The sequence below is a fragment of the Xylanibacter ruminicola genome (assembly GCF_900107775.1).
In the GTDB taxonomy this organism is placed as follows: Bacteria; Bacteroidota; Bacteroidia; order Bacteroidales; family Bacteroidaceae; genus Prevotella; species Prevotella ruminicola_C.
Genome location: NZ_FNRF01000003.1, coordinates 403,700 through 461,370, shown reverse-complemented (window position 1 = coordinate 461,370; position 57,671 = coordinate 403,700). Strand labels below are relative to the sequence as shown.

Genomic DNA, 57,671 nt, shown 5'->3' with positions numbered 1-57,671 from the left:
AGCCCAAAGCAGGGGTGTTATGAATAATCTTACAACCATCGTAAACACACGAGTTAGCACCTGTCCCAAGAATGCAGGCTATACCCGAAGTACGACCGCACAAGGCACGAGCTGCACCTAACATATCGCTATGAGCCTCGATGGTTTGAGCCCCAGGGAATGCCTCACGCAACAAACCTGTTACACGCTCCTCAACCTCAGGACGTACGCCACTACCATAAAAATATACATCAGTAATCTCTACATCACCCAACTGGGGAAGTAAGTCGCGAACAAGTACCTGACGGAACTCGTCGTCTGACATATGGAATGGATTCAAGCCCACGGTATGGGCCTCGACAGGTTGAATAGAGTTATCGGCATTAATACAAACCCAATCGGTCTTTGTACTGCCACTATCGGCTATCAGTTTCATAACTAAGCAATGTTAAAGCGTTCATTTTGGTGCAAAAGTAACAAAAAAAATGGAGAACTTGCAGAAAATAAAGAAAAAAAGAGTAATTTTGCAAGCAGAATAAAAGAACTTTAGCTGATTATGAAAAGATTATTGGTGTTTTGTATATTCGCATTGGCCATCGTTACCGAGGCTGGCGCGGTACTAAAGGAGAAAGATCTGGAACAGACGTTGGGTATTCTGCGTACCGAACTGAAGCAATACAACAACGAACTGGACCGACGTTCGACAGCACGCAGGGATCGCGCCAAACGACTGATACAGCAGTTGATGGGCACCATGAAGCGAGCCGATCAGAATGCACTGATGCTGTACTCGCAGCAGCAGGATAATGTGTTCGACCTGACTTATGCTTGCCATGAGGCCACACAGCAGTATCGCGATTTTCATAGACAGCAACTGCCTTTTACCAGTTTCTTGGAGAAAACCGAGGGTGAGATTGTCAGATACGACAGTCTGATAAACCATCTGCAAGGTATCCCTACACGCATTATGACCAAATACGGTACCAGCAATCGCGACTCTTGTCTGGTGCTGGCCCAGAGCATCCGTGAGAAACTGGAGGTGAACGCCAATATACTGCGTCGAAACATCTATCTGTACACAAAGGCCGAAAACCGTTTGAGCGAACTGAACGAGTACGCCCAGAAACGCTATTCGGACATACAGCAGAGCATTTTCATTAATGGCGGCGACAGCTACCCCACCCTGCTACAGAACTTAGGTCGCCGATGGCAACAGATAACCGACAACATACAGAAAAAGTACAGCTTTAATGCCAATGCCAACTCGCAATGGAGTCCGCAGTGGATATTCGGCATGTTCCTTGGTATCGTGTTCTACGTCATCGTATCTATCATACTCAACCTACTGTTCTTCAAGTTCATACTCCCCAACAAGGTAAAGACCGAGGAGTTCAAGAAAAAACGCGCCTGCATTATCATGGCTACCACCACGGTAACCTTTGCCATCATACAGGGACTGGTGATCAATAACTCGAATCAGAACTTCCTGATTATGGCCTCGGGCCTGCTGGTAGAGTATTCGTGGCTGCTGGGTGTGGTATTGTTCTCGCTACTGCTGCGCGTGAAAGGCGACCAAATAAAGAGCGCCTTCCGTATCTACGCGCCTTTAATTGCAGTAGGATTCGTAGTGATCGGATGTCGTATCATCCTGATTCCTAACGAGCTGGTAAACCTGGTACTGCCTCCTATCCTGCTGCTGTGTGCGCTGTGGCAATGGCTGGTAATACGTCGCCACAATCAGAACATTCCACGTAGCGACATCTTCTACACCTACGTATCGCTCATCGTATTCGTAGCTTCAGTAGTATGCTCGATGATAGGTTACACATTGTTTGCCGTACAACTCATCATCTGGTGGATCATGCAGCTCACATGTATCCTTACCATCACCTGCATCAGCCGTTACCTGGAGATATACGCTAAGCGTAAACGACTGACCGACAAACCCATAACGCAGACATGGTGGTACTATCTGGTTGAGAAAGTGGCTATGCCTGTACTGGGTGTACACTCCATCCTGCTGAGTATCTACTGGGCTGCCAAGGTATTTAACCTCACGGATATGTGTGTGAGAATATTCATGTATCCCGTTGTAGATACGCCAAACCTGCAGATATCGCTGGTAAAACTGATTATGGTGATTAACTCGTGGTTCCTGTTCCGTTACGTATCCAAGACAATTCTGGCATTCCTGAAGATGCACTACCAGATAAGCGATCCATCTACAGCCGCCAGCAAGGAGGTGATGGGACGCAACGTGATACAGGTACTGGTATGGGGCATGTGGCTGATGTTCTCGCTATCGTTGCTTAACATCAGTATCTACTGGATGCTTGCCTTGGGAGGCGGCTTATCAACAGGTATCGGTTTCGCCTCAAAAGATATCATTGAGAATATCTACTATGGCGCCTCGCTGATGGCAGGACGCATAAAAGTGGGCGACTGGATTGATGTAGATGGCACGATGGGTAAAGTAGTATCTATCAGCTACACATCTACAGTGATAGAATCAATCCAAGGTGAAGTAATTACCTTCCAGAACGCTCAGCTGTTCACTAAGAACTACAAGAACCTGACACGTAATCATGGTTATGTGCTCACTACCATCCCATTCGGCGTGGCCTACGGCTCGAACCTTAAGGAGGTGACCAACTTGGTTGAAGCGGCTGTAAACGCCATGCACAACCAGTATATCGACCCTGAGAAACAGGCCAAGTGCGTGGCTACCGAAATGGCCGACTCGAGTGTGAACTTCAAACTGGCAATCTGGGCCGAGGCTCCTAAGCGTACATACGTTATCAGCGAGGTACTGAAGTGCGTTTACGACACACTGAACGAGCATCACATCTCTATCCCATTCCCACAGCACGATGTACACTTAATCAATGGGTAAAAAGTTGTAAATTCCGCATAATCCGTAAGCAAAACTAAAATTATTAATAAATAATTTGGCGGATTTAGAGAAAATGCGTATTTTTGCAGCATAATTATGAGCAAAATGACAACTATCATAGCAGGACCTTGCGTTATCGAGTCGGCTGAACTGCTCGACACGGTAGCGCAGGAATTGGTGAGTATCAATAAAACACATGGTACCGACATTATCTTCAAAGCCTCGTTCGACAAGGCTAACCGTACATCGATTACTTCATTCCGTGGCCCAGGTATCGACCGTGGACTGCAGATGTTGGCTGACATCAAGTCGAAGTACGGATTGCGCATTCTGACAGATATACACGAGAGCTGGCAGGCTAAGCCCGTTGGCGAGGTGTGCGACGTAATTCAGATACCGGCATTTCTGTGCAGACAGACCGATTTGATTGTTGCTGCAGCCAAGACTGGTGCTGTAGTAAACATCAAGAAAGCCCAGTTCCTTTCGGGTAAAGACATGGTTTACCCCGTAGGCAAGGCAAAGGATGCTGGCGCCAAGGATGTTTGGTTGACTGAGCGTGGCAACATGATGGGCTATAACAACCTGGTGGTTGATTTCCGTAACATCCCTGACATGCTGGAGATTGTACCAACGGTTATCATGGACTGTACACATAGTGTTCAGCGCCCTGGTGGCAGCGATGGCAAGACTGGTGGCGATCGCCGTTTTGTACCACAGATGGCATTGGCCGCAAAGGCCTTTGGTGCCACAGGCTACTTCTTTGAAGTGCACCCTACCCCAGATCAAGGCCTCAGCGATGCCGCCAACATGTTAGAGCTCGCCAACTTTGAGCCCCTGGTAAAGAAGCTGATTGAAGATTAAAGGATTAAAATGAAGACTACAAGAGATATCGCAATACAATGTATTAAAGACGAGGCGGAGGCAGTGCTGAGTCTGATTCCACAGCTTGACGAGAACTTCGATAAGGCTGTAGAGCTGATTTTAAACTGCAAAGGCAAGGTAATCGTAACAGGCGTGGGCAAGAGCGGCCATATCGGTGCCAAGATTGCTGCCACCCTGTCGAGCACTGGCACCCCATCGTTCTTTACAAACCCTCTGGATGTATTCCACGGCGACTTAGGTGTGATGACCCAGGACGACGTGGTTTTGGCTATATCAAACTCAGGCCAGACAGACGAGCTTCTGCGTTTCATCCCCATGGTACTGCATATGCAGATACCTATCATCGGCATGAGCGGCAACCCCAAATCGCTGTTGGCCAAATATTCTACCTATCACCTGAACGTGCAGGTCGAGAAAGAGGCATGTCCGTTGAATCTGGCTCCTACCAGCAGTACTACAGCCCAGTTAACAATGGGCGATGCACTGGCTATTGCCTTGATGGAAAAGCGTAACTTCCAACCACGCGACTTTGCTCAGTTCCACCCCGGTGGCGAGCTTGGCAAGCGTCTGCTGACAACCGCTCAGGATGTAATGCGTACAGAGGATATGCCTGTATTGCCACCAGAGATGCATCTGGGCGAGGCCATCATCTTAGTGAGCAAGGCCAAGTTAGGTCTGGGCATCGCGATGGTGAACAACGAGATTGTGGGTCTGATTACCGATGGCGACATTCGTCGTGCTATGGAGAAATGGCAGGCCCAGTTCTTCGATCGTACCGTGAGCGACATTATGACACGAACACCAAAGATGGTAAAACCTGATACAAAGATAACAGAGATTCAACGAATCATGAACCAATACAAGGTACACTCGGTACTTGTAACCGATGGCGAAAACCACCTGCTAGGAGTGGTTGACCATTACTCGTGCATGATTTAGTGAAGAGTGAACAGTGAACGATATGAAGACTATAAAGAAAATACTAATCGCCTTAATGCTCATCATTCCGCTGGGAGTGGTGGCTGCTTATCTGTTTAAAACACTGGAAGCCCGCGATGGACTGACATCCAGTCAGGTAAACTGCATATTAAAGGACTCTCGAGGTTACATGTGGTTTGGTACCCCAGCAGGCTTGTACCGCTTTGATGGATACACCTTCCGTAACTTCCAGAGCGACTCGCAGAACGGCAGCTCGCTGAGCGATAGCTATATCAACTCTATCCAGGAAACACTCGATGGCAACCTGCTCATCGAAACAGCCTCAGGCTACTGCATCTACCACCCACAGACAGAGAGCTTTGAGCGCGATATGAAGCAAGCCTTTGCACGCATGGGTATCGAAACCATCCCATCGGTGGTATATGTAGATAAGCACAAGAATCTTTGGGGAGCCATCCCTAACAAAGGTGTGGTTTGCTATAACCAACAGCAGCAAACACTGCATGAGTTTGGTTATACCGATGATGCGAAAGGTGTGCCGCAAGGCGTGGTTTGCTCAATCAGCGAATGCAAGGAGGGTGCCCTGATTGTTTACGACGATGGTAAGATAGCCTGCTGCGATGTGATGCACCAGCAAAGCACTCTCTGGGTAAAAGAGGGAATCCCCGCACTGAGAGATCATCGCACAAAATCGCTGCGTGCCTACGCAGATGTGAATGATAACATCTGGTTGTACGGACAGGGCACTCTGGTGATGTACGACAAACAGAAAGGCACTTGGGACTACACCATGGGCGAGAAACTGGGTGTAACAGGTCTGGGTGTGGATCGTAACATCAACGGAATGGCTAGTAGTGCCGGTAGCATATGGGTTGGTAGCGACCAGTTAGGACTGATTCGCTTTGATCCTAAGACCTTCGAGTATCAGGAGGTTCAGCCTAAGAACATCAACGAGCAGCAATGGGTAAAAGACCACACCAGTATTCAGAGTCTGTATATGGACGATACTGGTTTGCTCTGGGTAGGAACCGAGAAATCGGGTGTGGCCTATACCGGTAAGTATATCTACCGCTTTGGTTCCGACCTAATGGGCGATGTAACCGCTATGGCGCAACATCCCAATGGCACCATCTGGTACGGAACAAGCGACCGAGGTGTGATAGGTTTCGATGGAAAGTTGGCTAGTCTGAAGGTATCGTGCATGAGCACCACCCCTGATGGAAGTATCTGGATTGGTTCAAAGCGTAACGGACTGACACGCATCAAGGATGGTGTATCAACCATCTACTCGGTATCAAAGGACAGCGTTCGTACCATTATCGACGACCATATCAACGCCCTGACATGCGATAAGATTGGTAACCTGTGGATAGCCACCAACGGTGGTCTGCAGGTGTACAACCCACGAATGAACTCGTTCTCAAGTTATACACGCGAGAATGGTAAGTTGAGCACCAACAGCATTACCAGTTTGTTCTACAAGCAGGATGCTAATGCCAATAACCTTTTGGTAGGTACCAGCGAGGGACTGATTATCCTGAACCTCTCAACCACCGAGAAGAAGGTTCTGACAGGTAACAGCACCAACCTGAAGAGCTTTACCAACAACTATATTACGCAGATATTCCAGGATTCGCGCGGACTGATTTGGGTTGGTACTCGCGAAGGACTGAACATTCTGAATCTGGAGACAGATGAGCTCGACTATCTTACCGAGAAGCAGGGCTTATGCAATAATAACATCTGCGGTATTGCCGAGGACAAGAACCACTGCATCTGGGTAACCACAAGCCGTGGTGTGAGCCGTATTGTGATACAGCGTAACCACGAGGACGGTGTAAACAACTATGGTCTGTACAACTACAGCACAGCCGATGGTTTGCAGAGCAACGAGTTTAATACCGGTGCTATCCTAACCAAACAAGATGGCGAGGTATTGCTGGGCGGACTATATGGTGTGAACTGGGTACTGCACAGAGATGGTGCCGAGAAGGAGGACCTGCCACGTGTGATGCTCACCCAGCTGTTTATCGGCGAAGAAGAGATTATTACCGGTCATGAGTATCATGGCAAGGTGATACTTACTCAGGCTCTGAACGAAACCAGTCGTATCGATCTGGCTCACAACCAGAGCACCTTCAGCATCAAGTTTGCTGCTGGTAACTACAACCAGAGCGAGCGCCTACAGTTTATGTACTGGATGGAAGGTCGAGACGAAGACTGGCATCATGGTGACGCGCTGTCGCATGGTGTAAACTTCAACAACCTGTCGGCAGGTAAGTACTATCTGCACGTAAAAGCCATCAACGCCGAGGGAGCAGTAAGTACGCAGGAGCGTGTGCTTGAAATCAACGTAGAGCGCCACTTCCTGCTGTCGTGGTGGATGATAACAGCCTATCTGATTGTGCTGGCGGTAATCATCTACTTCTGGCGCATAGGTATCAATCAGCTTAAAGCCATCAAGCACCGTAAGGAGGCTGTGATCAAAGAACTGAAACTGCAACGCGAGGAGATTAAGGCTGCGAGCGACGACTTACGACAGCCTATGGCTCGTATGACATCTATCATTGGTAACCTGTCGGAGAAAGAGAAGACGCTTGAGGAGAAAGAACAGTTGAATGCACTGCACTCGCAGATGCTACAGATTATCACTCGAGTGGCTGATATGCAGATGAATCTGGAACACCCAGAGGAGCGCGCTAAGACTATGGTTCAGGACCGTTTGACCATCAACAGCAAGGGCGAGATTGAGTTGCCAGAGATTGCTAGCGATGTTCTGACATCTGAATCGACTCACTCACGTGCTGCTATCGACTCGCCAACTTCGAAGTTTACCGTTATCATGATCGATGACAACGAAGAGTTTCTGGAGTTTGCTGGTGCACGACTGAGATTTGTATATAACTTCCACGTTTATAACGACATCGAGAAAGCTGCCGAGGATCTGGAGCAGATTAAGTGCGACCTGGTGGTTTGTAAGCAGGATATGTTTGGTATGACTGGTAGCGACCTGTGTAACCAGTTGAAGACCAACTACGCTACTCAGAACATAAAGTTTATCCTGATGACCGACACCGTATTAACACCTCAGGATATGCGCTCGAAGAATATCACCCTAAGTGCCGATGACTATCTGGCCAAGCCATTCAACATGCAGGAGGCCACGATGCGATTCAACAAGGTACTGGGATTGGGTGCCGTACAGATGGACAGCAACCTGATTGAGGGTGCAGAGACACGTCGACTGGAAGGACAGAGCAGCAGTATGACCACAGCTACCGAGACAATGGATGCTGGCGAGATAAGCGCCACCGCACTGGCCGAGGTAAGTGCCGACGACCCCATGAACAAGGTAGATACAGTGGTTAAGAACCCACGCAGTCAGGCAACATCCAGCAACCTACCTGAAGGTATCAAGGGCATCGACGACGAAGAGGAAGGCGGCGGTAACGACTTCTCGATGATGGATGCAATGGACCGTCAGCTGCTGAAGAACATTGAGCAATACGTACTACAGAATATGAGCCGCGGACAAATCAGTCTGGAAGAGATGGCCAATGCCATGGGAATGGGACGCGTACCATTCTTCCATCGTGTTCGCAGCCTGACAAGCAAAACACCAGCAGAGCTCGTGAGAGACATGCGACTGAAACACGCCTGCATTCTGCTGAAACGCACTAATATTAACATGAGTGAGTTGGCGTCGAACATTGGATTTATGACGGCCGAGAACTTCATCAATATCTTCAAGGAAAAGTTCGGCATGACGCCACTCGAATACAGATTGAAACATCGTAAATGATATTAAGTAAACAACATCAGACAGGAATAGCCATCATGCTATTCCTGCTGATTTCTCTGATTGGAAAAGCTCAGACAAGCGACTCGCTGATAGTGAGCCAAATGAAAACTGTTGGTATTAACTTCTACCCACATAACGAGGTACAACTGATTATGTCGGGTAAGGATAAGTTCGACCTCTTGTTCGAGGACATCCGACAGGCCAAGAGCAGTGTACACCTTGAGTATTTTAATTTTCGCAACGACTCGATAGCCTCGCTGCTGTTCGACATACTGCGCGAGAAGCGCAAGCAGGGTGTTGAGGTACGTGCGCTGTTCGACGGGTTTGGTAATGACTCGAACAACCAGCCACTGAAGAAACATCACATCAAGAGTCTACGTGCCGACAGCATCGATATCCACGAGTACGACCCTGTGCGTTTTCCTTGGGTAAACCACATCTGGCCTCGCGATCATCGAAAGATTGTTGTGATCGACGGACGTATTGCCTATACGGGTGGTATGAACGTGGCCGATTACTATATTGTGGGCACCAAACAGGTGGGCGAATGGCGCGATATGCATTGCCGCATTGAGGGGCCTGTAGTTAACGAACTGCAGGAAATCTTTGCCCGTATCTGGCAGAAGGTTACCAAGGAGCAACTGAACGATTCCAAATACTATCAGGGTCAGGACAAAGGCAATAAGATGGTGGGTATCGCAAATCGTGAACCCAACAAAACCAACAAGATCATGCGTCAGTTCTATATCTCGGCACTCGACGATGCACAGGACTCTATCCAGATTATCAACCCCTACTTTACACTCACGCCATCTGTAAAAAAGGCTATTCATCGTGCCATCAAGCGTGGTGTAAAGGTTGATATCCTGGTATCAGCCAAGAGCGATATTCCCTTAACACCCGATGCCGTATTCTATAATGTACACAAACTGATGAAGAAGGGCGCCAACATTTGGCTGTATCAGCCAGGATTCCATCACTCTAAGATTATGATGGTGGATGGCCGGTTCTGCACCGTGGGCAGTACCAACCTGGATTCACGCAGCTTGCGATACGACTACGAGGTGAATGCATTGATAATTAACAAGCAGGTAACCCAGGAGTTGCAGGATATGTTTATACGCGACACCAAGAAGAGCGTGCTGTTAACGCCCGACGAGTGGAACAAGTTCCGTACAGGCTGGCAGAAGTTCCGTGGCTGGTTTGCCCAATTATTTACCCCATTTATGTAAGCACTCATGAACAGAAACACCGTCATATCTATAGCAAAGGGTTTAGCCATCATCCTGATGGTGATAGCTCATGCCGAGGCTCCAGGCTGGCTATGCCGATTCATTTTCGAGTTTCACATGCCGCTATTCTTTATCACTGCAGGCTACTTCTTCTCACTGAAGTACCTGAACGATGAAGCCACGTTTGTAAAAAAGCGCGTAAAGGGCCTTTATATCCCCTTTGTAAAATGGAGCGTGTTCTTCCTGCTTATCCATAATCTGATGTTCAAGATTGGTATCCTGAACGAAATGTATGGCAACGAGATGGGCGGTGTTACCCACCCTTACAGCTGGCACCAGATGCAGCAGAACCTATGGACCATCTTTACCTCGATGGCAGGATACGATGCATTCCTATGTGGTGCGTTCTGGTTCTTCCGTGGATTGTTTGTAGCTAGCATCTTATACCTTATTATATATAAGGTGTTCGACAGCACGATATCATCCGCACGCTATAAAAAAGCCATCCCCTACCTCATCTGTGTCATTATGCTGTTGCTGTGCGGCTGGAAAACCTACGAGGGGCTGAGGGTGCTGACACTGATACAGGGCGGTTATCGCGATATGATGGGCTGTTTCTTCTTTGGTTGCGGATTTATTTTCCGACAGTATGCCGAGAGTTATCAAGCGGCTATCAAGCGCTACTATGCCATCTTCTGGACTACTATAATGTTTGGCATTGTTGTATATCTGTTCTCGCACTACCTCACAGCCAACATGAACTGGCGCTCTACCTATACCCAGTTCCTGTCGCTGCCTATACCAGCCATTCTGGGATTCCTGATGATGTACAACATCAGTATGCTGCTTGACAAGAAAGATAACTGGCTGAAACGATTCCTGGTATATACGGGCGACCACACGCTGAATATCTTTATCTTCCACATTGTAGCCTACAAGGTGGTTAGCTTGATAAAGATATGGTATTACAGCTTGGATATCCGCCAGATAGGTTGCCACATGGTGATACACCACAACTCGCAGCACGACGCGTTCTGGGTGCTCTACACCATTGCTGGTGTAGGCTTACCATTACTGGGCACATGGCTATCTGAAAAGTGGAAGACTAAGCGTTGTAAACGTCAACCCAATCTACCATCATCCGCATCTCACGCTCAGTAATGCCTTTTTGCATGAGCAGTTCGTGCTCTTTGTAAATCAGATCACAAACGGCACTCCAACGATCCTCCCTGGGTTTGGCATTGGTTACGTAGGTACGGAAGCAGTTGGCGGCATCGTCAATCTTACCTGTGAACCACAGATAGAAACCATAGTTGATGGCATCGATTTCATTAGGTTCTTCCTGTTCATTCAGCTGTTCGTACAGGCGCTCTGCCTGTTCGTACTTGCCGTTGCCAGTAAGTGCCCAAGCCAATACACGTACTACATCCAGATTATCGGCATCCTCGTAGTTCAGACGGAACAGAATCTGTTCGGCCTCATCAAAACGATACAGGTTGGTAAGACAGATGGCTTTGTTAAGCTGATACGATTTCTTATCGGCATTCATCTCCAGCAACTGGTTATAGGCATCGAGCGCTTTCTCATAATCCATATGTTTAAACCAGATACGGGCCAAGCCTAATAAAGCCCGCTCACTCTGAGGATTCAACTCAAGGGCCTTGCGATAGCTATCCTCGGCATTATCACCCAGATACCCCTTTAGCATATAGTAATCGTAATCGTGATACCTCTCCTCAAACCAATTATCCATCAACCCTTTGGCATAATACTTCTGGTTACGTTTAATCAGGAAAGCAACCACATCCTTAAAATAAGCCTGTATATCAGTATTATCAAATGCAGTTCGGGTAATGAACATGCTCTGGAACGAATCCTTCTCGAACACGTTCTTAAACTCGTTGTGAAGCGGATTAAGACGGAAGAAACGGAACATGTCCTGCAGATAGATACGACGGATATAGGCAGGCGTACTCATTTCCTCTGTTCCTAACTTCTGATACATCACGGCCTCGCCACGATCCAGCATCTGGCGGACATTTTCGGGAATACCATTCAGCACAGTCTCGAAGGCCAGCAGGAACGAGTACTTATCGCTATTGCAGAACGGGCCAAACTCAAGAATGCCCGACAGGAACTTAACGTTGCCATACTTATCCCAAGTCTGTGCTACGCCTGGGTGATCGGTAAAGAACGGAGTAAACCAGTTAGATATCTCGTTAAAGAACGGGTAACGCTTCATCTGCGAGAAACCACCAAAATACACATCGCTACCCTGCTTCTGCATGTCGATCATACGATGGAAGGTGTTCTCTAACTTTTCAAACTCCTGCTCTTCGGCATCAGGATGCAGAATATCATTCAGGATACTCTCCTCGTCCTGTTCCTGCTCGTCTCTATGCTGCATCTTCTGCTGATTCTTTAACAACTCGGGCATAATCTCCTTCTCAATGGTATTACGGTCCTCATCGGCACTCAGACAATAGAAGAACTGCTCCTGAAGTTCAATCAGTTCCTTCATGCAGTTGGGGTTCTGCACGGTTTGCTCAACCAGCGTTCGCATCTCAGGGAAGAGGAATTCCTCTAACTCGTTATCGAGCGAGAACACCCAACCGAACAGGGCTCGCTGGCGCACATACTCATCAATCGACTGCTGGTACACATGGATGAGTGTACGGAACTTAACCATATCGTAGCAGTTCATGGATGCTAGTGTGATGGCACTTACAATGAGCTGCTGGTCGGCAGAATCAACGGTGGGCGACAACAACAGCTGCTCGATAGACTCACCCTGTCCGTCGGTCCATAAGTCGGCAGTCAGAATGTGGGCAAAAAGCTCAGTCATCAGTTGAGTGTGCTGCTGGTGCAGCGCTTTGCGACGCTCTTTTACGATGTGCTGAGGTTCCAGTTCGAGCAAGGCGATATCAGACACGAACTTCTCTAACTGTTCGCGAACTACCTGTACCGACCAGTCACGCGGACTCAGGTGTGCCTTCATAAAGAGCGATGCCATCAGGGGCGATTGCAGCACGCGGGCATTGGTCATCACGTTGGCATAAAGCACATACATGCGGTGCAGCAGCTTATGGTAAAGCTGTGGCAGTTCCGGGTCTTTGTATCCTTTGCGCCAATAGTCGATCATCATCTGATAATCGGTTTTGATGGCAAACAGCCGGTCGGAATTAATCTGGTGCGGATGGGCTGCCAGATAATTCTCCATATCCTTGATAGCGCACATCAGGTCTTTTCCCTTGAGTGCACCCAAAACTTTTTCTAAAGTATCGTCTCTAAACATGTGTTACTTCTTCTTTTTTTCAAGCCAGTTCTTAGCGCGGTCAATGTCTTTCTGTCGTGGTGCCTGATAGGTAAACTTCAGCGAATCGGGCAAGGCATTGATGGCCTGAGGTGTTAAGCCGTAGTACTTTTTCAGTATCTCCTTGTAGTGTGTTACACCAAAATGGTTAATCGAGTCGCAAGCCTGCTTGTAACCCTTCATAAACACCTCCATCTGATGCTGGCGGGTCTTATCGTCCATATTCTTGGTGCGAAACACAAGGGCACCCATCTGCATATCCTCCTTACGGGTGTCGAGCATCACGTGGTGCTTCTTCAGCAAGGCCTGACTGGCCTGTGGTTCTGTAAGCAGCATGGCATCCATCTCATTGTTCTCAAGCATTTTCAGACGAACGTTCACATCGTTAATCTGTATGCGGAACACGCGCTCTGGAGCCAGTTTGGCACTATCCACAGCTATATCGCCCAGCATGTCGGTAACCGAGTAGCGGGTCATGGCCAGCATCTTATCGTCGAGATGCTTAAAGTTAGTGATACGCAACTGGCGCTGACTCAGCATCAGCCAATAAGCATTGGTAGCAGCAGCATATCGCAAGGGGGTACCCTCCTTCGCCATCTTCTCGGCACGTACCAAGTCGGTAATGGCACCTTCGGCACGACCACGAATCAGGGCTGTATCAACGTCCATCTGGGCAGTATATCGTTTCAGGCGGATGTCAACGGCAGTATCAAACATCTGGCGCTCTTTGGCCACAAACACTGGCAGACAATCCAATGTGGGCATGACGGCGATCTTGAGTGCAGCCGAATCCTCACGCCACAACTTCAAACGCTGCTCACGCGAGAGACGTTTGGTTTCTTCGTACGACTGCCCGCAAGCGGCGAGCATGACGAGAGCTATGAATGCTAAAACTAATTTCTTCATAATCGAGTGCAAAGGTACTGATTTTTTGAAAAAAAGCTTCTTTTTTTTGCTTTTTTTATTACCTTTGCACACATTATGGCAAAAGATAAGATAGCATACGTTTGTTCAAACTGCGGACAGGAATCGCCAAAGTGGATTGGCAAGTGCCCTGCCTGCGGACAATGGAATACGTTTAAGGAGATAAAAGTAGCTCCTAGTTCTACCCCTAAAACGGCTGCAGCAAGGGGCGGGTTAAGCGCTGGCACATCAGCCCAGTCGTCGGCTTTGCATGCAGGTAAGGTGCTGCGATTGCGCGACATCAGTTCGAAGGACGACCCTCGTATCGACATGCACGATGCCGAACTGAACCGTGTGCTTGGTGGCGGATTGGTGCCTGGCAGTATCGTACTGCTGGGTGGCGAGCCTGGTATCGGCAAATCAACCCTTTCGCTACAAACGATGCTTAACATGCCCGAGAAGAAGATTCTATACGTAAGCGGTGAGGAAAGCGCCCATCAGCTAAAGATGCGTGCAGAACGACTGGGTGGCGAAAACGAGAACTTCCTGCTACTTACCGAGAACTCGCTCGAAACTATCTTCGACCATATTAAAGAGGTACAGCCCGAACTAATTGTGATCGACTCGATACAAACCATTTCTACCGAGGATGTTGAGTCGAGTGCAGGCTCTATCGCACAGGTGCGCGAGTGCGCTTCAGCCCTACTCCGTTTTGCAAAAACCAGCGGTGTGCCCGTAATCCTGATTGGTCACATCACCAAAGAGGGCACCTTGGCCGGTCCTAAAATCCTCGAGCATATTGTGGATACAGTTATCCAGTTCGAAGGCGACCAGCACTATATGTACCGCATTCTGCGCAGCATCAAGAACCGCTTTGGTTCTACAGCCGAACTGGGCATCTACGAGATGCTGCAGAACGGATTGCGACAGGTATCGAACCCATCCGAACTGCTGCTCACACAGGATCGCGACGGCCTTTCGGGCATCGCCATCACATCGGCCATCGAGGGTATTCGTCCGTTCTTAGTCGAGACGCAGGCCCTTGTTTCAACAGCCGCCTACGGCACCCCTCAGCGTTCGGCCACAGGCTTTGATCAGCGCCGACTGAACATGCTACTGGCTGTGCTTGAAAAGCGCGTGGGCTTTAAGCTGGCACAGAAGGATGTGTTTGTGAATATTGCAGGCGGACTTCGTGTTACCGACTTGGCGATGGACCTGAGTGTGATTGCGGCTGTGCTCTCATCAAATGTCGACACACCTATCGAGTCGGGTTGGTGCATGGCAGGCGAGGTTGGACTGAGTGGCGAGGTGCGCCCCGTCAATCGTATCGAGCAGCGAATTGCCGAGGCCGAGAAGCTCGGATTTACCGATATGATTATCCCAAAATACAACCTTCAGGGCTTCGACAAGAATAAATATTCAATCCGTTTGCACCCTGTAAGAAAGGTGGAAGAAGCCCTACGTGCAATCTTCGGATAACAATTTGCTATACTTTTGAACATTTTGCTTACATAATTGATAGTTGAGCGCAAAAAAGAATTAAATAATCAATGTTCAATGTTCAATGTTCAATGTTTTTTAGTAACTTTGCAGTCGCATTTTAAAATGAAATTTTTCACATTATTAAATATTTAAATTATGACTATCAACGAATTCAACTTTGCCGGTAAGAAGGCAATCGTACGTGTAGACTTCAACGTACCCCTCGATGAGAATGGTAAGATCACAGACGACACCCGTATCCGTGGTGCCCTGCCTACCCTGAAGAAGATTCTGGCTGATGGTGGTGCTACTATCATCATGAGCCATATGGGTAAGCCCAAAGGTAAGGTAGATGCTAAGAAGTCACTCGGTCAGATCCGCGAGGCTGTTGAGAAGGCTCTGGGTGTTCCCGTTGCTTTCGCTCCCGACTGCGCTAAGGCTGCTGATGCTGCTAAGGCTCTGAAGATGGGTGAGGCTCTGCTGCTCGAGAACCTTCGTTTCTATCCTGAGGAAGAGGGTAAGCCAGTAGGTATCGACAAGGCTGATCCTGCATACGACGAGGCTAAGAAGGCTATGAAGGCCAGCCAGAAGGAGTTTGCTAAGACTCTCGCTTCTTACGCTGACTGCTACGTAATGGATGCCTTCGGTACAGCTCACCGTAAGCACGCTTCTACAGCTGTTATCGCCGATTACTTCGACGCTGACAACAAGATGCTGGGTCTGCTGATGGAGAAGGAGGTTCAGGCTGTTGACGCCGTTCTCTCTAACATCAAGCGTCCTTTCGTTGCCATCATGGGTGGTTCAAAGGTATCTTCTAAGATCGGTATCATCGAGAACCTGCTCGGTAAGGTTGATAAGCTCATCCTCTGCGGTGGTATGACATATACCTTCGCTAAGGCTCACAACGGTGAGATTGGTGATTCAATCGTTGAGCTCGACAAGCTGGATGTAGCTCTCGGTGTTGAGGAGCTGGCTAAGAAGAACGGTGTAGAGCTCGTTCTGGGTTCTGACTGCACCGCTACTAACGGTCTCGACTTCGGCACAATGAGTGTTAAGGAGGGTGCACAGATCATCAACTGCCCTGCTAACAACGTACCTGCTGGTTTCGAGGGTGTTGACGCTGGTCCTGAGAGCCAGAAGGCATTTGCCGAGGCTATCAAGGGTGCTAAGACCATCCTGTGGAACGGTCCTGCTGGTGTATTCGAGTGCGACGCTTTCACCGCTGGTTCACGTGCTATCGGCGACGCTATCGCTGAGGCTACCAAGAACGGTGCATTCTCACTGATTGGTGGTGGCGACTCTGTAGCTTGTGTAAACAAGTTCGGACTTGCTGATCAGGTATCTTACATCTCAACTGGTGGCGGTGCTCTGCTCGAGGCCATCGAGGGTAAGGTTCTCCCTGGCGTAGCTGCTATCAAGGGTGAGTAAAAATCAGACACGATTCGATTTTTTAAATAACCAATCAATGGCCGTTCTGCTTCACAGCAGGCGGCCATTATGCTTTTAACATTCTAACTAAATTTATCAAGTATGAGAAAACTATTTGTATTCCTTGCAATGGCAGCATGCGGCCTATTTACAACCGCAACGCTGAACAGTTGCACTAACGACGACAATGCCATTCAATCCCACGTATTGGCAAAATCAAAGCTTGTAGGCAAGTGGACCGTTTATTACGTTGAAGAGGGTTACGATCAGGATATGATTGGAACCGAATGGTGGTATGGTGCCGATGGCAGTTTCACCAACGTACAAGGCGAGCACTACACAGGTACAGGCACATACGAATGGGATGGCGACCTACTGGTAATGACAATCAACAACATGCCTTGGTCGGCACAAGTCAAGAAAATCACCAACACCGAAATGATATGGTATGGACCCCTCACTGGCAAAACTATCAAACTAAAAAGACAATGAATAAAAGATTTTTAATTATTACTATCCTTGCGGCAGGACTGACCAACACCAGCTGGGCCGACAAACAAGAGAAGCTTGCATCGCCTAACGGCAAAATCGTAGCCAACATCAATATTGGCAAAGAGTTAACTTACAGCGCCTCGTTCAACGGCGAACAGATTCTGAAAGATTGCCCCCTTAGCTTGCAAGTTGGACAGGAATTATTGGGTGTAAACCCAAAGTTAAGCAACACAAAACGTACTAAGATTGATGAGCAGATACGACCTGTAGTGCCTTTAAAACAGGCCGTAGTGCCCAACAAGGCTAATGCCTTAACGCTCAACTTCAAGGGCTACAGCGTAGAGTTCAGAGCCTACGACAACGGGGTGGCCTATCGCTTTATTATAAATAAGAAAGGTGTTGTAGATATCGTAAACGAAGGTATCAACTACCATCTGCCTACAGCCTTCGAGGCTCACATCTCGAAGACTCGCAACTTCAACACCTCGTACGAACAGCCTTACACGCACATCAGCACAGCTCAGTATAAGGCCGATGACGAGATAACCTATCTGCCAGTACTGCTCGAAAGTCCCAAAGGCACCAAGGTACTTATCTCCGAGAGCGATGTGCGCGACTATCCCCACACTTTCCTTAAGAGCACGGGCGCCAATGGTTTTACAGCCGTTCATCCAAAATCGCCCGAAACATGGGAGCCACGTGGCGACCGAGGTTGGACCATCACCAAAGAGCGCAACTGCATTGCCCGTACTAACGGACAGCGCACCCTGCCCTGGCGTTTTGCCGTTATCGGCAGCGATGCCACGATAGCTGCCAACCAGATGGAACTGGTGCTTGGCGGCAAGTGCGAACTGCAGGATGTATCGTGGATTAAGCCCGGACAGGTTAACTGGGACTGGTGGAACCACTGGACAGTATGGGATGTGGACTTTGAGTCGGGCATCAACAACGCCACCTACAAATACATCATCGACACGGCCCAGAAGTTTGGCGTAGAATACGTACTGCTCGACGAAGGCTGGAACAAGCGTGTTGAAGATCCATTTACCTACAGCAATGATATCGACGTGAAAGAATTAGTGGAGTATGGCGCCCCTAAGCAGGTCGGCATCATTCTCTGGCTATCATGGCTCACCGTTGAGCAGCATCCCGACCTTATTAAGCATTACGCCGATATGGGTGTGAAGGGACTGAAGATCGACTTTATGGACCACAGCGACCAGTGGATGGTGAACTTCTACGAGCGCACCGCCCGCGAGTGTGCCAAGCACAAGTTGCTGGTGGATTTCCACGGTTCGTTCAAGCCATCCGGCCTGGAACAGCGCCTGCCCAACCTGATTTCGTACGAAGGTGTGCGTGGCTTGGAACAAGGCGGAGGTTGCCGACCTGAGAACAGTATCTGGCTGCCGTTTATGCGTAATGCCGTTGGTGCAATGGACTTTACACCAGGTTCGATGCAGAACGCTCAGCCCGAGGATAATCACGGCACAGGCTCGTTACCGATGGGAGGAGGAACACGTGCCTATCAGATGGCACTCTACGTGTGCTTTGAGAGCGGACTGCAGATGCTGGCCGACAGTCCTACCCGCTATCTGCGCGAAGAGGCGTGCACCCAATTCATAGCCTCGGTACCCACCACATGGGACGAAACCCGCGTATTGGCTGCCAAGGCAGGCGATTACTACGTAGTAGCCAAGCGCAAAGGTGCAAAATGGTTTGTAGGAGCCATCACAGGCAGCAAGCCTCAGGACATCACTATCAGTCTCGACTTCCTGACTCGTCCTGCCATGCTCACCTCCTTCCGCGACGGACGCAACGCCCATCGCATCGCCGTAGATTACAAAAAGGAGACTCAGGAGGTGAATCCTGCCACCACGCTCACCCTCCATCTGGCACGCAACGGCGGCTGGTGCGGCTCGATAGAATAGCACTAACTAACATTTTAAGATTACATATCTAAAATTATCTCCGCCAAATTTGTTTTTTCCGGATATTCTTTTTACCTTTGTGCCCAAGAAAAAAACAATCTAATATTAATCCTATGAAAAAGAATATCCTAATAGCCGGTAGCCTATTGCTGACAGGCTGTGCCGACATAACAAACAATGTGGCAGAGAGTTTTAATAACAACCTGATTGCAGAAAACCGCTATCAGATGATTCTGGATGGCCTGCAGGTAACACTCATCATCACCCTTTGCGCCACGATTCTCGGCACACTATTAGGCGGACTGGTGTGTTGGATGCGCATGAACCGCCACAAATGGCTGCGACACATAGCCAGCGCGTATATCGACCTGATGCGAGGCACCCCCGTACTGGTGCTGCTCATGCTGATGTACTATGTACTAATGGCGCCAATAGATGCCACTGGCATCGTGGTAGCCATCGTAACCTTTGCCCTGAACACCGCAGCCTACATCAGCGAGATGCTGCGCACCTCCATCCAAGGCATTGACCGAGGACAGACGGAGGCTGGACTGGCATTGGGCTACACACAACGACAAACATTCATCAGAATCATACTGCCACAGGTAGTCAAGGCTGTCATGCCCGTCTATCAGGGCGAGGTAATAAGTCTGCTGAAAGGCACAAGCATCGTGGGCTACATCGCCGTGAACGATATGACACGAGCATCCGACCTGATACGCTCACGCACCTTCGACGCCTTCTTCCCGCTCATCGTCACAGCCATCATCTACTTCCTGATAGCCTGGCTCATCGGCCAACTGCTCACTGCGCTGCTGCAACGACAGCGGACCAAAGCCACAGCTGCAGCCGTCATGCTGACCCTGTCGGGGCTCGTGGCCTACGTGCCTTCGATACTAACAGATGCGCAGGCAACGACAGCAGACACAACCGACGCACCACCAGCCATCAAGGCACTATCGGGCAAGCGCGTAGGTGTCATCATCGGCAGTATCCAAGATATTGCAGTAAGCACGATGGCGCCCGATGCCGACATACTGCGCATGACCACCACCACCGACATGATGGCTGCCCTGGAGAACGGCAAGGTGGATGTGGCAGGCAGCGAGAGCCTCACACTGATATTCAACAAGGAACTGGCTGACAAGGTTGACTCCGTAGGAGCCGGACTTACACCGATTCCTATTGGCGCATGCTTCAACCAGAAAAATACTGAGCTGCAGCAAGACTTCAACAGTTTCCTGGCAGAAATCCGACGCGACGGCACCTATCAGAAAATATTCGACCGCTGGCAGAAATCCGCCAATCCGTCGGCTATGGACATTCCACAGCAGCGCGGCACTGGGCGCACCGTGCGCATAGCCACCTATCCTGCCATGCCTCCCTTCAACTTTATCAACTCCGGCAAACCATCGGGCCTGGAAATCGACCTGCTGACAGAGTGGGCCAACCGCCGCAACTGGCAACTGGAATTCCTGGTAATGGACTTTGCCGCTCAGATACCCGCTGTACAGACAGGCAAGGCCGACATGGCCATGGGTGCCATCAGCATCACCGAAGAGCGACAAAAGCAGGTACTCTTCTCCAATGGCTACATCGAGTCGCACATCGTGCTGATCACACGCAAGAATGAAGCATCAATTATCACGAATCCGTCATACTCTTTCAGCACAGAGCACCCCACGAGCCCCTGGCCGTGGATGGTAGCAATACTTGTCATTGCCGGTAGCGGGGGTTGGTTCATCGTTCGCCGCAAGCGCTACAGCCAGCGGCAGCCTACTACCAACGCACTGGAGCAGCCGAAGGATGAGAAGGAGGCCGTCATCAGCATCGCCCACATGAAGAAGAGCTATGGCACGTTTGATGTGCTGCGCGACATCAACCTTGATGTGCATCGGGGCGAAGTGATCTCTGTCATAGGGCCATCCGGCACAGGTAAAAGCACCTTCCTGCGCTGCCTTAACCTCCTTGAGCAGCCTACTGGCGGGAGCATTCTCATAGGTGGAAAAGACATACTGGAACGCAATGCCGACGTGCCGCTATTACGGCGACGCATGGGTATGGTGTTCCAGTCGTTCAACTTGTTCAATGGCATGTCGGTGCTCGACAATATCTGTCTGGCGCCCATGCAACTGTTAGGAAAAACACGGGAGGAAGCCGAGAAACGCGCTCAGCAACTGCTTGAGATGGTAGGACTGGCCGAGCGTGCCACAGCCATGCCCGAGCAACTTTCCGGCGGACAGAAACAGCGTGTGGCCATAGCCCGCGCACTGGCCATGGAGCCGGAGATATTGCTCTTTGATGAGCCAACCTCAGCCCTCGACCCCACCATGGTGAGCGAGGTGCTGGGCGTAATGACCAAACTGGCACGTGAGGGGATGACGATGATTGTGGTGACACACGAGATGCGATTTGCCCGGCAGGTGAGTAGCCGTGTACTATTCTTTGCCGATGGCGTCATCTATGAGGATGGCACCCCCGACCAACTCTTCGACCATCCGCAGCGCGAACGCACCCGACAGTTCATCCAGCAGATACACGAAATGCACTTCCTCATCGAGACCAAGCAATTCGACTGGTATGCTATGACGGCCCAGATGGAGCAGTTCTGCCTGCATTATAATCTGCAGCGCCAGCAAATCTTTGCGGTGCTACACGTCATCGACGAGACACTGACCATCCTCGGCACTCACCCCAATACACGCCTGACGCTGGCTTATTCTGAACAGGAAGACACGTTACAGTTCATCGTCAATAGTCCTCATGCCGTCGATAGCAGCGTATTCAGCCAAGAAAGTGATGACATAGCTGTGACCATCCTGCGCAACTTCAGCCGCAACATCCATGTAGATGGCAGCACCCTCCGCATCACCATCAAATAAGCACTTTTTGGCGGAAATACGCAATGATATGATCCAGTCCCTCGTCGAGCGACACCTTGGGCTCCCATCCTAATTCACGCTTGGCAAGTGTGATGTCGGGACGGCGCATCTTTGGATCGTCGCTTGGCAGCGGACGGAACACGATCTTACTCTTGCCGCCTATCTTCTGGATGACCTTCTCTGCCAGTTCAAGCATGGTGAACTCGCCTGGATTTCCGAGGTTTACCGGTCCCGTGAAATCATCACCTGTTGCCATCGTGCGAATCATGCCCTCTATCAGGTCGCTCACATACTGGAAAGAGCGTGTCTGCTGACCGTTGCCATAGATGGTGAGATCTTCGCCACGCAGCGCCTGCACCACGAAATTGCTCACCACACGTCCGTCGCTGATAGCCATACGCGGACCATAGGTATTAAAGATACGGATGACCTTGACACGCACCTTGTGCAGTCGGTGGTAGTCGAAAAACAATGTCTCGGCACAGCGCTTACCCTCGTCATAACATGAGCGCAAGCCTATGGGGTTAACATTTCCCCAATAACTCTCGGGCTGTGGGTGGATATTCGGGTCGCCATACACCTCGCTGGTGCTGCTCTGCAGTATCTTTGCCTTGGTGCGACGGGCCAAGCCCAACATGTGGTAGGCACCAAACACGCTGGTCTTGGTGGTCTGTATAGGATCATTCTGATAATAAATAGGTGAGGCGGGACAAGCCAGATTATAAATCTCATCCACCTCGGCCCAGTAGGGATTGATCACATCATGGCGCACCAACTCAAAATTCGGCTTACCAATCAAGTGCCACACATTCTCCTTCGAGCCACTATAGAAATTGTCAAGACAGATTACGTCATGTCCGTCGTTCACGAGTCTTTCACAGAGGTGAGAGCCTATAAACCCTGCTCCACCCGTCACCAGAATTCTTTTCATAAAATTGTTTTATTATAATAGCGACTGCAAAGATACAAAGAAATCCCGACAATTCATTTAGATTGCCGGGATTTTATTCTTTTCCTCAAAAACCTTGGAATAAATCAATCCAATGGTATCACAGGATGGTGATGCCACCCCAGTTTCTTGCCGGCAGGAAACACGTACTTGACAGCCACCAGCTCAGGACGGCCCTGCAGATAGTCGGGCAGTTCTACCCCATCCCAACTCTGACTAGTACGTATCAGTTCGGTACTTACTACTTGCTCCGTTGCAGGATTGCCTCGGTACCCACCACATGGGACGAAACCCGCGTATTGGCTGCCAAGGCAGGTGATTACTACGTAGTGGCCAAACGCAAAGGCACGAAATGGTTTGTAGGAGCCATCACAGGCAGCAAGCCACAGGATATCACCATCAGTCTCGACTTCCTCAATCAGCCAGCCACACTCACCAGTTTCAGCGACGGCCGCAATGCCCATCGCATCGCCGTAGATTACAAAAAGCAAGTGCAGCAAGTAACCCCATCCACCCAACTTACGCTCCATCTGGTACGCAACGGTGGCTGGTGCGGCTCGTTCGAAAAGTAACTTCTTGCATACTGAAAAGCTACTTTTTAGGGACCGAAAAGTTACTTTTTGCTGTGCGAAAACCTACTTTTCGTTGGGGTTACTCAAACGTTTACATAAGATTTTCGAGGGTTAGCGATATAATGTTGGCAGAAAGTATGTACCTTTGCATCTACAAAACAACAAGCTACAAGTCGAAATATAGAATGCGAGACGTGACCTATGAGTAGAGAATTTGTAATTGGAAACCGTTCGAAGAACGAGTGGGTATCGGTTCTGGACACAGACAAGAAAGAACTGGTATTTACTAGTTATTTGGCTCAAGCCAAAGAGTACCAGCAGGAGGAAGACGCTCAGATTAATCTGGCCGAGATCCAGCAAACAGGTTACTTCGGCGATTTGCAAATCTACTTAAAAAAGGATAACAAGGCGTTTATGATTAACGAGCAAGACTCGCTTATTTAATTACAAACTGAAAGAATTAAGCTCCCCCAAAACTGAGGGAGCTTTTTTCTATTTGATAATCACTATCAGGGACGTAAAGTGCGATCGAAGCACCACTTAACAACTGATGGAAAATGACATAGCCAACCCAGAATCTTGATTATTGATGGTTTAAAGAAGAAATGTGCAAAACGCTCTTCTTTCTGCATCTTGGCAAACATATGGGCGTTTACCTCGCGGAAGGGACGACCGTTCGTAATAGCCAGGGCTGCATTGCGGGCTGTCTCGAAAGCGGCCTTAATACCCTCAGAAGTAACACGGTTGGCAAATCCACCTGCATCGCCAATCAAGATAACACGATCGTTCAGAGGATAATCGTTCTTAAGATAAATGTGGCATCCACGTAACTTGGTAACAGGGATATTCTTCTCCTTCAGTATATCGTAGAATGTTTGATAGGTTTGCGCTGTAGCCACATCGGCACCAAAACCGATAGCATCGAATTCGCTGTTAGGGAAACGGTAATAATATCCCCTCAGATTGTACTTACGCGACAATTCCACCTCAATTCTGTTCTCAGGCGCCTTCTTCTCATACTGCTCAAGAATCAGGAAACCATTGTCGTGATTGCCAGTCAGGAAATGGCGCACAGTACTGGTAGAGCCATCGGCACCCACCAGATAACGACAAGCTATCTGCTCGCCCGACTTCAATGTAACTACTAAACCGTCAGACTGTTCGTCGTAGCGAAGGAATGCACCATGAAGGAACTCACCACCTAACGACTTATAGAGCTCAAGCAGCTGGTTGTCGAACACCTTGCGCTTAACAAGACGAAGCTCGGTTTCTGTTGTAAAATCACAACAATGACAGTCTTCAACTGTTAAACGGATGTCACGAATACAGTTGTACTCGTACTTGATGCCAGGAATAAGCTCTTCCAGAAGTTTCCAACACTTTGGCGTGAGTCCGCCACCACACAGTTTATCACGAGGGAATGTAGCATGGTCAATTAGCAAGCACGATACGCCAGCCTTCTTCAACAAATAACCACAAACAGAACCAGCAGGACCGGCTCCGATTATCACTACATCAAACTCTCTCATTTATTTGTAAATTTTTCGCGTTTCATCTTTGTATCGAAGAGCCATTTGATGGCTCCGGGGTGATGCAGGAGTCGGCGAACCAGCCAGAAACCAAAACGGCTAAAGAAGAATTCGTAGACCTTCTGCTGATTCTGCATCTTACGGAACACCTCGCTATTGGTGTCCTTGAATGATTTGTTTTCAATGATGGCTCGACTGGCATTATAGGCCGTCTTGAAAGCATCGTAAAGGCCCTCGCCAGTAAGTTTGTTGGGGAATCCGCCTGCATCGCCGATAAGGATAACATTATCAGTAGGCGAACAAACCGTCTTGAGCGGGATGTATGCTCCACGAACATTTCCCTCGGGCACCTGAAACTTGGTGAGCGTATCGCGGAACTTACCCAGATGGCGCGGATAGTCCTCGTTGGTATCGGCAGAGGCAAAGCCATACATGTCGCGCCCATTGCTTGAGAAACGATAGAATACACCTGGTTTGTACTGATGCGAGAAATGTACATACACATCGTCGTGATGATTGCCATCTACGTAATACTCAAGGAAAAGTGCATGACGCTTCATATCAACCGGTCCTGCTATCTGGCGACGGATACGGCTGTTACCACCATCGGCGGCCACAAGATATTTACACAGGAACTCTTCACCCGACTTCAGACGTACGAGCACATGTCCATCGTCCTGCTGTTTAAAGCGAGCGAACGAGCCCTTTATTAACTCACCGCCAGCTTGTTTGTAATACTGAAGCAGAGAATTATCGAAATCCTTGCGCAACGTCATGCGGATGGGATATTCGGCATTAAACTCGCACACGGCATCGTTCTCGAACTGGAGACGAATGCGGTTTATGGGACGGAAATCGTAAGAAAGTCCTGGCAGAAGCGAATCAAGCAGTCGCCACGCCTTAACCGTCAATCCTCCACCACAAACCTTGTCGCGCGGGAAATCAGCATGATCTACAATCACGCAGTCAACCCCAGCCTGCTTCAATAAGCTACCACAAACGGAGCCGGCAGGACCGGCTCCGATTATCACTACATCTACTTTTTTCATTTATTCTTTGTCTAACAATATCTTCATCATCTGGATGGCCGAATACGGAATCGGGGTACCAGGACCGAAGATACAGGCCACACCTGCCTTGTAGAGGAAGTCGTAATCCTGAGCAGGAATAACACCTCCGGCAGTTACCATGATATCATCACGCCCCAACTTCTTCAGTTCCTCGATGAGCTGAGGAATGAGCGTTTTATGACCAGCAGCGAGCGACGAGGCACCAACAATGTGCACATCGTTCTCAACGGCCATACGAGCAGCCTCCTCAGGAGTCTGGAACAGCGGTCCCATATCCACGTCGAAGCCACAGTCGGCATAACCTGTTGCCACTACCTTAGCACCACGGTCGTGACCGTCCTGCCCCATCTTGGCAACGAAGATACGTGGACGTCGACCTTCCTTCTGAGCAAACTCGTCGGTAAGCTTCTTAGCCTCCTCGAATTCCTTATCGTTCTTAGATTCTGAACTATACACGCCTGAAATTGTTCTGATTACTGCTTTATAACGGCCCACGATCTCTTCGCAGGCATCTGAAATCTCACCCAGAGTACAACGAAGCTGAGCGGCCTTTACAGCCAGATCGAGCAGGTTGTTCTCACTCTTGCGACCTTCCTTGAAGTCGCGTACACACTCGGTGATAGCCTTGAGTGCAGCCTGACAAGCGGCCTCGTCGCGGGTAGAACGAACCTCCTTCAGGCTCTCTTCCTGCTGCTTGCGTACAGCGGTGTTATCAACCTCGAGGATATCGATAGGATCCTCGTGCTCCAAACGGTACTTGTTGGTACCTACGATGGTTTGCACGCCACTATCGATACGAGCCTGAGTACGGGCAGCAGCCTCCTCGATACGCATCTTAGGCAGACCTGTCTCGATAGCCTTAGCCATACCACCCAGTTTTTCAATCTCCTGGATATGCTCCCAAGCCTTGTGAACCAACTCGTTGGTCAGGGTCTCAACATAATAAGAACCAGCCCATGGGTCGATCTGCTTGCACACCTTTGTCTCGTTCTGGATATAGATCTGGGTGTTACGAGCAATACGAGCCGAGAAGTCGGTAGGCAGAGCGATAGCCTCATCAAGCGCATTGGTGTGCAGCGACTGGGTATGACCCAGCACAGCAGCCATAGCCTCGATACAGGTACGACCTACGTTATTGAATGGGTCCTGCTCGGTGAGCGACCAACCAGATGTCTGCGAGTGGGTACGGAGAGCCAAAGACTTAGGATTCTTAGCACCGAAGCTCTTCACGATCTTAGCCCACAACAAACGGCCTGCACGCATCTTGGCAATCTCCATGAAGTGGTTCATACCGATGGCCCAGAAGAAGCTGAGACGAGGTGCAAAAGCATCCACATCGATACCGGCATTCACACCCGTACGCAGGTAGTCCATGCCATCGGCCAAGGTGTAAGCCAGCTCGATATCGGCAGTAGCACCAGCCTCCTGCATGTGATAACCCGAGATAGAGATGCTGTTGAACTTAGGCATCTTCTGCGAGGTGTACTCGAAGATATCAGCGATAATCTTCATCGAGAATGCAGGTGGATAGATATAGGTGTTACGCACCATGAACTCCTTCAGAATATCGTTCTGAATGGTTCCAGCCATTTCCTCGAGCTGAGCGCCCTGCTCCAGTCCGGCTACGATATAGAACGCCAGAATAGGCAGCACGGCACCGTTCATGGTCATCGAGACAGACATCTTATTCAAGGGGATACCGCTGAAGAGCACCTTCATGTTCTCCTCGTTACAGATTGATACACCAGCCTTACCTACATCGCCCACTACACGAGCGTTATCGGGGTCGTAACCACGGTGTGTAGGCAGGTCGAAAGCTACAGAAAGACCTTTCTGACCCGAAGCCAAGTTACGGCGATAGAAGGCATTCGACTCCTCGGCAGTAGAGAATCCGGCATACTGACGGATAGTCCAAGGCTTGAAGGGGTACATCATCGAATACGGACCACGCAGATAGGGAGGGATACCAGCTGTAAAGTCGAGGTGCTCCATACCCTCAAGGTCTTCCTTTGTATAAACCGGACGAACCTCGATGTGCTCTGGGGTTTTCCAGTTGGCCTCTATACCATTATCTTTAATCCACTTGGCACCATCCTGAGCCTTGATGCCTGCATAGATATCAATATCTTTAAACTGTTTACGCATAATTCAAGTCTCCTATTCTTTAAATACCAAGTTTCTGATTATATTCTTTCAAAGTCTCGAGCACGTTGCACTTTACATGTACAAAGTTCTCGATGCCAGCAGCCTTCAAATCGTCCATGCAAGCAGGTGCACCAGCTACCACAAACATGGCGCGACCATTAAGATACTTGAAGGCAGGGATAGCGTACTCGGCATACTCGTCGTCGCTCGAGCAGATAACCACGATATCGGCCTTAGCCTCTAAAGCGGCATCAACACCCTCTTCAACGGTCTTGAATCCAAGGTTATCAATCACCTTATAGCCAGCACAAGCCAGGAAGTTGCACGAGAACTGTGCACGAGCCTGACGCATGGCCAGATTACCAATAGTAAGCATAAAGGCTGTAGGCACCTTAGTCTCCTCGGTATGTATGCGGAGATTCTCGAAGTCGGCAGCCAGGCGGGTACTTTCAATACCCTTAAAGGCTACAGTCTCCTCGCCATGATGGTGCACGCCGCCACAACCGCAATGGTGTTTGTAGGCACGCTTGTTCTCGCTCTTCTCGGTGAAGTTCGGGAACTGGTTGGTACCCAGCAGGAACTCTTTACGCTTGGCAGCATCGCCATGACGCTTAATGTTGGTAGCGTTGATATCGTCCTGAATGGTTCCAGCCTTGATAGCAGCGAGGAATCCACCCTCGTCTTCAACCTTCAGGAATATCTTCCAAGCCTCGGTAGCCAGCGCATCAGTCAGGTGTTCGATATAATACGAACCAGCTGATGGATCTACGATACGATCGAAATGGCTCTCCTCCTTAATCAGCAGCTGCTGGTTGCGGGCGATACGCTCTGAGAAGTCGGTTGCCTCCTCGTAAGGTGCATCGAATGGTGTTACCACCATCGAGTGAACACTACCCAGGGCGGCACTCATAGCCTCGGTCTGCGAACGCAGCAGGTTCACATAGCTGTCGAACAGTGTCTGGTTATAAGTAGAGGTGGTGGCGTTGATAATCATCTTGCAAGCGCAGTCGCACTTAGGCTCGTACTGCTTTACAATCTGAGCCCACAGCAAACGGGCGGCACGGAACTTGGCAATCTCCATGAAATAGTTCTCGCTAACACCCATATTAAACTTGATGCTCTTAGCAGCCAGATCAACATCCACACCAGCATCTACAAGCTGCTGCAGATACTCGTTACCCCAAGCCAAAGCATAACCCAACTCCTGAACGATGTAGGCACCTGCATTGTTAAGTGCATCGCTATGAACGGTAATGCTGCGGAAATTGGGATACTCCTTGAGCGACTCGGCCAGCTTAGGACCAAAGGCAAGCACAGGTGTTACATCCTTACCCGTCATCACAATCTTCTTCATGGGATCCCACTCAATCGAGCCTACTATCTTTTCCTTGTCGTACCCCTTCTTGGTCCAATAAGTCTTCAGGATTTCGGCCAGTTCGAGCGAATGGCGCTGACAGGTAGAGAAGTTAACCTCTACGCACTCGCAGTAAATGCCATCGAGCAATGTCTCGATAGTATCCATCGAAACCAGCTTTCCAGGAATATGGAAACCTAATGAGTCGATACCCTTGTTCAGGATGTCGAGTGCCTTGGCGTTAGCAGCCTTTGGGTCGGCAGCCTCGATATTCTGGCGCACATACCACTCGTTCGAATCCTTTTTATTGCCACGTACAAATGGAAACTCGCCTGGCAAGGCATCTGGGGTTTTCAAATTGGCCAGATCCTCACGGCGATAGAAGGGTTGTACGTTAAAACCTTCGTTTGTTCTCCATACCAAGCGTTTCTGAAAATCAGCACCTTTCAGGTCTACCTCGATCTTGTCGAGCCATTCCTGTTTGGTAGGGGCTGTGAACTCGGTAAAGAGTTTCTCTTTGTTTGCCATAGATTTGATACGTTTAATTATTATATAAGTAATGTTTTAAGTTTATTCTTAACAGAGGACAAAGATACAACATTTTTGCTCAAAACGGCATTTTGAAGTGTGAAAGAAATAAAAAAACACTATTTATACGAAATTTGATGCACAAAAATGATAAAGATGAGCATTTTTTAACTACCTTTGCAGTCGAATTTGAGATATTTTAAAGAATAGGTATTATTTAGAATTATTTATGGAATCATTTCAGTGGTTAAGTGACCTTTTTACGACGACAGACTCGGTAGCGCACATTACGCTACTCTACGCTATTGTGATAGCGATTGGTGTTTATTTAGGAAAAATTAAGTTTTTTGGTGTTTCACTGGGCGTAACCTTTGTGCTTTTTGCAGGTATTCTGGCCGGACACATTGGCTTTACTGCTCCTACTCCCATTCTTACATTCGTACAGGACTTCGGACTGATACTCTTTGTATTCATGATCGGTCTGCAGGTTGGTCCTGGATTCTTCGAAAGCTTTGGTACACAGGGCATTAAGCTTAATGCGATGGCTGCCACAGCTATCCTGCTTAACATCCTGGTTATGTTCGGCTGCTACTACATTTTCTTCGACACTAACAATACCAACAACCTGCCTATGATGGTTGGTACACTGTATGGTGCCGTAACTAACACCCCTGGACTTGGTGCTGCCAACGAGGCACTCTCGACTGTATTCGGAGGCAACGCTCCACAGATTGCATCGGCCTATGCCTGCGCTTACCCACTTGGTGTGCTGGGTATTATCGGTGCCATTATATTAGTAAGGTATATCTGCAAGGTTAAGCTGGATAACGAAGAGAAGGATCTTGAGGCGCTGGACGAGACCAACGCTAACAAGAAGCCTTACAAGATGCACCTTGAGGTAACAAACAAATACTTGGAGGGAAAGACTCTGCTGCAGGTTCACGACTTCCTGAACCGCGACTTCGTAGTATCACGTCTGGTACACGAGGGTGAACTGTTTATCCCTAACCGTGATACCATCTTCCACCTGGGCGACCAGATGCTGATAGTATGTGCCGAGGCCGATCAGGAGGCTATCACCGCCTTTATCGGTCCTAAGCTCGACATCGACTTTGAGCAGCAGGATCAGCCTATGGTTTCAAAGCGTATTGTTATTACCAATCCTAAGGTTAACGGTAAGACACTGGCATCGCTGCACTTCTCGAGTGTGCATGGTGTTAACGTAACCCGCGTAACCCGTCATGGTATGGACATCTTCGCATCTCCCACCCTGCCCCTGCAGGTAGGCGACCGCATCATGGTTGTTGGTCCTGAGGACGCTGTTGACAACGTGGCTGGTAAGATGGGTAACTCAATCCGCCGTTTGGACGCACCAAACATCGCCACTATCTTCGTGGGTATCTTTATCGGACTTATCTTCGGTATGTTCCCAGTAGCTATTCCTGGCATGCCTGTACCTGTTAAGTTAGGTTTGGCTGGTGGTCCACTTATCATCGCTATTCTGATTGGCCGTTATGGCTATAAGATACATCTGGTAACCTATACCACCACATCGGCTAACATGATGCTGCGTGAGATTGGTTTGGTGCTCTTCCTGGCATCGGTAGGTATCAAGGCTGGAGCCGGGTTCTTTGAGACTGTGGTTCAGGGCGACGGACTGCTCTATGTGCTCACAGGTTTCCTCATCACCATCATCCCCATCCTGATTGTAGGCCCACTGGCTCGCTGGAAGTTTGGCTTCAACTACTTCACGTTGGCTGGTATGATTGCCGGTACCTATACCGATCCCCCCGCACTGGCATATGCCAACAGCATCTGCTCTAAGGAAGCTCCTGCTCTGGGCTACTCAACGGTTTATCCGCTGGCTATGTTCCTCCGCATCTTCACAGCGCAGATTGTGGTATTGTTCTTCTGCGGCTAACGGAGGTAACAATAAACTTATATAATAATTTACCAACAAAATGAAGAAAACCAAAATCCTGCTCAGCGGCATATTGCTGGCCAGCGCCACGGCGATGATGGCTCAAGGAGCCAAGAACATTCGCATTAACGAGGTGCTGACCAACAATACCGCCAGCATTCAGGATGATTACGGACAAAACCACGCATGGATAGAGTTGGAGAACACCTCGTTCACTACCTATAACGTGCGTGGTATGTATTTTACTACTGATCGTTCCGTACTCGATCCAAAGATGAGTGTGCCTGAACGCATCAAGCGCATGAGTGTTATCCCCAGTGGCGATCCTCGTACGCAGATAGGCGGGCATCAGCACCTAATCTTCTACTGCAACGCTAACCCTGCACAGAGTAAGTTGCACCTCTCGCTCAACGTTCCCTTGTCGGAGCCCCTTTGGTTGGGATTCTACAACGGAAATGCCACCGAACTTATCGACTCAGTAACCATCCCTGCTTTGGCTGCCGATCAGAGCTATGCTCGACAGAACGCCAAATCGTGGGCTGTAAAATCGGCTGAGAACGTAACACCTGGCATTGAGAACTTTATCAAGACCGATGAGACCAAGGACGCTTATCTGAAGCGCGAAGACCCACACGGATTCGGCATTACACTGCTGGCCATGGGCATCGTGTTCTTCTGTCTGGCAGTACTCTTCGTATTCTTCTGGGTATTCGGACTCATTATGCGTAATATCGAGATGGCCAAGAAGGTGGCAAACACCCAGCCCATCAAACCCATTACCAAAACTGTTGAGGTTACCCACGACCTGGCACATGCCACAGGTAATATTCTACAGGATGGTTTGAAGACCAAGGGTATAGACAAGGAGGTTTACATAGCCGTTATATCTATGGCCCTGAAACAGTATCAGGATGATGTTCACGATGTTGAGAGTGGTATCATTACCATCAAGGCTCGTGAAACAGGATGGAGCGACGAAGGCAGTCAGATGACACACTTCTCGAAGCCCGTTATCCCAACATCACATAATGCACCCAAAATTCCAACAACCCCAGAAATCCGTTGAACAATATGAATAAGTATCAGTATAAAGTACAAGGCGTTGATTACGACGTAGAGATAGAAGAAGTGGAGGGCAACGTAGCCAAAGTAGTAGTAAATGGCGTACGTTTCGACGTTGAGCTGAAGCAACCCATCAACCCCACAAGTACACTCAAGAAGGTTCGCGTAGAAGCACCTAAGACAGTGGCTCGTCCTTCGGTAGCCCCTGCAGCTGCACCCGCAGCCGAAAAGCCTGTAGCCGCTGGCTCAGGTCAGGCCATTAAGGCACCACTACCAGGCACCATCATCGATGTGAAGGTGAACGTAGGCGACACCGTTAAGCAGGGCGACGTAGTGCTGGTACTCGAAGCAATGAAGATGCAGAACAACATCGAGAGCGAGTACTCAGGCACTGTAACATCAATCACCGTAAAAGCCGGTGAAAGCGTGATGGAAGGCTCTGTTCTACTCACCATAGGTTAGTTGACATTTGATAATTGAAAGTTGACAATTATGGATTTAGGACAGTTTATCATACAGAACTTTCATGAGTTCCTTACCTACACGGCCTTTGCCAATGCAACGGTAGGAAACCTGATCATGATTGCTGTGGGAGCCTTCTTTATCTGGCTTGCCATCAAGAAAGACTTTGAGCCATTGCTGCTCGTCCCCATCGGACTTGGCATCATTCTTGGCAATATTCCCTTCCGCGCTGATGCAGGACTTGAGATAGGACTTTACGAGGATAACTCTGTGCTTAACATCTTCTATCAAGGTGTGCGCCAGGGCTGGTATCCACCACTTATCTTCTTGGGCATTGGTGCCATGACCGACTTTACAGCCCTGTTGGCTAATCCCAAATTAATGCTGATTGGCGCTGCAGCACAGTTTGGTATTTTTGGTGCCTATATGGTGGCCTTGGCTATGGGATTCGAGCCCTCGCAGGCTGCTGGTATCGCCATCATCGGTGGTGCCGACGGTCCTACCGCCATCTTCCTCAGCTCAAAGCTGTCGCCCAACCTGATGGGAGCTATCGCCGTTTGTGCCTACTCGTACATGGCGTTGGTACCCGTTATCCAGCCATTCATCATGCGCTTGCTCACCACCGATAAGGAGCGCGTTATCAAGATGAAGCCTGGTCGCGAGGTATCACAAACAGAGCGCATTCTGTTCCCCATCATCGGCTTGTTGCTCACCACCTTCATCGTACCATCGGGCCTGCCCTTGCTGGGTATGCTGTTCTTTGGTAACCTGCTGAAGGAGAGTGGCAAGACCACCCGTTTGGCAAAGACTGCTGGTGCCGCACTCAACGACATCGTTGTAATGCTGTTAGGTTTAACCGTTGGTTGCTCAACACAGGCCAGCGAGTTCCTCACCTTCAACACCATCAAGATTTTTGCCCTTGGTGCTATGGCCTTTATGATTGCCACCGCATCGGGTGTTTGCTTTGTTAAGCTGATGAACCTGTTCCTGCCCGAAGGCAAGAAACTGAACCCGCTGATTGGTAACGCCGGCGTAAGCGCCGTACCAATGGCAGCACGTATATCTAACAACCTCGGTCTGGAGTACGACCGTCACAACTTCCTGCTCATGCACGCCATGGGTCCTAACGTAGCTGGTGTGATTGGTTCGGCTGTAGCCGCTGGTGCATTATTAGGATTCTTATCATGAACAATAGACCCAAGATAGCTATCATCGACCCCAATACCCTCTCGGCATTGGGGTTGAAGGCTATTCTCCAGAACGTCATGCCCATCATGACGGTTGACATATTCGGATCGTTATCAGAACTTCAAGCCAACGAACCCGAGAGTTATTTCCACTACTTTACTGCCATGTCGGTAGTGGTGGAGAACATGGCATTCTTTACAGAGAACAAGCGCAAAACTATCGTGCTCACGTTGTCGCTCGACACCATGTCGCAACTGTCAGATTTTAAATGTCTGTGTGTAAACGTGCCCGAACCCGAGTTGGTACGCTCGTTACTGATGCTGGAGCAGCACGCTCATGGCAAAGGCGAGCATCTGCCACCCATGCCAGCTATCTTGAGTCAGAAAATCCTGTCGGATCGCGAAATCGAAGTGATGTCGCTGATTGTACAGGGATATATCAACAAGGAGATTGCCGACAAGCTGAACATCGGCTTGGCAACGGTGATTACCCATCGCAAGAACATCATGGACAAACTGGGCATGAAGAGTGTTTCGGCACTTACCATCTATGCCGTGATGCATGGCTATGTTGACATCAACAAAATTTAGCGCAAAGGTTTTCGTGGTTTTTTAGGAATTTAGTATCCTCAAATTTGGAAGTATCACAAAATTCGCCTATCTTTGCACTCGCAAATAATAACAATTAAAACAATATTTAGAAATGAAACCACTAAACAAACAGTTTGCTCCTAAGAGCGTTATGCCTGAAAAGGTTATTCAGTTTGGCGAAGGAAACTTCCTCCGTGCATTTGTTGATTGGATTATCTGGAACATGGACCAGAAGACCGACTTCAACGGTTCGGTTGTTGTGGTTCAGCCTATCGAGAAAGGTATGGTTGACTGGCTGAATGCTCAGGACTGTCTGTACCATGTAAATCTGCAGGGTCGCGAGAACGGCAAGCCCGTTAACACCCTGGAGCGTATTGATGTGATTAGTCGTGCTTTGAACCCATATACCCAGAATGCCGCTTTCATGGCTCTGGCCGATCAGCCTGAGATTCGTTTCGTTATCTCGAACACAACCGAGGCTGGTATTGCTTTCGATCCCTCATGCAAACTCGAGGATGCACCTGCAAGCAGCTACCCAGGTAAGCTGGTTCAGCTGTTGTACCGTCGTTATCAGACTTTCAACGGCGACAAGACCAAGGGACTGATTATCTTCCCTTGCGAGCTGATTTTCCTGAACGGCCACGTGCTCAAGGATTGCATCTATAAGTATATCGAACTTTGGAACCTTGGCGACGACTTCAAGAAATGGTTCGAGGAGGCTTGTGGCGTATATGCTACCCTCGTTGACCGTATCGTACCAGGATTCCCACGCAAGGAGATTGCCGAGATTCAGGAGAAGATTTCGTATCGCGACAACCTGGTTGTACAAGCCGAGAACTTCCACCTGTGGGTAATCGAGGCACCAAAAGAGGTTGCCGAGGAGTTCCCCGCTGACAAGGCTGGCTTGCACGTACTCTTTGTACCATCAGAGGAGCCCTACCACAAGCGTAAGGTTACCCTGCTGAATGGCCCTCACACCGTATTGAGCCCTGTAGCATTCCTGAGTGGTGTTAACATCGTACGCGATGCCTGCAACCACGAGGTAATCGGCAAATATATCCACAAAGTTCAGTTTGAAGAGCTGATGCAGACACTCGACCTGCCTATGGACGAGCTCGAGAAGTTTGCCGGCGACGTACTGGAGCGTTTCGACAACCCATACGTTGATCATCAGGTAACCAGCATCATGCTGAACTCATTCCCCAAGTTCCAGGCTCGCGATCTGCCCGGTGTAAAGACATTCCTGGAGCGCAAGGGCGAGCTGCCTAAGGGATTGGTATTCGGTCTGGCTGCTATCATCACCTACTACAAGGGTGGTAAGCGCGAGGATGGCGTTGAGATTGTACCAAACGACGACCAGAAGATTATGGACCTGCTGAAGGAGCTCTGGGCAACAGGCGACACACAGAAGGTTACCGATGGTGTGCTGGGCGCCGAGTTCATCTGGCAGGAGGACCTGAACAAGGTTCCTGGTCTGAACGCTATGGTGAAGCAGGATCTCGACCTCATTAAGAGCGTAGGCATGCTCGAGGCCGTGAAGAGTATTCTTTAATAATGAATGAGTGATTCAATAGAGATAAAAGGGGCACGCGTTAATAACCTTAAGAATATTGACGTAAAAATTCCCCGAAACCAATTTGTTGTGATTGCCGGAGTCAGTGGCTCCGGCAAATCATCTTTGGCCTTCGACACATTGTATGCCGAAGGCCAACGCCGTTATGTAGAGAGTTTGTCGAGCTATGCCCGACAGTTCCTTGGAAGAATGAACAAACCTGAGTGTGATTTCATTCGCGGCATACCGCCTGCCATCGCTATCGAGCAGAAGGTAATATCAAGGAATCCACGAAGCACCGTGGGCACCAGCACAGAAATTTACGAGTATCTACGATTGCTATTTGCCCGCATAGGTCACACCTATTCGCCCATCAGTGGTTGCGAGGTGAAGAAGCACTCTACCGAGGATGTGGTACAGAAAATGCTTGAGTTCTCGAAAGGCACCCGATTCGTAGTGATGGCACCCATCCATCTGCGCGAGGGGCGCTCTATGGAGCAACAGCTTAAGACCTACCAGTTGGAAGGTTATGCCCGCATCTACGTAAACAATGATTTCCAACGAATAGATGATTATCTGGCAGTAGGAAAGTTCGACGACGAAAATATCTACCTAGTAATCGACCGCATGAGCGTAGATGATACCAAGGATGTGATTGCCCGTTTGGTTGACTCAGCCGAAACTGCTTTCTACGAAGGTCATGGTGAGTTGCGCTTGTTATTCCCACCTACCATCTTCTACGATTTCTCGATGAAGTTTGAGGCTGATGGCATGACCTTTGAGGAGCCTACCGACCAGATGTTCTCGTTCAACTCGCCAGCAGGAGCCTGTCCTGAGTGTCAGGGCTTTGGACGTATTGTTGGTATCGACGAGAAATTAGTCATCCCCAACACCACCTTATCTGTTTACGATGGTTGTGTAGTTTGCTGGCATGGCGAGAAAATGAAAGAGTGGCTCGACTGGTTCTGTCGTCACGCGGCCAAAGATGATTTCCCCATTTTTGAGCCTTACATGAACCTGACTCAGAAACAGAAGGACTGGCTATGGCACGGACTGCCCTCGGATAAAGGCAAGAAGGAACGTCCATGTATCGATGCCTTCTTCGAGATGGTTCAGGAGAATCAGTACAAAATACAATACCGTGTGATGCTGGCACGCTATCGTGGCAAGACCACTTGTCCCAAGTGTCATGGCACACGCCTAAAGCCCGAGGCCGATTACGTGAAGATAGGCGGGCGCAGCATTACCGACCTGGTACAAATGCCTGTGGTAAAGGTAAAGGAATGGTTTGATCGCTTGGAGCTCGACCAGCACGATGCCGAGATTGGTAAGCGCCTGCTAACAGAAATCAAGAGTCGTCTGCAGTTCCTGCTCGATGTGGGTCTGGGTTATCTTACCCTCAACCGACTGTCGAACTCGCTCTCGGGTGGTGAGAGTCAGCGTATCAACCTGTGTACATCGTTGGGTAGTTCGCTGGTTGGCTCGTTGTATATCCTCGACGAGCCCAGCATTGGCTTGCACTCGAGAGATACCGATCGTTTGATTCACGTACTGAAAGAGCTGCAATCGTTAGGTAATACGGTGGTAGTAGTAGAGCACGACGAGGATATTATGCGCGCAGCCGACCACCTGATAGATATTGGTCCTGATGCTGGACGCCTGGGTGGTGAGGTTGTGTTTGATGGCGATGCCAAAGAGGTAAACGAAGCCTCGCTCACCAAATGGCCTAAGAGCTACACCGTAAAATACCTGTTGCATCAGGAAGAGATTCCTGTGCCCCCATCGCGTCGCCCTTGGAACAGATTCATCACCATCAAAGGTGCACGTATGAACAACCTGAAGGGTATCGATGTAAAGATACCTCTCAACGTGATGACGGTGGTAACAGGTGTTTCAGGTTCTGGTAAGTCGAGCCTCATCAAAGGCATCTTGTATCCTGCTATGCGACGCCGCATTGGCGAAGCTTGCGATGCACCAGGCGAATATCTGGGACTGGATGGCGATGTAGAGGCTATCAAGCATATTGAGTTTGTAGATCAGAACCCCATAGGCAAGAGCACACGCTCTAACCCTGCTACTTATGTGAAGGCTTACGATGCTATTCGCGATCTGTACGCCCAGCAGCCACTGGCCAAACAAATGGGCTTTACGCCACAATACTTCTCGTTCAACACCGATGGTGGACGCTGCGAGGAGTGTAAGGGCGCAGGTACCATCACGGTAGAGATGCAGTTTATGGCCGACTTAGTGCTGGAGTGCGAGGCGTGTCATGGTCATCGCTTTAAGAAGGAGATTCTGGATGTAAACTATCGTAGCAAGAGTGTTGACGATGTGCTGAACATGACTATCTCAGAGGCTATCACCTTCTTCGAAGAGGGTGGCGAGAACGTCATCGTAAAGCGTTTGAAGACGCTCGAGGATGTGGGCTTAGGCTACATCAAACTGGGACAGAACTCATCGTCGCTCTCTGGTGGTGAGAACCAGCGTGTAAAGTTGGCCTACTTTATCGGACAGGAGAAACAGGAGCCCACGCTCTTTATCTTCGATGAGCCTACCACAGGTCTGCATTTCCACGATATACAACGCCTGCTGAAAGCCTTCGAGGCCCTGATAGCACGAGGCCATACCATCCTGATTATTGAGCACAACATGGAGGTCATCAAATGTGCCGACCATGTGATAGACTTAGGACCAGATGGTGGCGATAAGGGTGGTAACCTAGTGATAGCAGGAACGCCTGAACAAGTGGTGGCATGCAAAGAGAGTCTGACAGGTAAATACCTGAAAGAAAAACTGGAATAAAAAGAGTAACAACTTTGAGATACGATCAACTATTCACCAAAACACTACTGACCGCCATACTTACGAGTATGGTCATGAGTGTATCAGCGAGCAACAAACGTGACTCGCTGAATATCTTGAATCGTATCTACAATTACCAGCAGGCCAACACAGCAGCCATCGATAGCCTTGAGGATCAGGTGTACGCCAAGTTCCGATACCACGTGGATAAGCGCAATGCTATACTATGGCTCATCCCATCGATGTATGTGATGGCTAAGGACGAGAGGGATTATATCCGCGAGTCGTACAGCAAGGTATTGTTTATGAATGCACACGATTACGACATTACCAACCAGTTGCTGTCAGGCACCATCCGTCGTAACCGTAAGGCACTCCCTACCCTGCTCGACTACATGACGCCCAACATCTACGATATCGACTTGTACAATGGGCACATGCTCTCGCCTTTCAACAAATGTAATCGCAGGTATTACCGTTTTACCCAGAAGCTGCAGCACGACGGAACCACCCGTCTGGAGTTCCGTCCGAAGATATACAATACGCAGTTGCTGAATGGTTATGCCATTGTTGACACCAACACTGGGCGCATTATCCGAACGCTGCTGAATGGCGAGTATGATATGCTCACCTTCCGCACAGAGATTACGCAGGGCGAAGAAGGCGGGCGATCCATCATGCCAGCCAAATGCACCACAGCTGCCACGTTCCGCTTCATGGGCAACAGGATTTCGGCTCTGTTCGATGCCAACTATAACAGCAACAAGACGCTACCCGATTCTGTAGAAAGAATGGATAGCAGGGACTTGATGAATGAGGTTCGTCCCATACCACTTACAGAAACCGACAAGCAGATATACGAGGCCTACGACCAGAAAAACCGTCAGGACTCGATGGCACGAGACACGCTACCCAAGAAACAGCGACTTTGGAAGAAGGTTTTCTGGGACACCATTGGCGAGAATCTGGTTACACCAATCAAAGCTGAATCGGAGGAGGCCAACTTCAGCATGTCGCCTATCATCAACCCGATGTATGTAAGTTACAGTCATGCCCGTGGTGTACGTTATAAGATGCGCTTCCGTTCGCAGTACAACTTCTCGGCCCACCGTTATTTAACGCTCAATCCCACGTTTGGTTACACCTTCAAGGATCATCAGTTCTACTTTACAGCACCACTTCGCATGACGTATAACCCAAAACGTAATGGATATACCGAGGTAGTGTTTGGTAATGGTAACCGTATCAGTACATCTACGGTAATGGATGTGATTAACGCTGCCCATCAGGACACCATCAACTTCGACAATACGGATATGGACAAGTTTAAGGACCAGCATCTCAGCATCATCAACAATATCATGGTGTTCGACTGGCTGGATATCGAGACAGGCTTCATATACCATCGCCGTTCGGCTGTTAACAAGGAGTTGATGAAATGTTACGACATGCCAACAGAGTATCGAAGCTTTGCACCAAGCATCGGCCTGAAGTTCTCGCCTTGGCTTAATCGTGGCCCCGTACTCTCGGTAGATTACGAGCGAGGCGTGAAGGGGGTTAACAAATCGGATTTAGAATACGAGCGCTGGGAGTTTGATGCACAATGGAAGAAGAAGATTCCTGGTCTGCGATTGCTTAATATGCGTGCTGGTGCAGGTTTCTATACCAACAAGAAGGACAACCTGTTTGTGGACTATGCCAACTTCCGCGACGAGAATCTGCCTGAGGGATGGGACGACGACTGGAGTGGTAACTTCCAACTGCTACGTAGTCGCGTGTATAACCAATCCGATTATTATCTGCGAGGCAACGTGTCGTACGAGTCGCCCATGCTGGTGGCCACATGGATTCCTTATCTGGGAAAATATATCGAGAAAGAGCGCTTCTATCTGAGCGGCGTATTGCTGCAGGATTCGCGTCCCTATTACGAATTAGGCTATGGCTTTACCAACAGGTATATCTCGGTTGGCGCCTTTGCCAGTTTCCGTAACACCCACTTCGATCGTATTGGCGTAGAGGTGGAATTTGAACTATTCAGAAGATGGTAAACGAAACACAGAAATCACTCACCGTATATAAAGCCAGCGCTGGAAGTGGTAAGACTTTCACCCTGGCAACCGAATATATCCGCCTGCTGGTAGAGAATCCGCAGAGCTATCGCAACATCCTGGCAGTAACTTTTACCAACAAGGCTACCGAAGAGATGAAGATGCGTATTCTCAGTCAGTTGTATGGCATCTGGAAACAGTTGCCAGAATCAGACAACTATCTGAAGAACATTCAGACAAAGACAGGCCTAAAGCCTGAGGTTATCAGCGAGCGAGCCGGTATAGCCCTCAACAACCTCACCCACAACTACAACTATTTCCGTGTTGAGACTATCGATACGTTCTTTCAGAGTGTGCTGCGCAACATGGCACGCGAACTTGACCTGACGACCAACCTGCGTATTGGATTGAACGATTATCAGGTGGAAGAGTTGGCTGTCGACCAGCTGATTGAGGATCTGACCACAACAGATGTGATGCTGCAATGGATTCTGAAGTATATCATGGAGAATATCTCTGATGATAAATCGTGGAACGTAATTGCACAGATCAAGAAGTTTGGTCAGAACATCTTTAAAGACTATTATAAAGAGGTGAGTCGAACCCTCGAACAAAAGATGGGCGAGGAAGGATTCTTTGAGAACTATACCACCACCCTACGCGAGCTGAAGAAGGCAGCCGAGAGCTATATGAAAGAGATTGGCGAATCGTTCTTCGATACCCTCGAAGGCGAAGGCTTGAGTGCAGACGATCTGTCGAGTAAGCAGAGAGGTATCGCCAGTTACTTTAACAAACTCCGTAAGGGCACTTTCGATCCAAGCATTATCACAACAACGGTGAATAATCATTTGGAGAATATCGAGAAGTGGTGCCCCAAGACCCACCCCCAGCGCGATGCCGTTCTGAATGTGGTTGAGGGTTCGCTGTTACAGATTCTGAAATGTGCTGTAGAGGCTCAGGAAAAGCAATGGAAAATCTTCCAGTCGTCCAATCTCACCTTGCGTCATCTCAACCAGCTACGCCTGTTAAGCAGCATTGAGAAAAAGGTACGCGAGATTAACGAGACAGATAACCGTTTCCTGCTGAGCGACACCCAGCAACTGCTCCACTCGCTCATTGATGGCAGCGATTCACCGTTTATCTTCGAGAAGATAGGAACCCAACTCAAGCACGTGATGATCGACGAGTTTCAGGACACCTCTACCATCCAGTGGCAGAACTTCAAGGTGCTGCTATCAGAAACCATGAGTCATGACGATGGCAGTAACCTGATTGTGGGCGATGTAAAACAGAGTATCTATCGTTGGCGTTCAGGCGACTGGCGTTTGCTGAATGGTATTGAGCAGCAGTTTAATGCCATGCTCATGGAGATTAAGTCGCTCTCAACCAACTACCGCTCTACGCGAAATGTCATCGATTTCAACAACCAGTTCTTTACCCATGCTGCCAACTTAGAATATGCAGCACTCGAGGAGTTGAATTGCGATGAGCGCGAGCAGCTGCAGAAAGCTTATGCCGATGTAACCCAGCAGGTACCCAAAGACAAACCACAGGAAGGTAAGATTACCATCGAACTGCTGCCAAGCGAAGAGTATCAGGAAGAGGTGCTGGCCCACATGACTGAAAACGTGAGCGAGCTCATCAGTCAAGGCGTTAGTCAGAAAGATATCGCCATCCTGGTGCGCTATAACTTCCACATACCCATTATTGCCCAGTATTTTCTAGAACATCTGCCATCAGTAAGCATTGTGAGCGACGAGGCGTTCCGTTTAGATGCGTCGAGTGCAGTATGTCTGATGATTCAGGCCCTGCAGCTCCTGCTCACACCCGACGACCAACTTACTAAGGCGGCAATTGTAAAAACCTGGCTCTGCACCGTTCAGGGTAAGGAACTGAGCGATAACGAGTTTATGATAGCAGGTGCCAACCTTGATGACTACCTGCCCAAGGCTTATATAGCCCACTTTGATGAGCTATTAACCTTACCACTCTACGAGTTGGCTGAAAAGATTTATGCTATCTTCGAGTTACACCGCTTAGAGGGTCAGGGTGCCTACCTGTGTGCCTTCTACGACCAATTGGCCAACTATGTCAACGAGAATACTACAGATATCCAGGCTTTCCTTACTGAGTGGGAAGAGTCGCTTTGTAAGAAGACTATCCAGAGCGATGAAACCAATGGTATCCGTCTGATCTCCATCCACAAATCAAAGGGTTTGGAGTTCGACCATGTGATTATCCCATTCTGCGACTGGCCTTTGGAGAAGACAACAGATAACATTATCTGGTGCCAGCCTAACGAGGCACCATTCAACGACCTGCCAATTGCGCCTATCGACTATAGTCAGAAGGCGATGTTAGGCACCATCTACGAAGGTGATTACCTGCACGAACACCTGCAGAACATGGTAGACAATCTGAATCTGCTGTACGTGGCCTTTACTCGTGCCGCTAAGAGTCTGTATGTAATTGGTAAGCGTGGCGTAAAGAACTCACGTTCGGCCTTGATAGAGCTATGTCTGCCTTTGGTGGCTAACGACAGACCAGATGCCCAGTTGGAGGGTATGGAGAACAATGATGCAGCGATTGTATTCACGATGGGGTTGTTCACTGTTGGAGAAACTGAGCAGAAAGAAAAAGAACCCAGCAAGAACCCCTTCCTGCAGAAGTCGGAGGCTGTGCACGTGGCTATCCGCAACTTTGAGAGTAAGGTAAACTTCCGTCAGAGTAATCGTAGCCGCGACTTTATCGAGGGCGACGAACTGGATCAACAGCACCGCTATATTCAGGCTGGTAGCGTGTTACACGAAATCTTCTCAACTATACAGACAGAGAAGGATATCCCTGAAGCCCTGCAGCGCTTGCAGTTCGAGGGTATTCTGTACGACGAGGAGATGACTGCCGAGAAGATTACCACCATGTTGCGTAAACGCCTGGCCGACCCACGTGTGGCCTCGTGGTTCTCACCCCGTTGGACGCTCTTTAACGAGTGTACTATCCTTTCTGTTGTAGATGGCGAGGTGAAGGAACATCGCCCTGACCGTGTAATGACAGATGGCAACGAGTGGATTGTGGTCGACTTTAAATTCGGCCACCCTAACCCTGATTATCATGCCCAGGTACGCCGTTATAAGGACCTCTTGCAATCAATGGGTCACCAAAACATCAAAGGCTACCTGTGGTATGTTTACAGTAATAAGATTGAAGAAGTATGAAGAGTTTCCTTGAACATGTAGCAGAAGATCTGCTTTCCAGATATGGCACCAATCTATCACGAATAGCAGTGGTGTTCCCTAATAAGCGTGCATCGCTGTTCCTTAACGAGCACCTGGCTCGTCTGGCAGGCAAGCCCATCTGGAGCCCAGCCTATATTACCATCAGCGATTTGTTCCGCTCGCACTCAAAACTGCAGGTGGCCGACCCTATCCTGCTGGTATGCGAACTGCATCGTGTATTTACAGCCTGTACAGGTATAGACGAGACACTCGACCATTTTTATGGATGGGGCCAGCTGTTGCTTTCCGACTTCGACGATTTGGATAAGAACATGGCACCTGCCGATAAGGTGCTGGCCAACCTACGCGATATACACGAGCTCGACGACACCTCGTACCTCACACCTGAACAGCGCGAGATGATTAAACGCTTTTTCAGCAATTTCTCTGAGGAGCATAACACTGAACTGAAAGAGCGATTCCTACGCCTGTGGAGCCATATTGGTGAGATTTACCATGCTTACAACCAGCAGTTGGCCAAAAAGCAACTGGCCTACGAGGGTGCCCTCTATCGCCAGGTGGCAACAGACGAGACGTTAGAGTTTGAATACGATACTTATGTGTTTATTGGTTTCAACCTTTTGCAGAAGGTAGAACAAACACTCTTCAGCCGATTGGAGAAGCAGGGCAAGGCCATCTTCTATCAGGATACCGACGAGGTGCCACCACACCACATTAACCTGATTTCAGCTCCTACCGAGAATATCCAGGCACGCTATATCAGCGAGTGGTTGGATGCCAATCGCATTAACGATGGTCGCAAAACAGCCATTGTGCTTTGCAACGAGGGCTTGCTGCAAACAGTTATCCACTGTTTGCCCGAGAATGTTGACAAGATCAATATCACCACAGGTTATCCGCTTGGTCAAACCTCGATAGCGTCGCTCATCAACACGCTTATCAACATGCAGGTGCATGGCTATTCGCTGCGCAAGCAGACCTTTGCACGTAGATGGATTGAGAGCATCAAGCGCCATCCATACGCCACACTGATGCCCGATGATTTTGCCAGTCAGCGTTATACCGATATCCAGCCCTTACTGCATTGGCTCATTAGTCTTACGCAGACCATCGCCACCTCAAAGAGTCCTATCATCGACTCACCACTCGATACTGAGAGCCTGTTCCGTATGTACACCTTGCTTAACAGACTAAGCGGTCTGGTGGATAGTGGCGTGCTGAAAGTGGATGTGATTACGCTGCAACGCCTGATTGTACAACTGATATCAACCACCTCTATTCCCTTCCATGGCGAACCTGCCGAAGGAATCCAGGTGATGGGTGTGCTCGAAACTCGAAACCTCGACTTCGACCATGTGCTTCTGCTCTCGTGCAACGAGGGTAACATGCCACGTGGCGTTAACGATACCTCGTTTATCCCCTATGCCCTGCGTAAGGCCTACGGACTGACCACAATCGATTACAAGGTATCTATCTACGAGCATTATTTCCACCGCTTGCTGCAACGTGCAAAAGATGTAACCATCCTTTATAACAATGCCACCAGCGATGGTAAAACAGCCGAGATGTCGCGCTTTATGCTGCAACTGATGGTTGAGAACAAGATACCTATCACGTTCCAAACCCTGAAGGCTGGACAAACACCTCAGCTCCATGCGCCTCAGGCCATTAACAAGACACCCGAGGTGATGAGTCAGCTGCAGCGCCGCTTTGCCAAAGATGCAGGCGGCATCAGTCCTACAGCCATCAACACCTATCTGCGCTGCCAACTGCGATTCTTCTATCGTTATGTATGCGAGTTGAAAGAGCCCGACAGCACAGAGGACGATTTGATTGACAACCGCTTGTTTGGAAACATCTTCCACAAGGCCGCACAATTGGTTTACCAGTATCTGGTAGCAACCAAAGCCACCATTACCACGATGGCTATCGACGATTTGCTGAAAGAAGAGGTAACAATAGAACGTGTGGTAGATGAGGCTATCAAGCTAGAGTTCTTCCATATCCACGATGCCTCACGCCCTCTGCCCCCATTAGATGGTTTGCAGCTTATTAATCGTGAGGTGATTATCAAGTACCTGCGCCAGCTGTTGGAATGCGATCGCCGTTTAGCACCCTTCAGCATCCTGGGTCTCGAAAAGCCTGTTAACATCACTTTGAACAATCAGTATATTGCTGGTGTCATCGACCGTTTGGATAGTATTACAGATCCTGAAACAGGACTGGAACGTATCCGTGTGGTAGATTATAAGACAGGTTCGCGCCAGATGAAAGCCATGCCCGATGTGGCAGCTATATTCTCACAGGAGGCCATCAAGGACCATAGCGATTACTTTCTGCAAGCCCTACTCTACGCCCATATCGTACGCAACAAAACGCCACAGATGGTGTCGCCATGCCTGCTGTTTATTCAGCATGCAGGTAACGAGGATTACGACCCTACCCTGAAGATTGGTAAGGAAGCCATCACTGATATAGCAGATTATTCGGATGAGTTTATAACGCTGTTACGCCAACAGCTGGACGATATCTATAATGCTCAGATGGCTTTTGTGCCAACTGATGACCAGCATCGTTGCGAAACATGCCCCTACGCTGCACTCTGTCGAGGGTAATTATCTGTTTTTGTTGTTTGTAAACCAGTTGTGGGTAAAATGGTACATAACCAAAGCAGCTATTACCAGCACCAAGGCAGCTATCAGCGCGGCTGTAACGTTACCTTGGAAGATGGCCACACCTGCGCCTACACCCCATGCGATACCACTCTCCCAACCTAACAGGAAAGTACTCTGCGAGGTGCCTCGCTGACAGTGGCGACTCAGTTTGATAAAGAACAACAGGAAGCGCGAACCTATCAAACCAACACCCATACCAATAAACAGCGGGGCTGCATACATCACGATAGGCAGATGGCGTGTGATCATCATCAGCAGGGCCACACCCATCAGTATCAAGCCTGTTACCACCTCGCTCTTCAGTTCTGCATTCTTAAACACAAAGCGCTGTGATAGGATGGCCACAGCAAAGCCCACCATCATCATAGAGTAGAACTGCTCTATCAGCACTACCGACAGGATGATGCCCACTGCCAAGGTCACCAATTGCAGGTTTACAAACAAGGGGAATCCATGAGGCAGGAAGAAACGATCCAAGCTAACAGTAGGAATATCGTCCTGAGGCGCACGGAAGGGGAAGTTTACCAGCAGCACCAGTACCACCACAGCCATAGCACAAGCCATGGTTGCCAACAGCACATAGTGGAAGCCTGCAATGCGCCCAATGAGCAAGCCTGCCATAGGCCCCATACTCAGTGCAAACCTTGAGAACCAGGCAGCCGAGTGGTTAGCCTCGGTACGCTGGAACGACTCGCTGGTATCGATAATCAGCGTGCTTGTCAGCACCATCTGGGCCAATCCGAACACGGCACCTTGTGCAAAACGCTGTACGAAGACCACCATAGGGTAGGCCACACGCATGTGCAAACCATCTATATAATACAGGGCTGTAATCAATAGTGCTTCAACCAGCACAGCAAATATGCACACTAAGTTTCTACGATAGTGCTGAACCATATAAGATATGAATGCACCAAGTGCAAACAGTCCTACTCCGAATGCAGCCATAGCAATACCTGCATCCTGAGCCGAGAACTGCTGGGCATCCATCAGCCAGCGGGGCATAGTAGGTACGAGCATATAGACCGTCATTGCCAACAAGAAGTTGGCAATGGCCATCAACCAAAAGTCTTTATGCCACAACCTGATATGTACGGGCGTACTCTGTGAATTCATTCTGGTTTTAATGATTCTTTTATTATTTCGGCTGCAAAATTAGTGATTTTTTATGAGAAATTTGCTATTTTCGAGATTTTAGTGTAATTTTGCGCAAAAATAAGTGCAAAAGTATGACAAACCAACTCAAATACACGCTCATTTTCGTTATTCTCACCGTTTTTACGGATTGTAGAAATGATGACGAAGGCAAACTGACTTTCGAGATGCTCGAGTCGGAAAAAACCATACGTCTATCAAACGAAGAGCTATCGCCAGTGTGCAGTGTAAGTTTAAAACTGCCTTGCGCTACCCAAGAGAGCGGCGAGGTGGGCAAAAAGATAAACGAGGCTGTGGTGTACCGCCTTTTTAATCAGGCCGATATGGGTATGCAAGGTGCCATGGATCAGTTTGCCGAGGCCTACACCATGAGTTATAAAACCAACATGCTGCCCCTCTACAATACCGATCGTGCCGACACTACCAAGCGTTCGTGGTACGAGTTCCATTACATTATCAATGCCACTATCGAACAAACCTCGAAGCGCACCTTGGCCTATTTGGCCACTATCGACTATAGCGAGGGCCATGCCAACAGCATCCATCAGCTTATCCCGTTTAACTTCAAAGTCGAGACAGGAAAGGAAATCAGGATGAAGGATATTTTTGTAGATGGCTACGAAACCCAGTTGCCCCCCGTGTTACTGAAGGCTCTCATGGAGAAGACAGAGACACAGAACCTTGACCAACTGAAGGAGAAAGGTTATCTGGACCAGGTAGAAATGTACGTACCTGAGAACTTTATTGTGAGCGATAATACCATCACTTTTATTTTCAACCCCTCTGAGATTGCCTCGTTGGAGTTAGGAACTATCGAGTTGGTGCTTACCTATGACCAGCTTAAGAAATTTGTAAAACCCGCATTTATCAAATCAGTACAATGACAGCAGAGATTATTCAGAAATATTTTCCAGAGCTGAGCGACGAGCAGCGCCAGCAGTTTGACGCCCTTGATGTCCTTTATCGTGATTGGAACACCAAGATTAACGTGATATCGCGTAAGGATATCGACCAGCTTTACGAGCACCACGTACTCCACTCACTGGCCATCGCCAAGATGATTAACTTCCGTCCAGGCACACGCATTCTGGATTTTGGTACAGGTGGCGGTTTTCCTGGTGTGCCCCTGAGCATTCTGTTTCCAGAGTGCCAGTTTAAGCTGATTGATGGCACAGGCAAGAAGATTCGTGTGGCTCAGGAGGTGTGCAACGCCATTGGCCTGAAGAACTGTCAGCCCACCCATCTGCGTGGCGAGAACGAGAAAGATAAGTACGACTTTATCGTGAGTCGTGCCGTGATGCCCCTACCCGACCTGGTAAAGCTGATGCGCAAGAACATCTCGAAGACTCAGCAGAATGCCCTGCCCAATGGCGTTATCTGCCTTAAGGGTGGCGATTTGCAGGCCGAGTTGCAGCCCTATCATAAGATTGTAGAAACCACTGAGATTTCGCAGTTCTTCAGCGAAGAGTGGTTTAAGGAAAAGTACGTTATCTATCTGCCACTATAATGCTACACGTAAAAACCTTCAGCTTTAATCTCCTGCAGGAGAATACCTACGTGGTTTATGACGACACCAACGAGTGTGTGATCATAGACTGTGGTGCCTACTATCAGGAGGAGCGCGATGCGTTGGTAAACTTTATCAACGAACATCAGCTAAAGCCCGTACACCTGCTTTGCACCCATGGTCATTTCGACCATAACTTTGGCATCAACACCGTGTTTGACACGTGGGGACTGAAGCCTGAGATTTCGGCCGACGATGAGTGGCTGATTACAGATATCCCTGGACAATTCCAGGCAATGGCAGGCATCAAGCTTAACTTATCGTACCCTGAGCCAGGCCATTACTTTGCCAACAACGAGGTGATACGTTTTGGCACCCACCAGTTCAAGCTGCTGCGTACCCCAGGCCACACACCAGGTGGTGTTAGCTTCTGGTGCGAAGAAGAGAAGGTGGTGTTTACAGGCGATACCCTATTCCGTATGAGCATAGGCCGCACCGATTTTGAGCGTGGCAGCTATGCTGATATCATGCACAGTCTGCAGCATGTGCTTGCAGCGCTGCCTGCCGATACCAAAGTTTATACAGGCCACGGTCCACAATCCACCATTGGCGACGAACAGCAATACAATCCTTATATGAACGCATAAAAAAAAGAGTTGGTGTTTAAACCAACTCTTTTGCTCTTTCTAATGCTATATTGATGTGCGAGCAAATGTTTTCCTCGCCTAACATCTTATCAAATCCAGCCTTATGGAGTACAGCCTGCACTGTTGGGTTCACACCCGAGAGTACTACCTGTATGCCGTCATTCTGACTCATGGTACACAGGTTAGTGAGGTTGTGAATACCCGTAGAATCAACGAAAGGCACCTTACGCATACGGATAATGCGCACTTTGGGTCGCTGACCACGCAAGCTGGCCATAATCTCCTCGAACTTGTTACCAGCTCCAAAGAAGTAAGGACCGTTAATCTCGTACACCTCTACACCCTCAGGAATAGTCAGGTGCTCAAGGTTACCCATCTGGAAGTCGCTCTGCTCCTCCTCTGGGTCGATCTCATCGCTGATAACCTTCACATCGGTAGTCTCTGCCATACGACGCATGAACAGCAGGCAAGCGCAGATCAGACCAACCTCGATAGCGATAGTCAGGTCGAAGATAACGGTAAGCAGGAAGGTAACACACAGCACAATCACGTCGCTCTTGGGGTTCTTCATGATCGAAGCAAACGAGCGCCAGCCACTCATGTTGTAGCTCACGATTACCAGCACACCAGCCAGACAGGCCATAGGGATATACTGTGCCAGTGGCATGAGGAACAGGAAGATGAGCAACAGCACGGCTGCATGTACGATACCAGCCACAGGTGTACGTCCACCATTATTAATATTGGTCATGGTACGTGCAATGGCACCTGTAGCGGGGATACCGCCAAATATGGGACTGGCCAGGTTAGCAACACCCTGTGCAATCAATTCGGTATTAGAGTCGTGGCGATCGCCAATCACACCATCAGCCACAGTGGCTGAAAGCAAAGATTCTATGGCACCCAAAATGGCGATGGTGATAGCTGGCGACACTAGACCCTTAATCACATCCCACGACAAAGCGGGCATTTCAGCATCAGGCAACTGGTTCGAGATACTGAATCTGTCGCCAATGGTTTCTATACTCATTACGCCAGCATACTGCTTGAGCAGCAGAGCGGCTACAGTCATTACGATAATAGCAATCAGCGATCCTGGCAGTTTCTTCAGCAGGCTGTTGTACTTAGCCACCATAGGCCATGTAGCAATCACAGCTACCGAGCCGATACCCACAGCTGTACTCCACCAGTCGATGGTACCAAAGTCGCCAATGTAGGCGCCCCACTTCTCGATAAAGTCGCTGGGCACGCTCTCCATGGTTAAACCAAACAAGTCCTTAATCTGTGTGGTAAAGATGGTGAGTGCGATACCGCTGGTAAATCCAACCACAATGGGGTAAGGTATGTATTTGATGATGGTTCCCAAGTGCAGCACACCAAACAGGATCAGGAATACACCAGCCATGAGTGTGGCGATGGTCAGTCCCTCAAAACCGTACTGCTGAATAATACCATAGATAATAATGATAAACGCACCAGTAGGTCCACCAATCTGTACCTTCGAACCACCCAACAGCGAGATAATCAGTCCAGCTACGATGGCGGTGATGATACCCTTCTCAGGGGTTACACCTGATGCAATACCAAAAGCGATGGCCAGAGGCAGTGCTACGATACCTACGATGATACCGGCCAGCAGGTCGGTGGTAAACTGTTGTTTGTTGTAGTGCCGAAGTGTCGACAAAAGTTTCGGCTTGAATGCAAATGTTGTCATCATCTTCTATTAATCTCTATTAATCTCTTGTTATCTTGAAAAAACGCGTGCAAAAGTATAAAAAAAACAAAAAAGTAGCAACGTTTGCGCTAACATATTGCAAAAAAATGTATTTTTGTTGCCACATATCAAGTCATTTTTATTGTTTTACTTAAAAATTCAAAGCATTATGAAAAAAGTACTTATCGCAGTAGTGGCCTGCATGGCCATGGGTTTCGCATCTTGTGGAAACAAGAGTCAGTCATCTGCCGAGGCAGCCGATTCGACAGTAGTAGCCGAGCAGAGCGTGGATGAGGCAGTGAATGCCATCACGGCCACTCTCACAGAGCAGATCGAGGCCAAGGACGCCAACAAGCTGCAGGAAACACTGACCGCCATTCAGGAGCAGGTTAAGACCTATCTTGCCAACAATCCTGAGCAGGCCAAGGAGTATGTCACCAAGGTTCAGGAGTTCCTGAAGGCCAATGCCGAGCAGATCAAGGCTTTTGCTGGCGATAACGCCGCTGTTGCCGCTGCTGTTGAAACACTCACTGTTACTCCTGCTGAGACATTCGTTAATGGTCTTACCAGTGCTGTAGGTGGTGTTCAGGAGGCTGGTCAGGCTGCAGTAGATCAGACCGTTGATGCTGCCAATGCTGCTGTTGAGGGTGCCAAGAAGGCTGGTCAGGATGCTGTTGACAACACCAAGAAGGCCGCTGAAGACGCTGCCAATGCAGCAAAGGAAGATGCCAAGAAGAAGGCTAACGATGCCATCGACGAAGGCGCCAATAAACTGAAGAAGGGTCTGGGACTTTAATCCCAAACGCACTTACTTCAATGTTAACTCTACTGGGCAGTGATCGCTGCCCAGTATTTGTGTATGTATCCGGGCATCGTCCATGCGGTCACGCAGGCGATCGCTAATCACAAAGTAGTCGATACGCCAGCCTGCGTTCTTCTGGCGCGCCTGGAAACGATAGCTCCACCACGAGTAGGTTACCTGCTCAGGGTACTTATAGCGGAACGAATCAGTAAAACCACTAGCCAACAGGGTCGTGAACTGCTCGCGCTCCTGATCGGTAAAGCCGGCATTCATACGGTTGGTCTTAGGGTTCTTCAGGTCAATCTCCTGGTGAGCCACATTCAGGTCGCCACACAGTATCACAGGTTTCTTGGCGTCGAGGCCCTTCAGATAGGCACGGAAGTCGTTCTCCCATGTCATACGATAGTCAAGGCGCTTCAATCCGTCCTGCGAATTTGGTGTGTAGCAGGTTACCAGGTAAAAATCCTCCATCTCCAAAGTAATCACACGGCCCTCGTGGTCGTGTTCGTCGATACCAATGCCATAGGCCACGCTCAGTGGGTGGTGCTTGGTAAAGATAGCCGTACCACTGTAGCCTTTCTTGTCGGCATAGTTCCAATAACTCTCATAGCCCTCAAAAGCCAAGTCCAACTGTCCAGCCTGCATTTTTGTTTCCTGCAGACAAAAGAAATCAGCATCCAACTGGCGAAAGGTATCACTAAATCCCTTCGCTTCGCACGCCCTCAGGCCGTTCACATTCCAACTTATCAGTTTCATATTTCGTTTAGTTGTCATATCGCAAATACATAAATGTTACTACCACCAGTAGTAGCATGCCCAACAGGAAGATGGCAACCAATCGCAGCATATAGGTACCAGCCAGCACATCCAACTGCTTGCAAGGCACCACCGTAACCATCATCCAATCGGTAAATTTCAGTGGCGTGTAGAAGAAGTAGCACTCCTCGCCATTAAACAGGTAACGCTCGCGTGTTTCCTTACCACTCACCAAACCCTGTTTCATTTTTCTTTCCAACATCGTTTTCCTGCCCATCATGCCCCCTCGCACATGGTCGAAGAAGTTGTCCTCCAGGCGTTTGTCGGCCTTGGGATGGGTGATGAACCTACCATCGTAGTTGACGATAAAACTCTGCGATTTGAGCCCCAGCATCTTGATGGCTAATGGTGTGTGGGCGTTGTACGTGCTATCCGTTTCCTCCAGTTTTTGTGTCAACCAGTTGAGCGACACATCGGCTCCTAGCACAGCCACTGGATTGCCTTGTGCATCGTGTATAGGCACCATATAGGCAGCCAGTTGCGTCTGGTTGTCGTAGCCATCATAGAAGGGGTTGCTCCACATGCTGGTGTCGCCCTCAATCACGGCCTTAAACCAGCGATCGTTCAGGTAGTCGAAGTCTTTATCCCCCTTCTCCTCCAACAGTATCTCGTTGTGATTTTTTGGATTACGCCAGGCAAAGGGACAGTGCCGTTCACCCTTCTCTGGATAGTAGTTTCTGATAAAGTTCATGCCACAACTGTGCACGCGATTGCCATTGCGCACAATGCGCTCCATCACCTTGAGGTGGGACTCGGGCTTATCAAGTGTGCTCTCGATAAATTCCACATTGTTGGTTACCTGCACATACACGTCGGACAGCACACGGCGTGTATATTCATAATTAATCAGCATTCTAATGTGAAAGTTCTCAGCATACAACGCAGTTGTTTCCCTCAGCGTGTAGTGATAGAAAAAACATCCCACGCCAGCAGTAACCAGCAGTCCCCATAAAAAGAGCTTGAGGGCTACTCTATAAGCAAAAGATCCTTTTTTCTCTTTCATCATCAATCAAACACTATGATAATATAGGGGCAGCCTTTTTCCAGCTGCCCCCCCATGATTATTAATTTGCTTTCTTCTCAGCCTTTGTCTTGGCAGGCGCTTTCTTAGCCGCCGACTTCTTGGCAGCCGGTTTCTTTTCGGCAGCTTTCTTAGCAGCAGGCTTTTTCTTCTCAGTGCCTTCCAGCTTCTCCAACTTTGCTTTTAGTCGGGTAATCTCCTTATCCTTCATCTCAATCTCGTCGCCCTGGTTCTTGATGGTAGTCAGCAAGCCCTCCAGTTCGTCGTTATCGATATCCAGTGGATAAAGTGCGTTCACACGATTGATAAAGTCGCCTAGGATATTCATATAGTTGGTGAAGGCATCAAACGGTCCGCTGTAGATACCACGATCCAGTCCTACGTTAGAAGGCTTGGTGGTCATGAAGCGGAAGTTGTTCGAAGCCTGCAGATAATCCCAGTCCTGATTGATGCGTGGATCGTTGGCGATGCGCAGGCGGTCGGCCACGCTATAGAGCTTGGTGAAAGCCTCGCGCTGCATGGCGTTACCCAACCAGCAGCTCACGTCGCGCTCCTCGTCGACCCATGAGAGTGTATCAGGCACATCCAGCTGACTCACGCTCTTGCAAGCCTTACAGATTTCTGTAGGTGTAGAGAAGGTGATGCCCTTGGCCTTGGCCTGTGCAGGCAGAGCCTTCAGGAAGTCGAGGATGTTAGAGCTGAGTGGCTGAGCGATACCCAGTGCCGAGAGCTCCATGAAGATATTCACAATCTGCTCCTCTTCGGGCAGACGGGCGATACGATCGATATAGGCGTCGGCAAAGAGTGGATAGCCGTCCCACTCCGAGTTGTTGAAGCGCAGCGAGATATCGTCAGAGAGCTCGATGTCGCGCAGCAACAGCTTCAGGTTTGGTGCCAGGTTGCAGTGGTACACATAGTGTGGACTCTTCCATCCCAGCACGTGCTTAGCACCTTCGGTGAGCATGCCCTTGAATCCCATCGATGCCACCTGAGCGCCGATATCATCGCTATAGATGAGCGACGAGTTGCGCAGCACGGTAGGCTTCTTGCCAAAGAGCTCCTCGATTTTAGCAGCCTGCTTCTTCACGTCGGCAGCAAAGCTGTCGGGGTTAGCCAGCGACGACAGTCCGTGACTGTAAGGCTCGGCCAGAAACTCCACGCAGCCAGTCTCGTTCATAGCCTGCAGCTTTTCGAGCACCTGTGGCGCATGCATCTCCAACTGTTCGATACCAGTACCGCTCAGTGAGAAAGCCACCTTAAAGTACTTGCCATGCTCGTTAATCATATCGTGCAGGGCATTGAGTGCGGGCATATAGCTGCGCTCGGCAATGTCGCTGATGCTACGCTCGTTCTCGTAGTCATCATAGTAATAATGATCGGTACCGATATCAAAGAAACGGTAACGCTTCAGATGAATAATCTGATGTATCTCGAAATATAAACAAATTGTTTTCATAATTTACAATTTTACAATTTACTATTTACCATTTATTGTACAATTAAAATTTATTCCCAGCCTAAGGTGCGGAGGTAGAGGGTACGGATCCATTTGCCCACCTTCTCCCATGTAATCTGGTCTACTTCCTTCTTACCCTCATCCTTCAGGTAGTTAAAGAGCGACTCGTTATGACAGATGGAGTAGATGGCATCGGCCAGCGCGTGGATGTCCCAGTAGTCGACCTTGATACAGTTATCAAGAATCTCGGCACAGCCACTCTGCTTTGAGATGATGCTTGGGGTTCCGCACTGCATGGCCTCCAAGGGCGAGATACCGAATGGTTCGCTCACCGAAGGCATGACGTACACATCAGAGTTCTTCAGGCACTCGTACACCTGCTTGCCACGCATAAAGCCAGGGAAGTGGAATCTGTCGGCAATGCCACGTTCGGCAGCCAGATGGATCATAGCGTCCATCATATCGCCTGAGCCTGCCATACAGAAACGCACGTTGCGGGTACGATGCAGCACCATGGTAGCGGCCTCTACAAAGTACTCAGGTCCTTTCTGCATGGTGATACGACCTAAGAAGGTAACCACCTTTTCCTTGCCAGTATGGTCGGGACGTGGAATATCCTGATACTCCTGTGGCAATGGGTACACAGCATTATGAACGGTAAAGCACTTGCGTGGGTCCTGATGATACTGGTTGATAACCGTCTGACGGGTTAATT

General features: G+C 49.1%; 40 protein-coding genes and 2 pseudogenes (2 of these 42 running past the window's edge). 28 read left to right on the top strand and 14 right to left on the bottom strand.

The window, feature by feature from the left end; all coding sequences use genetic code 11:
* Window positions 1–415: the start of a hypothetical protein gene (locus tag BLU97_RS09490; RefSeq protein ID WP_074761327.1), read on the bottom strand. It extends 431 nt beyond the left edge of the window; only the first 415 of its 846 coding nucleotides appear in the window; the start codon lies at window positions 413–415; its stop codon lies off the left edge, out of view.
* A gap of 120 nt (window positions 416–535) precedes the next feature.
* On the opposite strand from BLU97_RS09490, the gene BLU97_RS09485 reads away from it, so the two are divergent.
* From BLU97_RS09485 to BLU97_RS09465, 6 genes are all read left to right on the top strand, one after another.
* Entirely contained in the window at window positions 536–2,872 is a 2,337-nt protein-coding gene (locus BLU97_RS09485) for a mechanosensitive ion channel domain-containing protein (protein WP_081352951.1), read from the top strand.
* Between the two features lie 96 nt (window positions 2,873–2,968).
* Complete coding sequence (gene kdsA / locus BLU97_RS15835; RefSeq protein ID WP_175456355.1) at window positions 2,969–3,733, top strand: 3-deoxy-8-phosphooctulonate synthase; 765 nt, start codon at window positions 2,969–2,971, stop codon at window positions 3,731–3,733.
* A 9-nt stretch (window positions 3,734–3,742) separates the two neighbouring features.
* Complete coding sequence (locus BLU97_RS15830; RefSeq protein ID WP_013065130.1) at window positions 3,743–4,693, top strand: SIS domain-containing protein; 951 nt, start codon at window positions 3,743–3,745, stop codon at window positions 4,691–4,693.
* Window positions 4,694–4,715: 22 nt separating this feature from the next.
* Window positions 4,716–8,495, top strand: coding sequence for an AraC family transcriptional regulator (locus BLU97_RS09475; RefSeq protein ID WP_081352950.1), 3,780 nt, complete (start codon window positions 4,716–4,718; stop codon window positions 8,493–8,495).
* Window positions 8,492–9,727, top strand: a complete 1,236-nt coding sequence (locus tag BLU97_RS09470; RefSeq protein WP_074761324.1) for a phospholipase D-like domain-containing protein — start codon at window positions 8,492–8,494, stop codon at window positions 9,725–9,727. Before BLU97_RS09475 ends, BLU97_RS09470 begins: the two co-directional genes overlap by 4 nt.
* 6 nt (window positions 9,728–9,733) lie before the next feature.
* Window positions 9,734–10,888, top strand: coding sequence for an acyltransferase family protein (locus BLU97_RS09465; RefSeq protein ID WP_074761323.1), 1,155 nt, complete (start codon window positions 9,734–9,736; stop codon window positions 10,886–10,888).
* Here BLU97_RS09465 and BLU97_RS09460 read toward each other — a convergent pair.
* Both BLU97_RS09460 and BLU97_RS09455 read right to left on the bottom strand, forming a co-directional pair.
* Window positions 10,833–12,992, bottom strand: coding sequence for a tetratricopeptide repeat protein (locus BLU97_RS09460; protein ID WP_074761321.1), 2,160 nt, complete (start codon window positions 12,990–12,992; stop codon window positions 10,833–10,835). The genes BLU97_RS09465 and BLU97_RS09460 overlap by 56 nt on opposite strands.
* 33 nt (window positions 12,993–13,025) lie before the next feature.
* Window positions 13,026–13,946, bottom strand: a complete 921-nt coding sequence (locus tag BLU97_RS09455; protein WP_074761319.1) for an ABC transporter substrate-binding protein — start codon at window positions 13,944–13,946, stop codon at window positions 13,026–13,028.
* A gap of 75 nt (window positions 13,947–14,021) precedes the next feature.
* Between BLU97_RS09455 and radA the strand changes: the two genes are divergently transcribed.
* The 6 genes and pseudogenes from radA to BLU97_RS16450 all read left to right on the top strand — a co-directional run.
* Window positions 14,022–15,422: a DNA repair protein RadA gene (gene radA, locus BLU97_RS09450; RefSeq protein ID WP_013063321.1), complete on the top strand. Its 1,401-nt coding sequence runs from the start codon at window positions 14,022–14,024 to the stop codon at window positions 15,420–15,422.
* A gap of 159 nt (window positions 15,423–15,581) precedes the next feature.
* Entirely contained in the window at window positions 15,582–16,853 is a 1,272-nt protein-coding gene (locus tag BLU97_RS09445; protein ID WP_013065257.1) for a phosphoglycerate kinase, read from the top strand.
* 102 nt (window positions 16,854–16,955) lie between these two features.
* Entirely contained in the window at window positions 16,956–17,345 is a 390-nt protein-coding gene (locus BLU97_RS09440) for a hypothetical protein (protein ID WP_139208972.1), read from the top strand.
* Complete coding sequence (locus BLU97_RS09435) at window positions 17,342–19,273, top strand: glycoside hydrolase family 97 protein (RefSeq protein WP_074761315.1); 1,932 nt, start codon at window positions 17,342–17,344, stop codon at window positions 19,271–19,273. Before BLU97_RS09440 ends, BLU97_RS09435 begins: the two co-directional genes overlap by 4 nt.
* A gap of 113 nt (window positions 19,274–19,386) precedes the next feature.
* A pseudogene (locus tag BLU97_RS16455) lies at window positions 19,387–21,063 on the top strand (ABC transporter permease subunit); the annotation flags it as partial.
* Between the two features lie 48 nt (window positions 21,064–21,111).
* Window positions 21,112–21,810: pseudogene (locus BLU97_RS16450) on the top strand (amino acid ABC transporter ATP-binding protein); the annotation flags it as partial.
* Window positions 21,811–22,147: 337 nt separating this feature from the next.
* Here BLU97_RS16450 and BLU97_RS09410 read toward each other — a convergent pair.
* On the bottom strand, window positions 22,148–23,086 hold the full coding sequence (locus BLU97_RS09410) for a UDP-glucuronic acid decarboxylase family protein (protein WP_074761313.1): 939 nt from the start codon (window positions 23,084–23,086) through the stop codon (window positions 22,148–22,150).
* A gap of 131 nt (window positions 23,087–23,217) precedes the next feature.
* Between BLU97_RS09410 and BLU97_RS15670 the strand changes: the two genes are divergently transcribed.
* Both BLU97_RS15670 and BLU97_RS09395 read left to right on the top strand, forming a co-directional pair.
* On the top strand, window positions 23,218–23,676 hold the full coding sequence (locus tag BLU97_RS15670; protein WP_254771696.1) for a glycoside hydrolase family 97 C-terminal domain-containing protein: 459 nt from the start codon (window positions 23,218–23,220) through the stop codon (window positions 23,674–23,676).
* A 201-nt stretch (window positions 23,677–23,877) separates the two neighbouring features.
* A complete protein-coding gene (locus BLU97_RS09395; RefSeq protein WP_074761311.1) occupies window positions 23,878–24,120 on the top strand; it encodes a hypothetical protein in 243 nt (80 codons plus the stop codon).
* A gap of 65 nt (window positions 24,121–24,185) precedes the next feature.
* Here the strand turns inward: BLU97_RS09395 and BLU97_RS09390 are convergent, their stop codons facing one another.
* The 4 genes from BLU97_RS09390 to mutA are packed head-to-tail and all read right to left on the bottom strand — an operon-like array spanning window position 24,186 to window position 30,302.
* Window positions 24,186–25,205: an FAD-dependent monooxygenase gene (locus tag BLU97_RS09390; RefSeq protein ID WP_074761309.1), complete on the bottom strand. Its 1,020-nt coding sequence runs from the start codon at window positions 25,203–25,205 to the stop codon at window positions 24,186–24,188.
* Window positions 25,202–26,254 carry an NAD(P)/FAD-dependent oxidoreductase gene (locus tag BLU97_RS09385; protein ID WP_074761307.1) on the bottom strand — a complete coding sequence of 351 codons (1,053 nt, stop codon included), beginning with the start codon at window positions 26,252–26,254 and terminating at the stop codon, window positions 25,202–25,204. Before BLU97_RS09385 ends, BLU97_RS09390 begins: the two co-directional genes overlap by 4 nt.
* A complete protein-coding gene (scpA, locus tag BLU97_RS09380) occupies window positions 26,255–28,420 on the bottom strand; it encodes a methylmalonyl-CoA mutase (protein ID WP_074761305.1) in 2,166 nt (721 codons plus the stop codon).
* Between the two features lie 19 nt (window positions 28,421–28,439).
* Window positions 28,440–30,302 carry a methylmalonyl-CoA mutase small subunit gene (gene mutA, locus BLU97_RS09375; protein WP_074761304.1) on the bottom strand — a complete coding sequence of 621 codons (1,863 nt, stop codon included), beginning with the start codon at window positions 30,300–30,302 and terminating at the stop codon, window positions 28,440–28,442.
* Window positions 30,303–30,531: 229 nt separating this feature from the next.
* On the opposite strand from mutA, the gene BLU97_RS09370 reads away from it, so the two are divergent.
* The 10 genes from BLU97_RS09370 (at window position 30,532) to BLU97_RS09325 (ending at window position 47,778) form a co-directional block, all read left to right on the top strand.
* Window positions 30,532–32,223: a putative transporter gene (locus BLU97_RS09370; RefSeq protein ID WP_074761302.1), complete on the top strand. Its 1,692-nt coding sequence runs from the start codon at window positions 30,532–30,534 to the stop codon at window positions 32,221–32,223.
* Between the two features lie 40 nt (window positions 32,224–32,263).
* Window positions 32,264–33,289, top strand: coding sequence for an OadG family protein (locus BLU97_RS09365; RefSeq protein ID WP_074761300.1), 1,026 nt, complete (start codon window positions 32,264–32,266; stop codon window positions 33,287–33,289).
* 5 nt (window positions 33,290–33,294) lie between these two features.
* Window positions 33,295–33,747: a biotin/lipoyl-containing protein gene (locus BLU97_RS09360; protein WP_074761489.1), complete on the top strand. Its 453-nt coding sequence runs from the start codon at window positions 33,295–33,297 to the stop codon at window positions 33,745–33,747.
* Window positions 33,748–33,777: 30 nt separating this feature from the next.
* Window positions 33,778–34,935, top strand: a complete 1,158-nt coding sequence (locus BLU97_RS09355) for a sodium ion-translocating decarboxylase subunit beta (protein ID WP_013065095.1) — start codon at window positions 33,778–33,780, stop codon at window positions 34,933–34,935.
* On the top strand, window positions 34,932–35,525 hold the full coding sequence (locus BLU97_RS09350; RefSeq protein ID WP_013063361.1) for a response regulator transcription factor: 594 nt from the start codon (window positions 34,932–34,934) through the stop codon (window positions 35,523–35,525). Before BLU97_RS09355 ends, BLU97_RS09350 begins: the two co-directional genes overlap by 4 nt.
* A 112-nt stretch (window positions 35,526–35,637) precedes the next feature.
* A complete protein-coding gene (locus BLU97_RS09345) occupies window positions 35,638–37,077 on the top strand; it encodes a tagaturonate reductase (RefSeq protein WP_013064280.1) in 1,440 nt (479 codons plus the stop codon).
* Between the two features lie 6 nt (window positions 37,078–37,083).
* A complete protein-coding gene (gene uvrA, locus BLU97_RS09340) occupies window positions 37,084–39,879 on the top strand; it encodes an excinuclease ABC subunit UvrA (protein WP_074761298.1) in 2,796 nt (931 codons plus the stop codon).
* Window positions 39,880–39,893: 14 nt separating this feature from the next.
* Window positions 39,894–41,927: a DUF5686 family protein gene (locus tag BLU97_RS09335; protein ID WP_139208970.1), complete on the top strand. Its 2,034-nt coding sequence runs from the start codon at window positions 39,894–39,896 to the stop codon at window positions 41,925–41,927.
* Window positions 41,921–45,142 carry a UvrD-helicase domain-containing protein gene (locus BLU97_RS09330; RefSeq protein ID WP_074761294.1) on the top strand — a complete coding sequence of 1,074 codons (3,222 nt, stop codon included), beginning with the start codon at window positions 41,921–41,923 and terminating at the stop codon, window positions 45,140–45,142. The genes BLU97_RS09335 and BLU97_RS09330 overlap by 7 nt, the downstream gene beginning before the upstream one ends.
* A complete protein-coding gene (locus BLU97_RS09325) occupies window positions 45,139–47,778 on the top strand; it encodes a PD-(D/E)XK nuclease family protein (protein ID WP_074761293.1) in 2,640 nt (879 codons plus the stop codon). Before BLU97_RS09330 ends, BLU97_RS09325 begins: the two co-directional genes overlap by 4 nt.
* On the opposite strand, the gene BLU97_RS09320 is transcribed toward BLU97_RS09325, so the two are convergent.
* Entirely contained in the window at window positions 47,779–48,954 is a 1,176-nt protein-coding gene (locus BLU97_RS09320) for an MFS transporter (RefSeq protein WP_074761291.1), read from the bottom strand.
* A gap of 113 nt (window positions 48,955–49,067) precedes the next feature.
* Between BLU97_RS09320 and BLU97_RS09315 the strand changes: the two genes are divergently transcribed.
* The 3 genes from BLU97_RS09315 to BLU97_RS09305 are packed head-to-tail and all read left to right on the top strand — an operon-like array spanning window position 49,068 to window position 51,147.
* Window positions 49,068–49,877, top strand: a complete 810-nt coding sequence (locus BLU97_RS09315) for an RsiV family protein (protein WP_074761289.1) — start codon at window positions 49,068–49,070, stop codon at window positions 49,875–49,877.
* Window positions 49,874–50,500 carry a 16S rRNA (guanine(527)-N(7))-methyltransferase RsmG gene (gene rsmG / locus BLU97_RS09310; RefSeq protein WP_074761287.1) on the top strand — a complete coding sequence of 209 codons (627 nt, stop codon included), beginning with the start codon at window positions 49,874–49,876 and terminating at the stop codon, window positions 50,498–50,500. The genes BLU97_RS09315 and rsmG overlap by 4 nt, the downstream gene beginning before the upstream one ends.
* A complete protein-coding gene (locus tag BLU97_RS09305) occupies window positions 50,500–51,147 on the top strand; it encodes an MBL fold metallo-hydrolase (protein ID WP_074761285.1) in 648 nt (215 codons plus the stop codon). The genes rsmG and BLU97_RS09305 overlap by 1 nt, the downstream gene beginning before the upstream one ends.
* Window positions 51,148–51,163: 16 nt before the next feature.
* Here the strand turns inward: BLU97_RS09305 and BLU97_RS09300 are convergent, their stop codons facing one another.
* Window positions 51,164–52,861 carry a SulP family inorganic anion transporter gene (locus BLU97_RS09300; RefSeq protein WP_033149795.1) on the bottom strand — a complete coding sequence of 566 codons (1,698 nt, stop codon included), beginning with the start codon at window positions 52,859–52,861 and terminating at the stop codon, window positions 51,164–51,166.
* 169 nt (window positions 52,862–53,030) lie between these two features.
* On the opposite strand from BLU97_RS09300, the gene BLU97_RS15665 reads away from it, so the two are divergent.
* Complete coding sequence (locus tag BLU97_RS15665; protein WP_081352945.1) at window positions 53,031–53,657, top strand: hypothetical protein; 627 nt, start codon at window positions 53,031–53,033, stop codon at window positions 53,655–53,657.
* 12 nt (window positions 53,658–53,669) lie between these two features.
* Here the strand turns inward: BLU97_RS15665 and BLU97_RS09290 are convergent, their stop codons facing one another.
* The 4 genes in view from BLU97_RS09290 to BLU97_RS09275 are tightly spaced (at most 58 nt apart) and all read right to left on the bottom strand, a layout consistent with a single transcriptional unit that may run on beyond the window.
* On the bottom strand, window positions 53,670–54,419 hold the full coding sequence (locus tag BLU97_RS09290) for an exodeoxyribonuclease III (protein WP_074761283.1): 750 nt from the start codon (window positions 54,417–54,419) through the stop codon (window positions 53,670–53,672).
* Between the two features lie 7 nt (window positions 54,420–54,426).
* Complete coding sequence (locus BLU97_RS09285) at window positions 54,427–55,485, bottom strand: cache domain-containing protein (protein ID WP_074761282.1); 1,059 nt, start codon at window positions 55,483–55,485, stop codon at window positions 54,427–54,429.
* A gap of 58 nt (window positions 55,486–55,543) precedes the next feature.
* Window positions 55,544–56,956, bottom strand: coding sequence for a glycoside hydrolase family 57 protein (locus BLU97_RS09280; protein WP_074761280.1), 1,413 nt, complete (start codon window positions 56,954–56,956; stop codon window positions 55,544–55,546).
* Window positions 56,957–57,006: 50 nt separating this feature from the next.
* Window positions 57,007–57,671: the 3' portion of a glycosyltransferase family 4 protein gene (locus BLU97_RS09275; protein WP_074761278.1), read on the bottom strand. Its footprint extends 604 nt past the window's final position; the window shows 665 of its 1,269 coding nt (coding positions 605–1,269); the start codon falls outside the window, past its right edge — the gene reads right to left on this strand; its stop codon occupies window positions 57,007–57,009.

Excerpts from the sequence above, each read along its gene's own strand:
- BLU97_RS09390 (WP_074761309.1), bottom strand. The coding sequence starts at position 25,205 with ATGAGAGAGTTTGATGTAGTGATAATCGGAGCCGGTCCTGCTGGTTCT.
- BLU97_RS15830 (WP_013065130.1), top strand. The coding sequence starts at position 3,743 with ATGAAGACTACAAGAGATATCGCAATACAATGTATTAAAGACGAGGCG.
- BLU97_RS09455 (WP_074761319.1), bottom strand. The coding sequence starts at position 13,946 with ATGAAGAAATTAGTTTTAGCATTCATAGCTCTCGTCATGCTCGCCGCT.
- BLU97_RS09320 (WP_074761291.1), bottom strand. The coding sequence starts at position 48,954 with ATGAATTCACAGAGTACGCCCGTACATATCAGGTTGTGGCATAAAGAC.
- BLU97_RS09470 (WP_074761324.1), top strand. The coding sequence starts at position 8,492 with ATGATATTAAGTAAACAACATCAGACAGGAATAGCCATCATGCTATTC.
- BLU97_RS09360 (WP_074761489.1), top strand. The coding sequence starts at position 33,295 with ATGAATAAGTATCAGTATAAAGTACAAGGCGTTGATTACGACGTAGAG.
- BLU97_RS09350 (WP_013063361.1), top strand. The coding sequence starts at position 34,932 with ATGAACAATAGACCCAAGATAGCTATCATCGACCCCAATACCCTCTCG.
- kdsA (WP_175456355.1), top strand. The coding sequence starts at position 2,969 with ATGAGCAAAATGACAACTATCATAGCAGGACCTTGCGTTATCGAGTCG.
- mutA (WP_074761304.1), bottom strand. The coding sequence starts at position 30,302 with ATGGCAAACAAAGAGAAACTCTTTACCGAGTTCACAGCCCCTACCAAA.
- radA (WP_013063321.1), top strand. The coding sequence starts at position 14,022 with ATGGCAAAAGATAAGATAGCATACGTTTGTTCAAACTGCGGACAGGAA.
- rsmG (WP_074761287.1), top strand. The coding sequence starts at position 49,874 with ATGACAGCAGAGATTATTCAGAAATATTTTCCAGAGCTGAGCGACGAG.
- BLU97_RS09315 (WP_074761289.1), top strand. The coding sequence starts at position 49,068 with ATGACAAACCAACTCAAATACACGCTCATTTTCGTTATTCTCACCGTT.
- BLU97_RS09285 (WP_074761282.1), bottom strand. The coding sequence starts at position 55,485 with ATGATGAAAGAGAAAAAAGGATCTTTTGCTTATAGAGTAGCCCTCAAG.
- BLU97_RS09435 (WP_074761315.1), top strand. The coding sequence starts at position 17,342 with ATGAATAAAAGATTTTTAATTATTACTATCCTTGCGGCAGGACTGACC.
- BLU97_RS15670 (WP_254771696.1), top strand. The coding sequence starts at position 23,218 with ATGCCACCCCAGTTTCTTGCCGGCAGGAAACACGTACTTGACAGCCAC.
- BLU97_RS09305 (WP_074761285.1), top strand. The coding sequence starts at position 50,500 with ATGCTACACGTAAAAACCTTCAGCTTTAATCTCCTGCAGGAGAATACC.
- BLU97_RS09440 (WP_139208972.1), top strand. The coding sequence starts at position 16,956 with ATGAGAAAACTATTTGTATTCCTTGCAATGGCAGCATGCGGCCTATTT.
- BLU97_RS09345 (WP_013064280.1), top strand. The coding sequence starts at position 35,638 with ATGAAACCACTAAACAAACAGTTTGCTCCTAAGAGCGTTATGCCTGAA.
- uvrA (WP_074761298.1), top strand. The coding sequence starts at position 37,084 with ATGAGTGATTCAATAGAGATAAAAGGGGCACGCGTTAATAACCTTAAG.
- BLU97_RS09395 (WP_074761311.1), top strand. The coding sequence starts at position 23,878 with ATGAGTAGAGAATTTGTAATTGGAAACCGTTCGAAGAACGAGTGGGTA.
- BLU97_RS09280 (WP_074761280.1), bottom strand. The coding sequence starts at position 56,956 with ATGAAAACAATTTGTTTATATTTCGAGATACATCAGATTATTCATCTG.
- scpA (WP_074761305.1), bottom strand. The coding sequence starts at position 28,420 with ATGCGTAAACAGTTTAAAGATATTGATATCTATGCAGGCATCAAGGCT.
- BLU97_RS09355 (WP_013065095.1), top strand. The coding sequence starts at position 33,778 with ATGGATTTAGGACAGTTTATCATACAGAACTTTCATGAGTTCCTTACC.
- BLU97_RS09475 (WP_081352950.1), top strand. The coding sequence starts at position 4,716 with ATGAAGACTATAAAGAAAATACTAATCGCCTTAATGCTCATCATTCCG.
- BLU97_RS15665 (WP_081352945.1), top strand. The coding sequence starts at position 53,031 with ATGAAAAAAGTACTTATCGCAGTAGTGGCCTGCATGGCCATGGGTTTC.
- BLU97_RS09485 (WP_081352951.1), top strand. The coding sequence starts at position 536 with ATGAAAAGATTATTGGTGTTTTGTATATTCGCATTGGCCATCGTTACC.
- BLU97_RS09300 (WP_033149795.1), bottom strand. The coding sequence starts at position 52,861 with ATGACAACATTTGCATTCAAGCCGAAACTTTTGTCGACACTTCGGCAC.
- BLU97_RS09465 (WP_074761323.1), top strand. The coding sequence starts at position 9,734 with ATGAACAGAAACACCGTCATATCTATAGCAAAGGGTTTAGCCATCATC.
- BLU97_RS09330 (WP_074761294.1), top strand. The coding sequence starts at position 41,921 with ATGGTAAACGAAACACAGAAATCACTCACCGTATATAAAGCCAGCGCT.
- BLU97_RS09370 (WP_074761302.1), top strand. The coding sequence starts at position 30,532 with ATGGAATCATTTCAGTGGTTAAGTGACCTTTTTACGACGACAGACTCG.
- BLU97_RS09325 (WP_074761293.1), top strand. The coding sequence starts at position 45,139 with ATGAAGAGTTTCCTTGAACATGTAGCAGAAGATCTGCTTTCCAGATAT.
- BLU97_RS09385 (WP_074761307.1), bottom strand. The coding sequence starts at position 26,254 with ATGAAAAAAGTAGATGTAGTGATAATCGGAGCCGGTCCTGCCGGCTCC.
- BLU97_RS09365 (WP_074761300.1), top strand. The coding sequence starts at position 32,264 with ATGAAGAAAACCAAAATCCTGCTCAGCGGCATATTGCTGGCCAGCGCC.
- BLU97_RS09290 (WP_074761283.1), bottom strand. The coding sequence starts at position 54,419 with ATGAAACTGATAAGTTGGAATGTGAACGGCCTGAGGGCGTGCGAAGCG.
- BLU97_RS09445 (WP_013065257.1), top strand. The coding sequence starts at position 15,582 with ATGACTATCAACGAATTCAACTTTGCCGGTAAGAAGGCAATCGTACGT.
- BLU97_RS09410 (WP_074761313.1), bottom strand. The coding sequence starts at position 23,086 with ATGAAAAGAATTCTGGTGACGGGTGGAGCAGGGTTTATAGGCTCTCAC.